Here is a 55,243-nt window from a genome sequence, read left to right on the forward strand (position 1 = left end):
GGCGATGACCCTCTACATGGGCCTGTATCCGAAACCCTTCACCGATGTGATGCAGGCATCGGTGACCAACCTGCTGTCGCACGTGGCGCAGTCCAAGCTGTAAGCAGGGAGACACGAGAATCATGCAATCGTCCACGACTTGGGCGCCCGTCGCCCCGATCATCTTCCTGGCGTTGGCCATCGCCGCGGTCAACTGGATCGACCTGGCCCGCGCCAAGGGCAAGCCGAGCGTCGCCTATCCGCTGTCGCTGCTGATCACGCTGGTGCTGACCGTGTGGTTCGGCCTGAACGCCGCCAATGGCGAGACGCACTACGCCTTCGCCAACCTGGTGGTGGTCGATCCGATGGCGAACCTGCTGTCGTCGTTCTCCGCGGCCGCGCTGTTCGTGACGCTGGTCTATACCCGCCAGTACCTCGCCGACCGCGACATGTATGCGGGCGAGTTCTACATGCTGGCGCTGTTCACGCTGGGCGGCCAGATCGTGATGATCACCGGCAACAACTTCCTGACCCTGTACCTGGGCCTCGAACTGCTGTCCCTGGCCTCGTATGCGCTGGTGGCGCTGCGCCGCGACTCCCGCGTGACGTCGGAATCGGCGATGAAGTACTTCGTGCTGGGCGCGCTGTCGTCGGGCTTCCTGCTGTACGGCATGTCGATGCTGTACGGTGCGACCGGATCGCTGAACCTGGCGGAAGTCTTCCAGGCCGTGGCATCGGGCCGCATCAACACCTCGATGCTGGCCTTCGGCGTGGTGTTCCTGGTCGCCGGCGTGGCGTTCAAGCTCGGTGCAGCACCGTTCCACATGTGGATTCCGGACATCTACCAGGGCTCGCCGACCGCGGTGACGCTGCTGATCGCCGGCGCGCCGAAGCTGGCCGCCTTCGCGATGATGCTGCGCCTGCTGGTCGAAGGCCTGCTGCCGCTGGCGGTGGACTGGCAGATCATGCTGGCCGTGCTGGCAGTCGCGTCGCTGGCGATCGGCAACCTGACCGCCATCGTGCAGACGAACCTGAAGCGGATGCTGGCGTACTCGACCATCTCGCACATGGGCTTCCTGCTGCTGGGCATGCTGTCGGGCGTCGCGGGCACCAATACCGAAGGCGCCGCGGGCGCGTACAGCTCGGGCATGTTCTACGCGGTCACCTATGTGCTGACCACGCTGGGCACCTTCGGCATCATCCTGCTGCGCACCAGCAAGGGCTTCGAGGCCGAAACGCTGGAAGACCTGAAGGGCATGTCGCGCAAGAACCCGTGGTTCGCGCTGCTGATGCTGGTGATGATGTTCTCGCTGGCCGGCATTCCGCCGACCGTCGGCTTCTACGCCAAGCTGGCCGTGCTGGAAGCCGCCGTGGCCGCCGGCATGACGTGGCTGGCCGTCGTCGGGGTGCTGTTCTCGCTGATTGGCGCCTTCTACTACCTGCGCATCGTCAAGCTGATGTACTTCGATGCGCCGGCGGGCGACGAGCCGCTGCAGGCCACCACCGGGCTGCGCTCGCTGCTGAGCCTGAACGGCCTGGTCATCGTGGTGCTGGGCATCTTCCCGGCGGCCCTGATGAACGCCTGCTACCAGGCGATCCGCGCCACGCTCGCTTCGTAAGCGGGCAGCCCCACCCATGAGCTCGAGCGCAGGGGGCTGGTTCATCATCCTGCTGGCATTGGCCTGTGCCAACCTGCCGTTCGTGAACCAGCGCCTGTTCGCCGTCATCCCCTTGCGGTGGGGCCGCAAGCCAGTCTGGATTCGCCTGGCCGAGCTGCTGGTTTACTATGTGGTGGTCGGCGCGGCCGGCTTCGCCGTAGAGGCCAGCCTGGGAGGCCGTTTCTCCCAGGGCTGGCAGTTCTATGCGATCACCGCCTGCCTGATGCTGGTGTTCGCCTTTCCTGGCTACACCTGGCAATACCTCGTCAAACATCGCGCGAGCTGACGCCGGAATCCGACATGAGCTTCCCGCCGGCTCGCGTTTGCCGGAGCGTTCATGTCGAAAACCCCGAGCGCCGGTTCCGCCGGTGATCCCCAGGTCGTCTTCCACGAAACCGACGACCATCTCAAGGAAGTCCCGCTCTCCTCGAAGACGCTGCACGACGGCAAGTTCCTGACGCTGCAGCAGGACATCGTGCGCCTGCCCGATGGCAAGGAGACCTTCCGCGAGTACGTGCAGCATCCGGGCGCGGTGATGATGATCCCGCTGTTCGATGACGGCACCGTGCTGATCGAGCGCCAGTTCCGCTATGCGGTGCGCGACGTGATGATCGAATTTCCCGCCGGCAAGCTGGACCCGAACGAGGGCGGCCAGCGCTGCGGGGAGCGGGAGCTGCGCGAGGAAACCGGCTATCACGCCGCGCGCTGGGACTTCCTGACCCGTATCCATCCGGTCATTTCCTATTCCACCGAATTCATCGACCTGTACCTGGCGCGCGACCTGACGGCCGGCGAGCCGGAACTGGATGACGGCGAGTTCATCGAGACCGCGATCGTGCCGGCTGGACAGGTGATCGACTGGGTCCGGCAGGGCCGCATCACCGACGTCAAGACCATCATCGGCGCATTCTGGCTGGAGAAGGTATTGTCTGGGACATGGCAGCCGGGAGAACAGCCGGTACCCCTCTGAACCGCGCGACGGCCTTCGGGTTTTCCCTCGGCCGTCGTCCAGTGCGGCAAAAAATTAGAACGACCGTTCACAAAATTCCGATTCACAGCTAATATTGCTTTCGACGGGCTGGAAACATCATGAAGGTGCTCGATCTGCGCTGCGCGCAGGACCATCGCTTCGAGGGCTGGTTCGCGTCGGAGGACGACGCCCAATCGCAGATTTCACGCGGCCTCGTGCAGTGCCCTGTGTGTGCCGACCAGGCGGTCACGCGGCTGCCGAGTGCGCCGCGGCTGAATCTGTCCGGCGCGACTGCGCCAGCGGCGCCGGTAGCCGGCAAGCCGGCCGAGGCGGATCCGCAACGGCAGGCGCAGGCGGCGCTGCAGGCGCTCTACCTGAAGGCGGTACGTCAGGTGCTGGCGCAGACCGAGGACGTGGGCGACCGTTTCGCCGAAGAGGCGAGACGGATGCACTACGACGAGGCGCCTGAGCGTGGCATCCGCGGCAAGGCGTCGCCGGAGGAAGTGCGGGCGCTGGCCGAGGAGGGCATCGAGACGTTTCCGCTCGTGGTGCCGGATGCATTGAAGCAGACGGCCCACTGAATTGCGTCCTGTGCCCGCCCTCCGGCCGGCGCTCGGCGCTGCGTGGCAACACAGCCAGAACAAACTGCCGGGCAAGCCGGCACCAATGGAGACGGGCATGGACCTCAACTACACGGCGGCCGACAACGCCTTCCGCGAGGAAGTGCGCAGCTGGCTCGAAGCCAATCTGCCGGCGGACATCCGCGAGAAGATCCTGAATCATCGCCGGCCGAACCGCGACGATCTGGTGCGCTGGCACAAGATCCTCGCGGGCAAGGGCTGGTCCGCACCGCACTGGCCGGTCGAATACGGCGGCACCGGCTGGGATGCCACCCAGCGCCATATCTGGGATGAAGAAAACGCCCGCATCGGCGCGCCGGGCGTGCTGCCCTTCGGCGTGGCGATGGTCGCGCCGGTAATCATGAAGTACGGCAACGAGGCGCAGAAGCAGTACTACCTGCCGCGCATTCTCGATTGCACGGACTGGTGGTGCCAGGGCTATTCCGAGCCCGGTTCGGGTTCCGACCTGGCGTCGGTGAAGACCCGCGCCGAACTGACCCCGGACGGCAAGCACTACATCGTCAATGGACAGAAGACCTGGACCACGCTCGGCCAGCACGCCGACATGATCTTCTGCCTGGTCCGCACCGATCCCGAAGCGAAGAAGCAGGAGGGCATCTCCTTCCTGCTGATCGACATGAAGACGCCGGGCATCACCGTGCGCCCGATCATCATGCTCGACGAGGACCACGAGGTGAACGAGGTCTTCTTCGACAACGTCAAGGTGCCGGTGGAGAACCGCGTCGGCGACGAGAACAAGGGCTGGACCTACGCCAAGTACCTGCTGGGCCATGAGCGCACCGGCATCGCCCGCGTGGGCGCGTCCAAGCGCGAGCTGGCGTTCCTGAAGCGGCTGGCGCGCCAGCAGCAGAAGAACGGCAAGCCGCTGCTCGAAGACCCGGTCTTCGCCAACAAGGTCGCCGCGCTGGAAATCGAGCTGATGGCGCTGGAAATCACCGTGCTGCGGGTGGTGTCGAGCGAGAGCGCCGGCAAGGGCCCTGGTCCGGAGGCGTCGCTGCTCAAGATCAAGGGCACCGAGATCCAGCAACTGCTGACCGAGCTGATGGTCGAGGCGGTGGGCCCCTATGCCCAGCCGTTCGATCGCGACTATCTGGAGTGCGAGACCGAGCATGCGGTGACCGGCTACGACGACGCCGCGCCGCTGTCGGCGTACTACTTCAACTACCGCAAGACCTCCATCTACGGCGGGTCCAACGAAATCCAGAAGAACATCATCAGCCAGATGATCCTCGGGCTGTGAGGAGACGGGAACCATGAACTTCAATCTGAGCGATGAGCAGAAGCAGCTGGCCGATGCGGTGCGGCGCTTCGTCGAGAAGAGCTACGACTTCGAGTCGCGCAAGAAGGCATACCGCAGCGAAGCCGGCTACAGCGAATCCGCCTGGGGCTCGCTGGTCGAGATCGGCCTGACGGCGCTGCCGGTGCCCGAGGAGCAGGGCGGTTTCAATGGCACCGCCGTCGACATGATGGTGGTGATGCAGGAGCTGGGCCGCGGCCTGGTGGTGGAGCCGTATCTGGCCAGCGTGGTCGGCGCCTATGCGCTGCGCGTGGCAGGCGGCCAGGGCGAGCTGCTGGAGCAGGTCGCTGGCGGCGAGGCTCGCGTGGTGACGGCGTTCAACGAGCGCGAGTCGCGCCATGCGCTGAACGAGGTGCGCGTGCGCGCCAGCGGCGGCAAGCTGAACGGCACCAAGGTGGTGGCGGTCCATGCCGGCCAGGCCGACAAGCTGGTGGTGTCGGCGCGCAGCAGCGGCGGCGATGCCGACGAGGCGGGCATCTCGCTGTACCTGGTCGATGCGAAGGGTCCGGGCGTCACCGTGCGCGACTACCGCACCATCGACAACCTGCGCGCCGCGGATATCGAATTCAAGGATGCGCAAGGCGTGCTGCTGGGTAGCGAAGGGCAGGGCTGGGCGCTGCTGGAGCAGGTAGCCGACTTCGCGGCCGTGCTGCTGTGCGCGGAAGCGGTGGGCGTGATGGACGCGCTGACCTCGGCGACCATCGAATACGCCAAGACGCGCCAGCAGTTCGGCGTGCCGATCGCGCGCTTCCAGGCGCTGCAGCACCGGATGGTGGAGATGTTCATCCACGTCGAGCAGTCGCGCTCGATCACGCTGCTGGCCGCTGGCCGCTTCGACGAGGCCAGCGCCGAGGAGCGCCGTCGCTTCGTCTCGGCCGCCAAGGCCCGGGTGGGGCTCGCCGCGCGCAGCGTGGGCCAGGAAGCGGTGCAGATCCATGGCGGCATGGGCGTTACCGACGAACTGCCGGCCGCGCACATGTTCAAGCGCCTGACCATGATCAATACCACCTTCGGCGACGTGGACCATCACCTGGGCCGCTTCGCCAGCCAGCCGGGCTTCCAGCAGGCAGCCTGATGGCAGTGCCGCAAGGCATGAAGAACCGCGCACCGGGCTGAGGGTCCGGGCGCGGTTTTTTTTTGTCGGGGTTGCGCAGGGCGGAGTGCCCTCTCCCCCGGCCCCTCTCCCGCCGGGCGGGAGAGGGGAGCACACCGGCGCGGTTTCAGATGCTGCCGGTTGTCTCCCCTCGCCCGCTTGCGGGAGAGGGGCCGGGGGAGAGGGAATCGGGCGCATCCACACCACCAATTACGGAGACACCACACCATGTCCGACACGCTCTACTTCGAAGACTTCACCGTCGGCAGCCGCCGCGAGCTTGGCTCGAAGCAGATCACCGAAGAGGAGATCATCGCCTTCGCCCGCCAGTACGATCCGCAGCCCTTCCATATCGACAAGGAAGCCGCGAAGCAGAGTATCTACGGTGGGCTGATCTCCAGCGGCTGGATGACGTGCTCGGTGATGATGCGGATGCTGGTGGACAATATGACTTCGCGGGCCGCGAGCATGGGGTCGCCCGGCGTGGACGAGATCCGCTGGCTCAAGCCGGTCTATGCAGGCGATACGCTGACCGTGACGCTGGTGGTGCTCGACGCGCGGCCGTCGAACTCGAAGCCCGACCGCGGCGTGGTGCACACGCAGTGGGAAGCGGTGAACCAGCGTGGCGAGCTGGTTTGCACCGTCAAGGGCATGGGCATGTACGGCCGGCGGCCCGCCTGAACGCAGCAGCCAACCATCAATCGCAAGACAACAGGGAGACAGGATGCGCACCATCGCTTCGCTGGAAGAGCTCGAAAGCCTGCAGGGCCAGGAGGTCGCCGTCAGCGACTGGATCGAGATCACGCAGCAGCAGGTCAATCAGTTTGCCGATGCCACCGGCGATCATCAATGGATCCACGTCGATCCCGAGCGCGCGCGCCGGGAGTCGCCGTTTGGCGCGCCGGTCGCGCACGGGTTCCTGACGCTGTCGCTGCTGCCTGCGCTGATGCAGAGCGCGATCGCCATGTCCGGGGTCAAGATCGGGGTCAACTATGGATTGAACCGCGTGCGTTTCACCGCGCCGGTGCCGGTCGGCAGCCGGCTGCGCGGCCGCATCAAGCTGTTGAAGGTGGAACGCATCGCGCCGCCGCCCAATGCGCCGGAGCTGGTCGGGGCGCAATCGACCTGGGAGGTGACCATCGAGCGGGAAGGCAGCGATCGCCCGGTCTGCGTCGCCGAATCGATCAGCCGCCGCTACAGCTGAGCATCGGCGCAACGGCCATCATGCTCCATCGCGCGGCGCAATGCCGCGCGCCGCACGCCTGATCGGCGTGCAACACGCATCCCGCTGAAACGCGGGATGCACCGGCGCGGCGCAATGCCCGCCAGGTGCGGTTCCTGTGCACCATCCTGTGGCACTCACATCGGTTCTTCGCGCACTTCAACGGTGCCATCCGCATGGCAATGACCTTGCAACGGCGGCATGGTCATTCCGCGGCGATGGCATGCTAGTTGCAGAAGTGGTTCCCGGGGGTGCGTAGGCCCTATTCCAACGACAAATCTGGGAGCTGCAATGAAACGACGCGATGTCTTCAAGCTGTCCGCAGTGGCCGCGGCGGCCATGATCGGGGTGAGCCCGCTGGCGATGGCGCAATCGAAGGAGCCCATCAAGGTGGGCGTGCTGCATTCGCTGTCGGGCACGATGGCGATTTCGGAGACGTCGCTGAAGGACGTCGCGTTGATGACCATCGACGAGATCAACCGCAACGGCGGCGTGCTGGGCCGCAAGCTGGTGCCGGTGGTGGTCGATCCCGCATCGAACTGGCCGCTGTTCGCCGAGAAGGCGCGCCAGCTGGTGGCCAACGACAAGGTCGCGGTGACCTTCGGCTGCTGGACCTCGGTGTCGCGCAAGTCGGTGCTGCCAGTCTACGAGGAACTGAACGCGCTGCTGTTCTATCCGGTGCAGTACGAAGGCGAGGAAATGTCGAAGAACGTCTTCTACACCGGCGCTGCGCCGAACCAGCAAGCGATCCCGGCGGTCGAGTACCTGATGAGCAAGGAAGGCGGCGGCGCGAAGCGCTTCTTCCTGCTGGGTACCGACTACGTCTATCCGCGTACCACCAACAAGATCCTGCGCGCCTTCCTGAAGAGCAAGGGCGTCGCCGACAAGGATATCGAGGAGGTCTACACCCCGTTCGGTCATAGCGACTACCAGACCATCGTCGCCAACATCAAGAAGTTCTCGCAGGGCGGCAAGACCGCCGTGATCTCGACGATCAATGGCGATTCCAACGTGCCCTTCTACAAGGAGCTGGGCAACGCCGGGCTGAAGGCCAAGGATGTGCCGGTGGTGGCCTTCTCCGTTGGCGAGGAAGAGCTGCGCGGCATCGACACCAGGCCGCTGGTCGGCCATCTGGCGGCGTGGAACTACTTCATGTCGGTCAAGAATGCGGAAAACGAAGGCTTCAGGAAGCAATGGGCGGCATGGGTGAAGTCGAACAACCTGCCCGGCGGCGACAAGCGCGTGACCAACGACCCGATGGAGGCGACCTATGTCGGCATCCATATGTGGGCGCAGGCGGTGAAGAAGGCCGGCACGACCGATCCCGACAAGGTGCGTGCCGCGATGTACGGCCAGACCTTCAAGTCGCCGAGCGGCTTCACGCTGACGATGGGCGACAACCACCATCTGTACAAGCCGGTGATGATCGGCGAAGTGCGTGGCGACGGTCAGTTCTCGGTGGTGTGGAAGACGCCGAAGCCGGTGCGCGCACAGCCGTGGAGCCCGTTCATCGCAGGCAATGAAGGGAAGCCGGACAAGGCGATGTAAGGCGGCTGTCTGATTGGCTCTGCTCCGGTCTGTCGTGATGATGGCGTTAGCGGCCTGACAGACCAACCCCTCTCCCCGGCCCTCTCCCCTTGAAGGGGAGAGGGGGAACACCGCCGGCTTATCGAGACAAGTCGGTTCGCTCCCCTCTCCCGCTTGCGGGAGGGGGGCCGGGGGAGAGGGCCGCACTGCGTGACCCAGCAGCACACTCCACCACAACGAAACCATCCAGCACTCCATGTCCCGACCCAAGCCGCCCTGCGCGCCCTGGCTGCGCATGACGCTCGCCATGCTGCTTTGCCTGGCGGCGCCAGCGCTATGGGCCGCCACCGAGCTGACCCAGGCCACGCTGAAACCCCTGGCCGAAGACGATTTCGATGCCAGGCGCGGCGCCATTGCCGCGCTGGCGCAGGCCAACCCCGAGCAAGCGGCGCCGATCCTGCAGGCCTTGCAGGACGACACGCTGCAATACGCGCCCTCGCATGGCATGGTGCGCGTCGAGGGCGAAACCGCGCTCGATGCGATCACTGGCAAGCCCGTCACCGTCGATCCCGCCGAGCTGGAATCGCTGACGCTGAACAACAGCCTGCGCGCGCAGGTGGACAGTGTCGCCAGCGCACTGCGCCTGAATTCGCCAGACCGCGACGTGCGTGCGCGGGCCATCGACACGTTGCTGGAGCAGCCGGAAGACGCGCCGCGCGAAGCGGTGGCCGCCGCCCGCAAGGGCGAGGCCGACAGCGTCCTGCGCGACAAGCTCGACATCCTGTGGGCCAATACCGTGCTGGCCGATGGCAACCGGGAGGAGCGCGTGGAGGCGGTGCGGATTCTCGCGCGCGACAGCAATCCGGCCACCCGGCAGAAGCTGATGCCGCTGATCGAGCGCGATGGCGGGGGCGCGTTCCGCGAAGCCGATCCCGAGCTGCGCGCGGCAGCCACCATGGCGCTCGATCAACTCGAATCGCAGCAGCGGCGCGCGGAGATCCTCGGCAATCTGTTCGCGGGCCTGAGCCTTGGCAGTGTGCTGCTGCTGGCCGCGCTCGGCCTTGCCATTACTTACGGCCTGATCGGCGTCATCAATATGGCGCACGGCGAATTCCTGATGATCGGCGCCTATGCGACCTGGCTGGTGCAGGCGGCGTTCCGCGACTATCTGCCGGCCGCGTTCGACTGGTACCTGCTGGCGGCGCTGCCCGCGGCGTTCCTGGCTTCGGCCATCGTCGGCTTCGTGCTCGAACGGCTGGTGCTGCGGCATCTGTATGGCCGCCCGCTGGAGACGCTGCTGGCGACCTTCGGTATCAGCCTGCTGCTGATGCAGTCGGTACGGATGCTGTTCGGCGCGCAGAACGTGGAGGTGGCCAACCCCGGCTGGATGAGCGGCGGCATGCAGTGGCTGCCCGGCCTGGTGATTCCGTACAACCGCATTGTCATCGTCGCCTTCGCGCTGGTCGTGGTGGCGATTGCGTGGGCGGTGCTCAACCGCACGCGGCTTGGGCTGTTCGTCCGCGCCACCACGCAGAACCGCACCATGGCCGCATGCGTGGGCGTTCGCACCTGGCAGGTCGACAGCTACGCGTTCGCCTTCGGCGCCGGCATTGCCGGCCTGGGCGGCTGCGCCCTGTCGCAGATCGGCAATGTCGGTCCCGATCTTGGTCAGGCCTACATCATCGACTCGTTCATGGTGGTGGTGCTGGGCGGCGTCGGGCAGCTGGCCGGCACCATTGTCGGCGCATTCGGCCTGGGCATTCTCAACAAGTTCATCGAGCCGTTCTATGGCGCGGTGCTGGCCAAGATCCTCGTCCTGGTGCTGATCGTGCTGTTCATCCAGAAGCGGCCGCAGGGACTGTTCGCGCTCAAGGGGCGCAGCGCGGAGGCATGATGCAAGATCCGAAATTCGTCTCCACCGGCACGCCGGGCGGCTTTGCGCTGGCCGTGCCCGAGCGCCAGCCGCTGTTTTCCCGGCGCGGCTGGCTGATCCTCGCGGCGCTGGCGCTGGCCGCCGTGGTGCTGGTACCGGTCTGCGCGCTGGCGCTGCCGCCGGAACACCCCCTGCATCTGTCGGCCTATGCGCTGACGCTGATCGGCAAGATCATCTGCTTCGCGCTGGCGGCCATCGCGCTGGATCTGGTGTGGGGCTACTGCGGCATCCTGAGCCTCGGTCATGGTCTGTTCTTCGCGCTGGGGGGCTATGCGATGGGCATGTACCTGATGCGCTCGATCGGCCGCGAGGGCGTCTACAAGAGCGACCTGCCCGACTTCATGGTGTTCCTCGACTGGAAGGAGCTGCCGTGGTTCTGGCACGGCTCCGAGCATCTGTGGGTAGCGCTGCTGCTGGTGGTGCTGGTGCCCGGCGTGCTGGCGTGGCTGTTCGGCTACTTCGCCTTCCGTTCGCGTATCAAGGGCGTCTATCTGTCGATCATCACGCAGGCGCTGACGTATGCCGCGATGCTGCTGTTCTTTCGCAACGAGACCGGCTTCGGCGGCAACAACGGCTTTACCGACTTCAAGCGCATCGCCGGCTTCGCGATCGCGGCGCCGGAAACGCGTACCGTGCTGTTCGTGCTGACCGCGCTCGCGCTGCTCGGTGCTCTGGTGGCCTGCCGCTATATCGTGACCTCGAAGCTGGGCCGTGTCGTCACCGCGGTGCGCGACGCGGAGACGCGCGTGATGTTCTCCGGCTACAACCCGCTTGGCTACAAGCTCTTCGTCTGGACGTTCTCCGCGGTGCTGTGCGGTATCGCCGGCGCGCTCTATGTGCCGCAGGTGGGCATCATCAATCCCGGCGAGATGTCGCCGGGCAATTCGATCGAGATGGCGGTGTGGGTCGCAGTGGGCGGCCGCGGCACGCTGGTCGGTCCCGTGATCGGCGCCTTCCTCGTCAACGGTGCAAAGACCATGTTCACCGCCTACTTTGCCGAGTACTGGCTGTTCCTGCTGGGGGCGATGTTCGTGCTGGTCACGCTGTACCTGCCCAATGGCGTGGTGGGCCTGGCGGCGAGCCTGCGCGAGAAGCGGCGTGCGCGGCTTGCCATGAGGGCGGCCGAAGGGGAGGCCGGGTCGGCGCTGCCGACAAGCGCCACCGCCAATGGAGGCAAGGCATGAGCACGGCGACGCAATCGCGGCAGGGCAAGCTCGGCATGGACGCCGAGAGCGGCGAAACCACCGGTCTGGGGCGGGTGCTGCGTCCCGGCACCATCGACGTCTCGCACGGGCCGATCCTGTACCTGGAGGATGTCACCGTCCAGTTCGACGGCTTTCGCGCGCTGAACCGGCTCAGCCTGTCGATCGATCATGGCGAGCTGCGCTGCGTGATCGGCCCGAATGGCGCGGGCAAGACCACGATGATGGACGTGATCACCGGCAAGACCGGTCCGCGCAATGCGAACGTCAGCGGGCGGGTGTTTCTCGGCCAGACCATCGACCTGATGCGGATGAACGAGCCCGCCATCGCCCAGGCCGGTATCGGCCGCAAGTTCCAGAAGCCCACCGTGTTCGAACAGCACGCGGTCTGGGAGAACCTGGAACTGGCGATGAAGGCCGACAAGCACTGGTGGCCGGTGCTGCCCGCCCGCCTCGATGCTGCCGGCCGCGCGCGCATCGAAGAGACGCTGGCATTGACCGGGCTGGAAGGCGAGGCCTACCGGCCGGCCGGGCTGCTCTCGCACGGGCAGAAGCAGCGGCTGGAGATCGGCATGCTGCTGATGCAGCAGCCGCAACTGCTGCTGCTGGACGAGCCCGTGGCCGGCATGACCGATGAGGAAACCATGCAGCTGGCAAGCCTGCTCAATGGCCTGCGCGGCAGCTGCTCGATGATGGTGGTCGAGCACGACATGGAGTTCGTCGCGGCGCTGGCCGGCGAGAGCGGCAAGGTCACCGTGCTGGCCGAGGGCAGCGTGCTCGCCGAGGGTACGCTGGAAGCGGTCAAGCGCGACGAGCGCGTCATCGAATCCTATCTGGGGCGCTGAACGCGCATTGGCAAGAGCACAAGGACAACCATGCTGCAGGTCAGCGCATTGAATCAGTTCTATGGCGGCAGCCATATTCTTCGCAATGTCAGCTTCGATGTGCCCGAAGGACGTCTGACCACCTTGCTCGGGCGCAACGGCGTGGGCAAGACCACCTTGCTCAAATGCCTGATGGGCGTGGTGGCGGCACGCAGCGGAACCATCCGCTGGGATGGCAAGCCGCTGGAGCGCAAGGCGCCCTATGAACGTGTCGCCGCGGGCCTGGCCTATGTGCCGCAGGGGCGGGAGATCTTCCCGCGCCTGACCGTCGAGGAAAACCTGCTGATCGGCGCGGCCAGCCGCCGCAAGCCCGCCGGCGTGCCCGACCGCATTTACCAACTGTTCCCGGTGCTGCGCACGATGCGCCAGCGCCGCGGCGGCGACCTCTCCGGCGGCCAGCAGCAACAGCTGGCGATCGGCCGGGCGCTGATGAGCGAGCCGAAGCTGCTGATCCTGGACGAGCCCACCGAGGGCATCCAGCCATCCATCATCCAGGATATCGGCCGGGCACTGCGCATGCTGGTCGACGAGTTCGGCATGACCGTGCTGCTGGTCGAGCAGTACTACGATTTCGCGCGCGAGCTGGCAGACCACTATGTCGTGATGAGCCGCGGCGAAGTCGTGGCGCATGGCGAGGGCGCGCGCATGGAGCAGGACGGCGTGCGCGAGCTGATCGCGGTATGAGCGCAGGTGCAGCAGGCTGTCCCGCAGGCTGGCACGCCAGCCTGCAATTGCGCTTTGCCGAGCGCGCCGGGCGTACCGTCCTTGCCGGGCGGCGCCATCTCGGCCCGCTGGTCGTGCAGAAGCCGCTGTACCCGGAGGGCGGCATCTGCCACGCCGTGGTCATCCACCCGCCGGCGGGGATTGCCGGGGGCGATACCCTGCAGATCGATGTCGAGGTTGGCGCCGGGGCGCATGCGGTGCTGGCCACGCCCGGTGCGACCAAATGGTACAAGTCGCTGGGCAGGGCCGCGCGGCAGAGCGTACGGCTGTCGGTCGAAGCAGGCGGCCGCCTGGACTGGTTGCCGCAGGAGAATATCGTCTTCGACGACGCCCGCGCGCAGCTCGATACCACCGTCGAGCTGGCGCCGGGCGCGAGTGCCATCGGCTGGGATGCCGTGGTGCTGGGACGGCAGGCGTCCGGCGAGCGCTGGGCGCGCGGCGAGCTGGATATCGTCACCCGCATCGGCTCGGCACAGCGCACTGTCTGGCTGGAGCAGGGACGCTTCGATGCGGCATCGCCGCTGCGGCAATCCCGTGCGGGGCTGGATGGCATGCCGGTGTTTGGCTCCCTGTGGGCCGCAGGGCCGGGCGCCACGCGCGATCTGGCCGAGACGGTCGCGGCGAGCCTGCCTTATACCGGCGCGCTGCGTGCCGGCATCAGCTGTCTGGAGGACCGCGAGCACCCGGTCTTGCTGCTGCGCGTGCTCGGCGCCCATATCGAGCCGGTACGCCGGCTGCTGATCGGCGCGTGGTGCGCATTGCGCGAACCCATACATGGTGTTGCCTCAAGGCCGCTGCGCCTGTGGGCGACCTGATCGAGACGACTATCGTGGAACCACGAGGACCACGAGGACCACGAGAACCACGAGGACGACGAGGAAGGCGATGGAACTGACACCACGCGAGAAGGACAAGCTGCTGATCTTTACCGCCGCGCTGCTGGCCGAGCGCCGCCGCGCGCGCGGCCTGAAGCTGAACTATCCGGAGGCGGTGGCGCTGATCACTGCCGCCATCATGGAAGGGGCGCGCGACGGGCGCACCGTGGCGGAGCTGATGCACGAGGGTACGACCGTGCTGGCACGCGACGACGTGATGGATGGCGTAGCCGAAATGATCCCGGAGATCCAGGTCGAAGCCACCTTCCCCGACGGCACCAAGCTGGTCACCGTGCACCACCCGATCGTCTGAACGCGCGCATCGCAAGCAGTGCGCATTCGGCAGTCCCGCACCATTACCCGAACAAGAACGAGGTCATCGATGAATCGTATCCAAGCCGCTGTCAATGCCGCCCGCCGCACCCTCGTGCGGGCCGCTCCCCTGGCCGCCATCTGCGTCTTTTCCGCCTCCGCGCTGGCGCACCCGGGGCACGAAGCAGCCGACGTGGGCGCGAGCCTGTGGGCCGGCCTGCTGCACCCGCTGACCGGCGCGGACCACCTGCTGGCGATGGTGGCGGTCGGCGTCTGGAGTGCCCTTGCGATGCGCGACGGCGGTGTGCTGCGCTTGCCGGCCGCCTTCGTCACGCTGATGCTCGTCGGTGCGGGGCTGGGCATGGCGGGCATGACGCTGCCCCTGGTCGAGCCGATGATCGCCGCCTCGCTGCTCGTGCTCGGCCTGCTGATCGCGCTGCGCGCCCAGCTGCCGGCGGGAGCGGGACTGCTGCTGGTCGGCGGCTTCGCGCTGTTCCACGGTCATGCGCACGGCGCCGAGCTGCCGTCGGAGGCGGCGGCAATGCGCGCCGTGCTCGCCTACGTCGGCGGCTTCGCGGCGTCCACCGCCGCGCTGCATCTGGCCGGCATCGGCGCGGGTTCGCTGCTGCGCCGCCACGCGCCGTGGATCGCGCGCGCCGCGGGTGCCGGCGTGGCCGCCTACGGGGTCGGACTGATGCTCGCCTGAGCGGCAGCGCTGGATTGGACAGGGAGATTGCGATGATTCCAGGCGAGCTGATGCCGGCCGACGGCGAGATCGAGTTGAATGTGGGCCGTGCCACCCTCACGCTGAGCGTGGCCAATACCGGCGACCGGCCGATCCAGGTGGGCTCGCATTTCCATTTCCACGAAACCAACGCCGCGCTCGACTTCGACCGCGAGGCGGCGCGCGGCTATCGCCTGAACATCGCCGCCGGCACCGCCGTGCGGTTCGAGCCGGGGCAGTCGCGCACCGTCGAGCTGGTGGCGCTCGATGGCGACCGTATCGTCTACGGGTTCAACGGCAAGATCATGGGAGCGTTGTGATGGCGTTGCGTATTCCGCGGCAGGCCTATGCCGAGATGTTCGGCCCCACCACCGGCGACCGTGTGCGGCTGGCAGATACCGGGCTCATCATCGAAGTGGAGAAGGACTTCACCATCTACGGCGAGGAAGTGAAGTTCGGCGGCGGCAAGGTGATCCGCGACGGCATGGGACAGAGCCAGCGCATGGCGAAGGACTGCGCCGACACGGTGATCACCAACGCGCTGATCGTCGACCACTGGGGCATCGTCAAGGCCGATATCGGGCTGAAGAACGGCCGCATCGCCGGCATCGGCAAGGCGGGCAATCCGGACATCCAGCCCGGCGTGACCATCGTCATCGGCCCGGGCACCGAAGTCATCGCCGGTGAAGGGATGATCGTCACCGCTGGCGGCATCGACAGCCATATCCACTTCATCTGCCCGCAGCAGATCGAGGAGGCGCTGATGAGCGGCGTCACCACCATGATCGGCGGCGGCACCGGTCCGGCCACCGGCACCTATGCCACCACGGTGACGCCCGGCCCCTGGTACATGGAGCGCATGCTGCAGGCGGCCGACGCCTATCCGATGAACATCGGCTTCCTCGGCAAGGGCAATGCCAGCCAGCCGCAGCCGCTGCGCGAGCAGATCGAGGCGGGCGCCATCGGACTGAAGCTGCATGAAGACTGGGGCACCACGCCCGCGGCCATCGACTGCTGCCTGACCGTGGCCGACGAGACCGACACCCAGGTCGCGATCCACACCGATACGCTGAACGAGGGCGGGTTCGTCGAGGCGACCATCGCCGCCTTCAAGGGCCGCACCATCCATACCTATCACACCGAGGGCGCCGGTGGCGGGCACGCGCCCGACATCATCAAGGTGTGCGGCGAGTCCAACGTGCTGCCTTCGTCGACCAATCCGACGCGGCCCTACACCATCAACACCATCGACGAGCATCTGGACATGCTGATGGTGTGCCACCATCTGGACCCGGCGATTGCCGAGGACATCGCCTTTGCCGAGAGCCGCATTCGCCGCGAGACCATCGCCGCCGAGGACATCCTGCACGACCTGGGCGCGTTCTCGATGATCTCCAGCGACTCGCAGGCGATGGGGCGGGTGGGGGAAGTGGTGCTGCGCACGTGGCAGACCGCGCACAAGATGGCGCAGCAGCGCGGCAAGCTGCCCGGCGACCCGCATGACGCGCGCGGCGGGCACGACAACTTCCGCGTGCGGCGCTACGTCGCCAAGTACACCATCAACCCGGCGCTGACCCATGGCATCGCGCACGAGGTCGGCTCCATCGAAGTGGGCAAGTGGGCCGACCTGGTGCTGTGGAAGCCGGCGTTCTTCGGTGTCAAGCCGAGCCTGATCCTGAAGGGCGGCATGATCGCCGCGGCGGCGATGGGCGATCCCAACGCTTCCATTCCGACGCCGCAGCCGGTGCACTACCGCCCGATGTTCGCCTCGGCCGGCGGCGCGCTGCATCGCTCGTCGCTGACGTTCGTCTCGCAGGCCGCGTTCGCCGCCGGGGTAGGGGAGCGCTACGGTCTCGCCAAGACGCTGGCCGAAGTGCGCGGCACGCGAACCGTCAGCAAACGCGACATGGTGCACAATGACTGGCAGCCCACCGTCACCGTCGATCCGGAGACGTACCAGGTAGTCGCCGACGGCCAGTTGCTGACCTGCGAGCCTGCCACCGTGCTGCCGATGGCGCAGCGCTATTTCCTGTTCTGAGCGGGCGGTTCTGTTGCCGCTCGCCATCGCCCACCATGCTGAAGATCGACAAACATCTGCCTGCGCCGCACGGCATCGCCGCCGTGCTGGTGCGCCGTGCGCCCAAACTCGAACTGCCCTTCGGCGAACGCAGCAAGAGCCGCCTGCGCGCGCGGCTGAGCGATGGCGAAGAGGCCGCGCTGCTGCTGCCGCGCGGCACGGTGCTGCGCGGCGGCGACCTGCTCGTTGCCGACAATGGCAGCTTGATCGAAGTCGTCGCGGCCCCCGAGACGGTGCTGGAGGTACGCGCCGATGACGGCCATGCGCTGATGCGCGCCGCCTACCATCTCGGCAACCGGCATACGCCGGTGGAGGTCGGGCGCGACTATCTGCGGCTCGAATACGATCCGGTGCTTGCCGACATGCTGGCGCGGCTGGGCGTGCGTGCCGAACAGGCACAGCTGCCGTTCGAGCCGGAAGCGGGCGCCTACGGCGGCGGGCACCGGCATGGCCACGATGCGACCTTCGCGGAAGACTATGCGCTGGCGCAGAAGGTGTTCGACGAGCATCACGGACATGCGCATGGGCACTCGCACTCCCATTCTCATCCGCACGATCATGGGCACAGGCACCATGCGGGTTGCGGGCACGATCACGAACATTGAGGCGGCCATGGCTTCGGTCAGTACCCGAACGTATGCAAGGGAGTTGCGCGGGCAGCTGACCGATGCGGAGCAACGTCTGTGGTACTACTTGAGGGCACATCGGTTGTTCAGCGAGAAGTTCAAGCGGCAGGTTCCGGTCGGGCCGTATATCGCTGACTTCGCGTGTATGCGTTTGCGTCTGATTGTCGAGGCGGATGGCGCACAGCATGCGGACGGGGCGGATGCCGAACGTGATGCGTGGTTCAGACGCCAGGGCTATACGGTGCTTCGCTTCTGGAACAATGAAGTCCTTGGTCAGACGGGCGCGGTCCTTGAACGGATTCGGATGGAAGTGGACACGCTCGCTGCCCTCTCCCCCAACCCCTCTCCCGCAGGCGGGAGAGGGGAGCGTCGCAGCGCCAGTCGTGTCGCTGCCATAAACGGCGTCGGCGGCGCGGCCGGTTCGCTCCCCACGCCCGCTCAGGGTAGGAGAGACGGCGGTTTGCTCCCCTCGCCCGCTTGCGGGAGAGGGGCCGGGGGAGAGGGCAGCGGCGCGCGCAGACCGACGTCATCTCCACCGGACGACACCAGTCCAACCCGAGCATGACCAACCCCCAGCAACTCCTCTCGCTGCTGCACCTGGCCTCGCCCGCGCTTCCCATCGGCGGGTTCAGCTATTCGCAAGGGCTGGAATCGGCAATTGACAGTGGCATCGTCGTCGATGCCGACACCGCCCGCGACTGGATTCGCGAGAACCTGCTGCACGTGCAGGCCCACGCCGAGCTTCCGCTCTGGCTGCTCTTGCATCGCGCCTGGCGCAAGCGCGACGTCGAAGCGTTGCGCCGCTGGAATCACTGGTTCCTCACCAGCCGGGAGAGCGCGGAACTGCGGCTGGAGACCGAGCAGATGGGCTGGTCGCTGGCGAAGCTGATCGGGCAGATGCAGTGGGGCGACGACGCGCTGCAGGAAGCGCTGTCGGCGTTGTCCGCGCTGTCTCCGGTCTGCCTGCCGACGGCGTTTGCCGCGGCCTGCGTGGCGCTGGACGTGGAAGAGAAGGACGGCCTTGCCGCCTACTGCTTCACGTGGGCGGAGAATCAGGTCGCCGCAGCCATCAAGGCGGTGCCGCTGGGGCAAGTGGCCGGCCAGCGGATCCTGGGCGACATGCATCGCTGCGTGCTGGAAGCCGTGGAGGAGGCGACGCGGCGTGCCGATGCCGATCCGCCCGAGCTATCGACCTTCTCGCCCATGCTGGGACTGCTGTCGGCGCGTCACGAGACGCAGTACTCGCGGCTGTTCCGCTCCTGAACCGAATCAAACGAACCGAGACACACCATCATCATGACCCGCACCAAGAAGCTTCCCCCGCTGCGCGTCGGTGTCGGCGGCCCGGTGGGCTCCGGCAAGACCACGCTGCTGGAAATGCTGTGCAAGGCGATGCGCGAGCGTTACGACCTCGTCGCCATCACCAACGACATCTACACCAAGGAAGACCAGCGCCTGCTGACGATCTCGGGAGCACTGCCTGCCGAGCGCATCATGGGCGTGGAAACCGGTGGCTGTCCGCACACCGCGATCCGCGAGGACGCCTCGATCAACCTGGAGGCAGTCGACCGGATGCTGGCCCGCTTTCCCCATGCGGATATCGTCTTCATCGAATCCGGCGGCGACAATCTGGCCGCCACCTTCAGCCCGGAACTGTCGGATCTGACCATCTACGTGATCGATGTCGCCGGCGGCGAGAAGATTCCGCGCAAGGGTGGGCCGGGCATTACCAAGTCGGATCTGCTGGTGATCAACAAGACCGACCTCGCGCCCTATGTCGGCGCGAACCTGGAGGTGATGGAAAGCGACGCGCGCAAGATGCGCGGCGAGCGGCCGTTCGTGATGGGAAGCGTGAAGTCGGGCGAGGGACTGGACGCGGTGATCCGCTTCATCGAGCGGCAGGGGCTGTTCTCGGCGGAATGACCGGCCACGCGCCGGGCGGCTGCAGGAAGGCCGAGGGCGGCGTGCCCAGCGCCTTGCGGAACATGCTGGAGAACGCGCTGGGGCTGTCGTAGCCCAATTCCAGCGCCACCTCCGTCACCGGTGCGCCGGCCGACAGCCGCGACAGCGCGGACATCAGGATGGCCTGTTGCCGCCATGCCGCGAACGACATGCCGGTCTGTTGCCGGAACCATCGCGCGAAGGTGCGGGGACTCTTGTTCAGCCGCCGCGCACAGTCTTCCGGCGAGACGCCAACGTCCGGCTGGGCCAGCAGCGAGACACACAGCGCCGCCAGCTGCGCATCCGGCGGGATCGGCGCGAACAGCGGCAAGGTGGGAGCGCGGCCCAGCTCGTGCAGGATCAGCGTCATCAGGGCACCGTCGCGGCTGTCGGGCGCATAGTCGGCCGGCACGTCCGCCGAAGCAAGCAGCAGTTGATGCAGCAGCTGGCTGACCAGCAGCACTTCGCAAGCCGCGGACTTGCGCGGCACTGCCTCGGGCAGCACGAACACGCTGCGCGTGCTGACGCCGTTCATGCGCACGCCATGCGGCTTGCCGGCGGGAATCCACACACCGGTGTAGGGCGGCACCACCCACGCGCCTTCCTCGGTGGTGACCTCCATCAATCCCGTGGTGCCGTACAGGAACTGTGCGCGCCGATGGCTATGCGTCTCCAGCAGCGTGCCATACGGATAGTCGGTGCGGATCGGCAGGGCCACGCTGCGGCTGGCATCGACGGTCTCCAACAGAACGTTCAGCATGGCGGTGCCAGTGGGCGGGTTCAGTGTGCGCGCGGCTTCCTGGTGTCCGGCAGGAACGCCGTCGCCAGCCCAAGCAGCGGCAGGAACGACGTCAGGTGGAAGACCCAGACGATGCCGCGGGCGTCGGCCAGCTGCCCCAGGCCCGCCGCGCCGATCCCGCCGATACCGAACATCAGGCCGAACATCATGCCCGACACCATGCCGACCCGGCCCGGCACCGCTTCCTGCGCGTAGACCACCAGCGCGGCGAAGGCGGAGGACATTACCAGCCCGATCGGAATCGCCAGCGCCGCGGTCCAGAAGAGATTGGCATACGGCAGCGCGAGCGCGAACGGCGCCACGCCCAGGAACGAAATCCAGATCACCGCCTTGCGGCCGATACGGTCGCCCACCGGTCCGCCGGCAAAGGTGCCCGCGGCAACGGCTGCCAGGAAGATGAAGAGGTAGAGCTGGCTGTCCTGCACGCTCAGGTGGAAGCGCTGGATCAGGTAGAAGGTGAAGTAGTTGGTGATCGCCGCGATGTAGACGAACTTGGCGAACATCAGCACGCAGATCACCGCGACCGCCTGGATCATGCCGGCGCGGGTCAGCCCTTCGCCCGCCTTGCGGGCCACGCCCTTCATCTGCGCGTGGCCATGCTGCAGGGTCCAGTTGGTGATCCGGAACAGCACGAAGATGGCGGCGATGGCGGCGACGATGAACCAGGCGATGGCCGGCTGGCCATGCGGGATCACGATCAGCGCGGTCAGCAGCGGGCCGATTGCCGAGCCGGTGTTACCGCCCACCTGGAAGGTCGATTGCGCGGTGCCGAACCTGCCGCCGGACGCCATGCGGGCCACGCGCGACGCTTCCGGGTGAAAGGTCGCGGAGCCGACCCCGACCACGGCGGATGCCAGCAGCAGCATCGGATAACTGCCGGCTGTGGCAAGCAGCGCGATCCCCACCAGCGTGATGGCCATGCCGCAGGGCAGCAGGTAGGGCTTCGGATGCTTGTCGGTGTAGAGCCCGACCCACGGCTGCAGCAGCGACGCGGTGGCTTGATAGGTCAGGGCGATCATGCCGATCTGCGCGAAGCTGAGCGCGAACTGCGTCTTCAGCATCGGGAAGACCGCGGGCAGCATCGCCTGGATCAGGTCGTTGAGCAGATGGGCGAAGGCGGCCGCGCCGACGATGCGCAGGACGAAGCCCTGGGTCTTCTGTGTGCCGGGGGTGTCGCTGGAGGGCGCCGTTGCGGGCTCCAGGGTGGAAGCGTCGGTAGTCATGGGGCGGTGCGAAGCTGACTCGGAAATTGCCGGTCGAAGCATCGTCACCGGCAGGGCAAGTCGTAGAGGTTACGAGGATACCGGACTGCGGACTCTCGCTGATTCGCCAATGATCGTCGAATTTCTGCCACGACGCACGTGCGGCGCTATCCTCTCGGAGAGGCGAGCAAAAGGAAAAAGCCCTCGGCTTGCGCCAGAGGGCTTTTTCTGCGGTTTCCCGCGAATCTGGTGGGTGGTACAGGGATTGAACCTGTGACCCCTGCCGTGTGAAGGCAGTGCTCTACCGCTGAGCTAACCACCCCTGTCGTTGCAGCGATTTGCTGTGCAACAGAGAAGCCGAGATTATGTCAGCGAGGCTGTATCTTGTAAAGCCCTTTGCGCGACTTTTTTCAGGAAGCGGCGGAGGCCTTCGCTTCCATGCCGGTGCCCAGTTGCCCGATCACGTCCATCAGCTGCTCGCGCAGCCAGCGGTTGGCGCCGTCGTTTTCGCCGCCGGCATGCCAGTACAGATGCAATTCGAGCGACGGCACCTTGAACGGCAGCGTCAGCAGCCGGTTGCCGTAGGCCTCGTTGGCGATGCGGGCATAGCGCAGCGGCAGGGTGGCCAGCAGGTCCGTGCAGCTCACCACGCGGCAGGCGGCGGCGTAGTGCTGGCAGCGCAGCCGCACCCGCCGGGTCAGGCCCATGCGATGCAGCGCCTGGTCTTCCAGGCCGGCCCCGCGCCGGCGGGACGAGACGTGCACGTGCTCGGCGGCCAGATACCGGTCCAGCGTCAGCTCCCGGCTGACCAGCGGATGATCGCGCCGGGCGAGCACCACCATCGGGTCGGAGAGGAAGGGCGCATGATGGATGGCGGGCGACACTGGCAGCAGGATGTCGATGGCGGTGTCCAGCGTGCCGGCCAGCAGTTCGGACTCCATCTCGCGGCGGTCGAAACGCACCGCGGCGAGGTCGACCTGCGGGGCGACCGAGGCGATGCGCGACATCAGTGGCGGCAGCAGGGTCGATTCCAGCGCGTCGCGCATGCCGATGGTGAAGCGCCGCACGGTGGCGGTGGGATCGAAATGCGGGGTGTCCTGCAGCGTGCGGGCAAACGATTGCAGCGCGTTGCGCACCTCGCCGGCCAGTGACCGCGCCAGCGGCGTGGGCGCCATGCCCTGGCCGCGCCGCTCGAACAGCGGGTCGTCGAACAGGTTACGCAGCCGGCCGAGGGCGTGGCTGACGGCCGGCTGCGTCAGGTTCAGCTGGCGCGCCGCGGCGGTGATGCTGCCTTCGGTGTAGATGGCATCAAACACCACGAACAGGTTCAGGTCGATGCGGGAAAGTTGCATGGCGCATGCGATGGTGACGGGTGTTCCTTCTGTCCGGCTTCCCGGAGAGGGGCGGGGAGGAGGGAAGGCGCGGTAGAGGCAAGGCCAGCCGCCCGGTGCCCTCTCCCCCGGCCCTCTCCCCCTGGCGGGAGAGGGGAGCAACGCCGACGCGTGCGAGTCTTCAAGCGTCTTTGTCTTCCCACCCTCGGTGCTGCTTCATTCTGTCACGGAATGCAGAAGATTGATATCGGCGAATCCAGAAAATTCATTTTTCATATTCAGCCCGATGGGCTACAGTGGTTGCATTCAGTGGATCGCCATATTCCGACAGGTTGCAAGGAGACACCATGGACTTCGAGTACTCGCCCAAGGTCAAGGAGATGCGTGAGCGCCTGCTCGCCTTTTTCGACCAGCATATCTACCCCAATGAAAAGCGCTTCCATCAGGAGCTGCAGGCCAACCGGGAGGCCGGCAATGTCTGGGTGCCGGTCAAGCTGATCGAGGAGCTCAAGCCGCTGGCGCGCGAGGCGGGTCTGTGGAACCTGTTTCTTCCCCGTTCGAAGCGTGCGCCGGAGGGGCTGTCGAACCTGGAATACGCGCCGCTTTGCGAGATCATGGGGCGCGTGCCCTGGTCGCCCGAGGTGTTCAATTGCTCGGCCCCGGACACCGGCAATATGGAGACGCTGGAGCGCTATGCGTCGGAAGCGCTGAAGGACCAGTGGCTGGAGCCGCTGCTGCGCGGCGAGATCCGCTCGGCGTTCCTGATGACCGAGCCCGGCGTTGCGTCGTCGGATGCAACCAATATTGCGTGCCGCATCGAGCGCGATGGCGACCACTATGTGATCAACGGCACCAAGTGGTGGTCGTCGGGCGCCGGCGATCCGCGCTGCAAGATCTATATCGTGATGGGCAAGACCAATCCGGATGCCGGCCGTCACGAGCAGCAATCGATGATCCTGGTGCCGGCCGACACGCCGGGGATTACCGTCAAGCGCCATCTGACCGTGTTCGGCTATGACGACGCCCCGCACGGCCATATGGAGATCGAGCTGAAGGACGTGCGCGTGCCGGCCGAGAACATGCTGCTGGGCGAGGGCCGCGGTTTCGAGATCGCGCAGGGCCGCCTCGGGCCGGGCCGCATCCACCATTGCATGCGCAGCATCGGCGTGGCCGAGCGCGCGCTGGAACTGATGTGCAAGCGCAGCCTGTCGCGGGTGGCGTTCGGCAAGCCAGTCGCCCGTCAGGGCGTGACGCAGGAGCGCATCGCGGAAGCGCGCTGCGAGATCGAGATGGCGCGGCTGCTGACGCTGAAGGCCGCGTACATGATGGACACCGTCGGCAACAAGGTGGCCAAGGCGGAAATCGCGATGATCAAGGTGGTCGCCCCGAACGTGGCGCTGAAGGTCATCGATTGGGCCATGCAGGTACACGGCGCCGCCGGTGTCTCCAGCGACTTCCCGCTGGCCAACTGGTGGGCGCATCAGCGCACGCTGCGCTTTGCCGACGGTCCGGACGAGGTGCACCGCAATGCGATCGCCAAGCTGGAGCTGGCCAAGCATATGCAGGTCAGCGCGGACGAGATCAGCATGCCGGTGACCCGCGGTTCCTGATCGCCGGGGGGGCAGCGCCACCGCAGGCGCCTCGTTCCCGGCAATTGCCGCGGCAAGAACGCGCAGACCTCGTCTGCGCGTTTTTTTCTTCTGTGCTTAAATTCCCCGGTTTTCCCGTCCCGTCGTGCCGCGCAAGGCGCGCGGCGCCCTCAGCAAACCAGGAGCGAATCGATGATTGACGTGTATAGCTGGCCGACGCCCAACGGCCACAAGGTCCATATCATGCTGGAGGAGTGCGGCCTGGAGTACCGGGTCCATCCGATCAACATTGGCGCCGGCGACCAGTTCGGCGAGGACTTCCTGAAGATCAGCCCGAACAACAAGATTCCCGCCATCGTCGACAGCGACGGGCCGGACGGCGAGCCGATCTCGCTGTTCGAGTCGGGCGCCATCCTGGTGTATCTGGCGGGCAAGACCGGCCTGTTCCTGCCCGAGGATGTGCGCGGCAAGTACGAGGCGCTGCAGTGGCTGATGTTCCAGATGGGCGGCGTCGGGCCGATGCTGGGCCAGGCGCACCACTTCCGCATCTACGCGCCGGAGAAGATCGACTACGCCATCAACCGCTATACCAACGAAGCGCGCCGCCTGTACGGCGTGATCGACAAGCGGCTGTCGCAGCAGCGCTGGCTGGCGGGCGACCAGTACACCATCGCCGATATCGCCACCTTCCCGTGGCTGCGCAGCTGGCAGAACCAGGGCGTGGAGCTGGACGACTACCCGGCGCTCAAGCGCTGGTTCGACAATATCGCGACGCGGCCGGCGGTGCAGCGGGCCGTCGAGGTCCTGGCGGACCGCCGCAAGCCGCTGCAGGGCGACAAGGAACGCGAGGTGCTGTTCGGCGCCACCCAGTACGCGCGGCGTTGACTGCAACCGGAATGCAAAAGAGCCGGCGGGGGCGATCCCCCGCCGGCTCTTTTTTAATGCCAGGCAGCGCCCTTAGTCGAGCTTGATGCCGGCCTTCTGCACCACGGTCGCCCAGCGGGCCTGCTCGGTCTTGAAGAACTTGTTGGTCTCGGCCGGGGTCATGGTCACCACTTCCGCGCCCTGACCGGCCAGCTGCGCGCGCACTTCCGGCGAGCGGATGATGCGGATCAGCTCGGTGCTCAGCTTCTGCACGGCAGCATCGGGCATCTTCGACGGTGCCATCACGCCTTGCCAGGTGCCCGACTCGAAGTTGGCGACGCCCTGCTCGGCAATGGTCGGCAGCTGGCCCACCAGCGGCATGCGGGTGGCCTTGGACACCGCGATGGCCTTCAGCTTGCCCGACTGCACGTGCGGCAGCGTGGCCAGCATGCCGTTCATCAGCACCTGCGCGGTACCGCCGACCGTGTCGGCGATCGCCTGCGCGCCGCCCTTGTACGGCACGTATTGCCATTGCGCGCCGGTGGCCTGCTGGACCGCCACGCCGGCCAGATGCGGCGCGCTGCCGATGGCCGTCACGGCGAAGTTCACCTGCTCGCGCTTGGACATCTCGACCAGTTCCTTCAGCGTGGTGGCCTTGACCGAGGGATGGACCACCAGCATGTGCGGCGAATAGGCCAGCATGGCGACGCCCTTCAGGTCCTTGGCCGGATCGAAGGTCAGCTTGGTGTACACCGACGGGCTGATCGCCAGCGCGCCGACGTCGCACAGCAGCAGGGTGTGGTTGTCGTTGGCGGACTGGGCGACGAAGCCCGCGCCGACGTTGCCGTTTGCGCCCGGGCGGTTGTCCACCACCACGGGCTGGCCGAGCGCTTCGCCCAGCGGCTTGCTGATCAGGCGCGCGATGATGTCCGACGAGCCGCCGGCGGGGTAGGGCACCACCAGCCTGATGGGCCGGGTGGGCCAGGCATCCGCGGCAAAGGCCGGTGCGGTCACGGCTGCGCCGACGGCGGCCAGGGCGGTGGCGGAAAGCAGTTGAACGAATTGGCGGCGGCTTGCCATGACATCTCCTCAGTGTTATCAGTCGTCATACAACGTAGGGCGGATCATATGGCGGCGCTGGCATGGCGTCCAGATGGAAACGGCGGTTTTCGGAGCAAATTAGGGAAACTCCGGGGGAGGACCGGTGGGGCTGCGCCGCCCCTTGTCATATGTCGTACGATCTCTTCGCTTGTCGGGATGCGCGCGGATCACGTGTTACCCATGTCTCCGAACACCCGTTATCCATGTGTCCGGTCTGAACACCGCGCGCGGGAGAGGGGAGAACACCGGCAGGAGGGGGCTGTGGCAGCGGATGTTCTCCCTCTCCCCTTCAAGGGGAGAGGGTTGGTCTTCACGGCGCAGGGTTGGCCATCGCCTCGCGCTTCCTTCCCGGCCTCTATCCCGCTGGCGGCCGAGCCAGGCGCAGCCCGTTCAGGAAATCCGCTGGCGCGCCTGCTGCGCGTACTTCCAGCCCATTTCGGCCATCGGACGCGCGCGCTTGCCGGCATCGACCGCCTGGGCCGACGACGCGGTGCCGTCTACCACGCGCTTGGCGATGCCCTGCAGGATGCCGGCGATGCGGAACATGCTGAACGCGAGATAGAAATTCCAGTCGCCGGTGATGGCGCGCCCGGTGCGCTGCTCGTACATGCGCCGGTAGGTCGCCTCGTCGGGGATCCCGAGCTCGGCGAAGTCCACCCCCGCGATGCCTCGGAACTGGCCCGGCGCGATATGCCAGCTCATGCAGTGGTAGCTGAAGTCGGCCATCGGGTGGCCCAGCGTGGACAGTTCCCAGTCCAGCACGGCCAGCACGCGCGGCTCGGTGGGGTGGAACATCAGGTTGTCCAGCCGGTAGTCGCCATGGACGATGCTGGTCAGGTCCTGGTCTTCCTCGGGGATATGGTTGGGCAGCCAGTCCATCAGCGCGTTCATCGCCTCGATCGGCTCGGTTTCCGACAGCTTGTACTGCCGCGTCCACCGCTCGATCTGGCGCGCGAAATAGTTGCCCGGCTTGCCATAGTCGGCCAGTCCGATGGCCTGGTAGTCGACCGTGTGCAGCGCGGCGATGACTCGGTTCATCTCGTCGTAGATGGCCGCGCGCTCGCTCGGCGACATGCCGGGCAGCGACTGGTCCCACAGGACGCGGCCGTTAACGAACTCCATGATGTAGAACGCGCGCCCGATCACCGCCTCGTCCTCGCACAGCGCGTACATGCGCGCGACCGGGACGTCGGTATTGGCCAGCGCCGCCATCACACGGTACTCGCGCTCGATGGCGTGCGCCGAGGGCAGCAGCTTCGACTTCGGGCCGGGCTTGGCGCGCATCACATAGGTTTGCCCGGGGGTGATCAGCTTGAAGGTCGGGTTGGACTGTCCGCCCTTGAATTGCTCGACGGTCAGCGGACCGGCAAAGCCTTCGACGTGTTCGTCCATCCAGGCGGTGAGCGCGTCGATGTCGAAGCGCTGCTGGTCGGCGACGGGGCGCGTGCCCTCGAAGTGCGATACGTTGCTGCTCATCTGTTGTCTCCGTTGTTGTCGGTGCGGGCCGGTACGTCGCCGGCCGCGCTGGTCGCCGCTCGCGGTTGCGCTGCTATTTGAACACGGGTTTGCGCTTCTCGAGGAAGGCGCGGATGCCTTCTCCACCGTCGTGATGATGCAGGGCGGCGACGAAGTTCTCGCGCTCCTGGTCCAGATGCTCGGCCAGCGACGCGGTGCCGGCATGGTTGATCAGCGCCTTGATCCGCCCCATCGCATGGGTCGATTGTCCGGCCAGCGATTGCGCCAGCTGCAGCGCTTCGGTCAGCGCTGCGCCGGGTGCGGTGACGCGGTTGATCAGGCCGAACGGCGCGAGACGGCTCGCCTCGACCGTGCGGCCTTCGATCAGCAGTTCCGAGGCGAGCTGGCGCGGCAGCGCGCGGGCGAGCTCGTAGGAGCCGCCGCCGTCCGGCGTCAGCCCGACCTTGACGTAGGCCATCACGAATTTGGCGTTGCTTGCCGCGACGACGAAGTCGCAAGCCAGCACCACGGAAAACCCGGCGCCGGCGGCCGCACCCTCGACCGCGGCGATGATCGGCTTGGGAAAGGCGTGCAGCAGCGCGATCCAGCGATGCAGCAGGTTGATGCTGTCGGCCTGCACCTGCGGCGGCTGGTCGCGGTTGCCCAGCAGCCGGTTCAGGTTGCCGCCGGCGCAGAACATGCCGTCCGCCCCGGTCAGCACGACCGCGCGGATGCCGTCGTCCTCGGCGGCCGCGCTCAGGGCCTGTTCGCAGGCGGCGTAGATATCGGGATGCAGCGCGTTGCGCGCTTCCGGGTTGGAAATGGTGAGCACCAGCGTCGCATCGACGCGCTCGGACAGCAACTGCGCTGGCATGATGGCCTCCGGGCCCGACGGCCCCGATGATCGATGAAATGACGCCGCCCCGTGAAGGGGGCGGCGGGCAGGATCAGGCTTCTTCGGTCAGCAGCGACAGACCGAGGCTGGCGCGGCGCCACAGCCAGGGGCTGGGACGGTAGCGCATGTCGCCGGTCAGGCGTTCCATGTTGCGCAGCACTTCCAGCAGCAGCTGCGGCCCGATGGCGTCGCCCAGGGCCAGCGGACCCTTCGGATAACCCAGGCCGAGGTTGACCGCCAGGTCGATGTCGGTCGGCGTCGCAATGCGCTGCTGGGCGATGTCCGAAGCGATATTGACGATGCAGCCGACGATGCGCTGGGCGATGAAGCCGGCGGAATCGCGGATCACGGTGACGGGCACGCCGTCGCTGGCAAACAGCGCGTGGGCGGCGTCGCGGATATCGGCGCGGGTGGCCGGCGTGGTCATCAGCGTGCGGCGCCTGGTCGCCTCGAACGGCAGCAGCGTGTCGATGGCGACCACGCGCGACGGATCCAGCCCCAGCTGCACCGCGGTGGCGGTGGCATCCAGGCCCAGCGGCGTGACGACGATCAGCGCGTCGGCCGACGGCGTATTGCCCGCTTCGGGCGTCACGCCCATCGCGGTCAGCAGCTTGAGCACCATGCCGTGGCCGCGCTCGTTGTCACGGCTGACCCAGACGCTGGCCGGGCGTGCCTGCGGCACCGGCTTGGCCGCCGGCAGCTGCTTCTGGCCATCGGCATAGCGGTAGAAGCCAGCGCCGGTCTTGCGGCCGAGCAGGCCGCCGACCGCGCGCACCGCCGTGATCGGCGACGGGCGGTAGCGCGGCTCCTGGTAGAACTGGTTGTAGATCGACTCCATCACCGGATGCGACACGTCCAGGCCGGTCAGGTCCATCAGTTCGAACGGTCCCATGCGGAAACCCGCCTGCTCGCGCATGATGGCATCGATGTCGGCGAATTCGGCCACGCCTTCCTGCGCCGCCTTCAGGCCTTCGATATTCATGCCACGGCCGGCATGGTTGACGATGAAGCCGGGCATGTCCTTGCAGCGCACCGGTGTGTGTCCCATGCGGCGGGACAGTTCCATCAAGGCATCGCCGATGGCCGGATCGCCGGACAGGCCGTCGATGACCTCGACCACCTTCATCAGCGGCACCGGGTTGAAGAAGTGGTAGCCGACCACGCGGCCCGGGTGCTTGGCCCCCACGGCGATCGCGGTGATCGACAGCGACGAGGTGTTGGAGGCGATCACCGCATCCGGGCGCACGATGGCCTCGAGCCTGGCCACCAGGTCGCGCTTGACTTCCAGGCGCTCGACAATGGCTTCCAGCACCATGTCGCAGTCGGCCAGGTCTTCCAGTGCCGAGCAGGGCAGGACGCGCTCGAGCGCGGCCTTGCCGTCTTCTGCGCTCATCTTGCCTTTCTCGGCAAGCTTGGCGAAGGTATCCTGCAGGTACTTTCGGGCGGCCGCGACGGCGTCCGGATTGACGTCGAACAGGCGAACCGTCAGGCCGGCCTGGGCGGCGATCTGTGCGATGCCGCGGCCCATGGCGCCGGTGCCCACGATGCCGAGAGTTTGGATGGTCAGAGTGCTCATAGTGCGTCCACAAAGTTGTGGTTAAATTAGCACGCTCGTGCGGTTTTTGCACTCGTTCCGTGCCGGCTGCCGGTCAGGCCGTGTTCGGTGATCGGCCATCCGGTGGATCGCCAGCGGAAGGGGCGTGGCGCGATGATGCGGCATTCCAATCATGCAGTTGGCGTCAGCGCCCTGCCGCCGGCGCCGCTACCAAGGAGACAATATGCTGAAGCTCTGCGGCTTTGCAGCCAGCAACTACTACAACAAGGCCAAGCTGGCGTTGCTCGAGAAGAATATCCCTTTCGAGGAGGAACTGGCGTGGCTCGGCGAGACCGATACCACGGCCAGCCCGCTGGGCAAGGTGCCGTATCTGCGCACCGACGAGGGCAGCCTCAGCGAGTCGCAGGTCATCGTCGAGTATCTGGAAGCCCGCTATCCGCAGACGCCGCTGGTGCCGGCGGACCCGTTCGCCGCGGCCAAGGTGCGCGAAGTGGTGACGTATCTGGAACTCTACCTGGAACTGACCGCGCGCGAGCTGTACGCCGAAGCCTTCTTCGGCGGCAAGGTCAGCGATGCGGTGAAGGAGCGCCAGCACAAGCTGCTGTCGCGCTATATCCCGGCATTCGCGCAGGTGGCGACGTTCTCGCCTTTCATCGCCGGCGACACCTTCACGATGGCCGACTGCGCGGCGGTCGTGCATCTGCCGTTGGTGTCGTCGTGCACCAAGATCATCTACGGCAACGACATGCTGGCCGAGCTGCCGGTCAAGGATTACCTGAAGCGCATGGGCGAGCGGCCGCACGTGCAGAAGGTCAATGCGGACCGCAAGGCGAATGTGGAATTGATGATGAGCCGGCGGAAGTAGTCGGGGTTGGGGCGGCTGTGGTCTGCTGCCCTCTCCCCCGGCCCCTCTCCCGCAAGCGGGCGAGGGGAGAACACCGAGGGCACTTCAGACGGGAGAGGGGAGAACACCGAGGGCACCTCAGACGGGGGGAGGTTTGCTCCCCTCTCCCGCGAGCGGGAGAGGGGCGGGGGAGAGGGCCCTGCGGCGCCAGCCAGTGCCTACAGCCGCCGCAACCGCTCCAGCGCCAGAGCCAGCGTCTCGTCCCGCTTGGCGAAGCAGAACCGCACCAGCCCCGATTCCCGCCCGCCGGTGTAGAACGCGGACACCGGAATCGCCGCCACGCCGATCTCGCTGGTCAGCCACATGGCGAAGTCCGCTTCCTTCATGTCCGAGATCGCCGTGTAGTCGACGCACTGGAAATAGGTGCCGTCCGCCGGCAGCAGCTGGAAGCGGGTGTCCGACAGTCCCGCGCGGAACGCGTCCCGCTTGGCCTGGTAGAAGCCGGCCAGTTGCACATAGGGCTGCGGATCGGCCATGTAGTCGGCCAGCCCGTGCTGCATCGGCGTGTTGACGGTGAACACGTTGAACTGATGCACCTTGCGGAACTCGGCCATCAGCGCCGCGGGCGCCGCCACATAGCCGACCTTCCAGCCCGTGACGTGATAGGTCTTGCCGAAGCTGGACACCACGAAGCTGCGCCGCGCCAGTTCGGGATGGCGCGACACCGACTGGTGCAGCTGGCCGTCGTAGACCATGTGCTCGTACACCTCGTCGGACAGCAGCAGGATGTCGGTGCCGGCCAGCAGCTCGGCCAGCTGGCGCATGTCGTCCTCGCGCCAGATCGTGCCGGTGGGGTTGTGCGGCGTGTTGATCAGCAGCAGGCGGGTGCGCGGCGTGATGGCCGCGGCGAGACGGTCGAACGGGATGCGGAAGTCCGGCGCTTCGAGCGCGACCGGCACGGCCTTGCCGCCAGCCAGTTCGATCGCGGGCAGGTAGCTGTCGTAGCAGGGCTCCAGCACGATCACCTCGTCGCCCGGATGCACGGCGCACAGGATCGCGGTCAGCAGCGCCTGGGTGGCGCCGGCGGTGACGGTGATCTCGCTGTCGGCGTCGTAGTCGCGGCCGTACAGCGCGGCGATCTTGGCAGCGATCGCCTGGCGCAGCTTCGGCACGCCTGCCATCGGCGGATACTGGTTCCAGCCCTCGCGCATCGCGTGCGAGACCGCCTCGACGATGCGCGGGTCGCAGTCGAAGTCCGGAAAGCCCTGGCCCAGGTTGACCGCGTTCTTCTCGGCGGCCAGCGCCGACATCACGGTGAAGATGGTCGTGCCCACATTGGGCAGGCGCGAGGGCAGGGTGCCGGGATGGGCCGGCGGGGCCGGCAGCGAAGCATCGGGATTCATGATCGGGTAGGCGTGGGATCGATTGAGTTTGCCGTTGCCGGCACGAGGGATCAGGCGGCCTCGGCCTGCAGCCCGCGTGCGGCGAGCCAGGGCGCGAAGCGCTGGGGCGTCAGCACTTCGACGCCGCTGCTGCGGCGCAGCCGGCTGGCCAGCTTCAGTACGGCCTTGTCCTTGGACACCAGGCAGGCGGCGCCAGCGAAATGCGCGAGCTCGATGAACTTCTGGTCGTCGGTGTCCCGGCAGCGCGGCAGCCGGATCGTCTCGGCGTCCTCGGACGGCGGGGGCTCGACCGCCGTCACCAGGGCGTCGACGATGGACAGCGCACCGGCGATATCCACGTTGAACCGCTCGAACTGCGGATAGGCCAGCACCCGGCGCAGCTCTTCGCGGCAGTCGGCGCGCATCAGCGGCGCGATCGTGCCGGCGTCCAGCGCGGCGCGGATCGGTTCGGCATGCGGGTCGCGAAACACCAGCAGATCGATCCAGATGTTGGAGTCGAGCACGACCGGCGTGGCGCTGCCCTGCGGGCGCTGCGCTGCCGGGGTCGCGCCCGGCGCGCGGCCGGGTGCCGGCGCGGTGCCGGCGGTGGAATCAGTTGCCATTCGATACAATCGAGCCTTTGTTTTCCGCCATTTTGCCATGCTCATCGTTTTGTCCCCGGCCAAGTCCCTCGACTACGAAACGCCGCCGCGCGTCCGCCCGCCCATCGGTCCGGATTCGCTGCCGCGTTTCGTGTCGCGCTCTGCCGAACTGATCGAGCGGCTGCGCAAGCTTGCCCCGCAGCAGATCGGCTCGCTGATGGACATCTCCGACAAGCTGGCGGTGCTCAACGCCGCCCGCTATGCGGACTGGTCGACCACCTTCACGCCGGCCAACAGCAAGCCGGCGGTGCTGGCCTTCAACGGTGACGTCTACGACGGCCTGGATGCCACCCGCCTGAGCGACGACGACCTTGCCTTCGCCCAGCGCCATCTGCGCATCCTGTCCGGCCTGTACGGCCTGCTGCGTCCGCTGGACTGGATGCAGCCCTACCGGCTGGAGATGGGCACGCGGCTCGATACCGCCGCCGGCAAGGACCTGTACGCCTTCTGGGGCGACGACATCACCAGCCTGCTGAACCGCGACATGGCGGCGCTCAAGGACGAGGCGCCGGCGACGCTGGTCAATCTGGCGTCGGAGGAGTACTTCAAGGCCGTGCGGCCGAAGACCTTGCAGGCCCGCGTGGTGACGCCGGTGTTCGAGGACTGGAAGGGCGGCCGCTACAAGATCATCTCCTTCCATGCCAAGCGCGCCCGTGGCACGATGGCGCGTTATGCGATCACGCACCGCGTGACCGACGCGCAGAAGCTCAAGCGCTTTGCCGAGGACGGCTACGCTTATGACGCCGAGGCGTCCGACGCGTCGCGCTGGGTGTTTCGCCGGCGTCTGGCCGACTGAGGCGGCGCCTGGCCGCCCCGCCGCGAGCGCGGCGACCGCCCCGATCTCCACGCAGAGGCCCCGACATGAAGACCACCGCCTTGCATATCTCCAGCCGGTTCGATTCCGGCGCGATCGACGTGGAATCGCTGGCGAGCGCCGACGACATCCGCCTGCGCATCCGCGCCGATTCGCACGCCGAATTCCGGCAGTGGTTCCATTTCCGGCTGCAGGGCGCCGCGGGGCAGGCCTGCCGGTTGCGCTTCCTCAACGCAGGAGAGTGCACCTATCCCGATGGCTGGGTCGACTATCGGGCGGTGGCCTCGTACGACCGGATGCACTGGTTCCGCGTGCCGACCCGCTATGACGGCCACGAGATGACGGTCGAGTTCACTCCCGAGCATGACAGCATCTGGTTCGCCTATTTCGAACCCTATCCCGAAGAGCGGCATCTGGCGCTGCTGGCCTCGTGCCAGCGCTCGCCGCGGGCGCGGCTGGCACATCTTGGCAGCACCGTGCAGGGCCGCGACATGACCGTGGTGACCGTGGGCGAGCCGGCGCCCGCCCGCAGGACGGTCTGGATGATCGCGCGCCAGCATCCCGGCGAGTCGATGGCCGAGTGGTTCGTGGAAGGGGTGCTGCAGCGCCTGACCGGTACTGGCATCTGGGCGGGCGATGGCGTGGCCGCGCGCCTGCTCGACAAGGCGGTCTTCCACCTCGTGCCGAACATGAACCCGGACGGTGCGGCGCTGGGCAACCTGCGCACCAATGCCGCCGGGGCCAACCTGAACCGGGAATGGATGGACCCGAACCCGGACACCAGCCCGGAGGTCTGGCATGTCCGCCGCGCGATCGAATCGACCGGCTGCGACATGTTCTTCGACATCCACGGCGACGAGGGCCTGCCGTACAACTTCGTCGCCGGCAGCGAGATGCTGCCGAGCTTTACCGAGACGCAGCGGCAGGCGCAGCAGCGCTTCATCGAGGACTTCAAGCGCGCCACGCCGGATTTCCAGGACGTGTACGGCTACGCGGCGTCCAGGTACAGCAGCGATGCGCTGAAGCTCGCCTCGAAGTACATCGGGCACACCTTCGGCTGCCTGTCGCTGACGCTGGAGATGCCGTTCAAGGACAACGCCGACCTGCCGCAGCCCGAGGTGGGCTGGAACGGCAACCGCAGCGCGCTGCTGGGCGCGGCGATGCTGCAGGCGGTGCTGGCGCAGCTCGACTGACGCCGAGCCGCGGCCGCCGCTGTGCACCTCCAGCGTGCACCTCCGGCGTGCACCTCCGGCGTGCACCTCCGGCGTGCACCTCCGGCGTGCACCTCCGCTGTGCACCCAGCTCAGCGCTCAGCGGGAGGACTTCGCCTTGGTCTTGGTCTTGGTCCTGGCGCCCGACTTTGCGCTGGCGCTGGACGTGGTCGACTTGCCCTTCGCCTTGCTCGAGGTGGCCTTGGCGCCGGAACGCGTGCCCTTGCCCCTGGCCTTGGTCTTCTGGCTGGCCGGGCTCGCCGCGGGCCGCACCGCCGAGCGCGCGGCCGGCTCCACGATCACGCTGCCGTCGTCATCGAGCAGCTCGTAGGCGAGCATCATGCCCTCGTCGTAGCCGCATCGCACCTGCACCGGATCCCAGCGCGACTCGCCCGCCCGGCGGTGGGCGGCGGCGGAGAAGGTCACCACCGAGCTGACCGGCACCGCCTGCTTGTGCGAGGAAAACCGGCCTTGCCACGGCTCGACCCGGGCCTGATCGGCGCCCAGCGCGCCAGTGGGAATGCGCAGCGCATCGTAGGTGGCCGAGCGCGGCACCACCCAGCTGGCATGCGCCGCGCAATCCGCCACGTCGGCGCTGGCGTTCTCGCTGCGCATCAGCTGCTCGCGCATCTGCGCGCGGTATTCGGACAGGCTGACCCGTCCCTGCGCCGGCAGCGTGACGGTGCGGGTAGGGGTCGTGTCGGAAGGCGAGGGCCGGATGGTCTGCTGGTCGGTGTAGGCGGTGGCGGGTTTGCGCGCGCCATTCTGCGCCGGCGTGTCGGCGGGCGGGGCGCCGGCCGCGGTGGCGTCCGCCGGGGCGTCGCCGGGCTCGGCCGGAACACCCGCGCAGCCAGCCAGCGCGACGGCGGCGGCTGCCATGGCCAGGGCGCGAAGCCGCCCGCCGAGCAGGGAGGAAATTCGTCGAATCACGGGATCGTCTTGCTTCGGAGGCGAAGGGGTTGGCGGAAGATTGCCATGATAGAGGAAAGGGACTGCATTAAGTTCCGTTGCCGGAATGCATGCGGTCCTGCCGTGTACCGGGCACAGGTGAAAACCCTGGCCGGCAACATGAAGAACGGCAATCGGCCGCCACAGTTTAGGGCCGATACCGGTCGCGCATTGGCGATGCGCAAAAAAAACGGCCGGCGGGAGCCGGCCGAGGGGGCGTCGATCAGCGCGGGGATGCCGATCGGGCAAAGCGATCCAGGACCTCAAGCAGCGCGTTCAGGTTCGACTTCAGCTTGTCGAAGCCCGCGTTGCGGGTCAGACCGATCTCGTCCATATACAGCTTGCGATTGATCTCCAGTTGCAGGCTGTGGCGGTTGGCGTCCGGCTTGCCCACCACCCGGACGATTTCCACGCCCTTGTACGGATGGTTGCGCCAGACCTCGTAGCCCATCTCCTTCAGCGTGCCTTCGACCAGGTCGGTGAAGCGCTTGTCGCAGGTGGAGCCATCGCGATCGCCGACCACGAAGTCCGGATGCTGCAGGCCCGGGTGCTCGGTCGCATACTGCGCGGCCTCGCTCGGCATCGAGTGGCAGTTGATATGCCATGCGCTGCCATGGTCTGCCAGGGCCTGATCCGCGAGCCGCTGCAGCTGCGCGTAGTAGGGCAGGTAGTACCGCTGGATGCGGCCCTGCACTTCCGCCACGCTCAGCTTGCGGTCGTAGATCGCCTCGCCGGTATCCAGCACGCGCCAGACCAGGCCCTTGCCGAGCCGGGTCTTGGGCGTTTCCTGCATCGGGCCCGGCCACGGTGCGTCCAGCAGCGCCTGGTCGATCTCCTCGACGCCGCGGTTGGCGTCCAGGTAGCTGCGCGGAAAGCCGGCACACAGCAGCGGAATGCCGCGCGCGGGGGCGTCCGCGTACAGCTCGTCGACGAAGGTGTCCTCGGCCTGGCGCAGCAGGTTCAAGGGCAGTCCGGCGGCGAAACGGAAATCTTCCGGGTAGGTCGTCGCGCTGTGCGGGGAGTCGAGAAAGAGCGGACCGCTCTGTCCTTCCGGCAGCTGCAGGAAGTACGGGCGTTCCGCTGTCTTTCGGTCTGCTTCAGTCATGGTCAGTGTGTGGCTCAGTCCAGCGAGATCTTGGCGGCGGCAGCGATGCGCTTGTTCTTGGCCACTTCGTTCTTGATCTGGGTGGCGAACTGCGCCGGCGTGTCGCCGACCGGGGTGGCGCCGAGCTTGGCGAACTTCTCCTTCACGTCCGGCATGGCCAGCACCTTGACGGCCGCGTCATGCAGCCGGGTCTGGATGTCGGCCGGCAGCTTGGCCGGTGCGATCAGGCCGAACCACGACGAATCGTTGACTTCGCCCAGGCCCAGCTCGGCAAAGGTCGGCACGTTCGGCAGCGCGGCAACGCGCTTGGGCGCGGCCACGGCCAGGGCGCGCAGCTTGCCGCCCTGGATGAACGGCAGCGACGACGGCAGGTTGTCGAACAGCACCTGCACCTGGTTGGCCAGGGTGTCGTTCAGCGCCGGGCCCACGCCCTTGTACGGCACGTGCAGCAGTTCGGTCTTGCTGCTGATCTTGAACAGCTCGCCCATCATGTGCGAGACGCTGCCGTTGCCGGCCGAGCCGTAGGCCAGCTTGTTCGGCTGCGATTGCGCCAGCGCGATGAAGGCCTTCATGTCGTTGGCCTTGACCGACGGGTGGATGCTCATCACGTTCGGCACCGAAGCCAGGTTGGTGATGGTGGTGAAGTCCTTGGTGGCATCGTACTGCAGGCGCGGATAGATCGCCGGGTTGATGCCGTGGGTCGAGGCGGTGGCGATGCCGATGGTGTAGCCGTCCGGAGTGGCCTTGGCCAGGAACGACGTGCCGATGCTGCCGCCCGCGCCGCCACGATTGTCCACGACCACCGCCTGGCCCAGTTCCTGGCCGAGCTTGTCCGCGACGATGCGTGCCACGATGTCGGTGGTGCCGCCCGCGGGGAAGGGCACGACCAGCGAGATCGGCTTGGTCGGGTAGCCCTCGGCAGCGGCGGAGAACGACAGGCCGGCGGCCAGGACAGCCGAGCTGGCGGCGATAAGGCGAAGCATGTTGCGGCGTTGCATGTTGATTCCTGTTGTCAATCGGGTTTTGTGAGGAGACACCGGCGTATTGTCGGCTCGAAGGCGATGAAACCTGAGCCCCGCGGCGGCCTCGCCAAAAGCAAGAACTGCGCTCGCTGCGATTTTGCGCAATCCAGCAGAGGCGGTGCAAACGAATTAAAATCGCAGGATCATTCCATTTGGTCGTGAACTGAAGGGGTCGCATGCGACGACTGTCTCCGTCGCTGACCGGACTGCAGGCATTCGAAGCGGCGGCCCGGCATTCCAGCTTTACCGTTGCCGCGCGGGAGCTGCACGTCACGCAGGGCGCCGTCAGCAAGCAGGTTCGCCAGCTTGAAACGTCACTGGGCGTGGATCTGTTCGAGCGGGTGCGCCAGCGGCTGGTGCTGACCGACGCGGGGCGCCGCTACCTGGAGCGGATCGCCCCGAGCCTGCGCGAGATCGAGGCGGCCACCATCGAGCTGGTCGCCAGCCAGGGGCAGGGGGGGACCCTGCATATCGCCAGCATGCCCACGCTTGGTGCAAAGTGGCTGATTCCGCGGCTTCCGCAGTTTTTCGAGCGCCATCCCGAGGTGCGGCTGGAGTTCGTGCCGCACGCGCAGGGCTACGACTTCTCGCAGCCCGATCTGGACGCGGCGATACGCTTTGGCGACGGCGTCTGGCCGGGGAGCCTGGCCGACTACATGACTGGCCGGGAAGTGCTGCCGGTGTGCAAGCCCGGGCTGCTGGTCAACCAGCCGGGCGGCATCGCCGCTTCGCCGCAGGACTTGCTGGACTATCCGCTGCTGCATCACACGACCGTGCCCGAAGCCTGGTCCGACTGGCTTGGCGCGCTCGGCGTGACGACGCGCGGAGCCTGGGGCGGGCCGCGCTTCGACCAGTTCTCGCTGCTGACCCAGGCCGCCCTGTCGGGCCTGGGCATCGCGCTGATTCCGCGCTGCCTGATCGAGCAGGAACTGGCGACGGGCGCGCTGGTGGTCGCGCACCCGGCCCGGGTGCTCAGCAGCAAGGGCTATTACCTGTGCTATCCCGAGCAGAAGAAGCACCTGCCAGCGCTGCAGATCTTTCGCCAGTGGGTGATGGAAGGGGTCGACGTGGTGGCCTGACGGGCCGCTGCGCGCCGCGCGTTGCCCGTAGCGCTACTTCGACAACACCCGCATCGCCTGCTCCAGCCCGGCGATGGTCACCGGATACATCCGCGTCTTCATGATCTGGTGAATCAGCGTCACCGACTGGCGGTATTGCCACAGGCCCTCTGGCTCCGGATTGAGCCAGACGAAGCGGGGGAACTGCTCGATCAGCCGGTTCAGCCAGACCGCGCCCGCTTCCTCGTTGTTGTACTCCACCGAGCCGCCGGGCTGCAGGATTTCGTACGGACTCATGGTCGCGTCGCCGACGAAGATCACCTTGTAGTCCGGCGTGTACTTGTGGATCAGGTCCCAGGTCGCGATCTTCTCGGCGTGGCGGCGCCGGTTGTTCTTCCATACATGGTCGTAGACGCAGTTGTGGAAGTAGTAATACTCCAGGTGCTTGAACTCGGTCTTGGCGGCGGAGAACAGCTCCTCGATGCGCTGGATGTGGTCGTCCATCGAGCCGCCCACATCCATCAGCATCAGCACCTTGACCTTGTTGTGCCGCTCGGGCCGCAGCCGGATATCGAGCAGGCCGGCATTGGCCGCGGTGGACTGGATGGTGTCGTCCAGATCCAGCTCGGTGTCCGCCCCTTCGCGGGCGAAACGGCGCAGCCGCCGCAGCGCGACCTTGATATTGCGCGTGCCCAGTTCGACCTGGTCGTCGTAGTCCTTGTAGGCGCGCGCTTCCCACACCTTGATCGCGGTGCGGTTGCCCGCCGACGGCCCGCCGATGCGGATGCCTTCGGGGTTGTAGCCGCCGTGGCCGAACGGCGAGGTGCCGCCGGTGCCAATCCACTTGTTGCCGCCTTCGTGCTTTTCCTTCTGCTCGTCCAGGAGCTGGCGCAGCCGCTCCATCAGCTTGTCGAGCCCGCCCATCGCCTCGACCTTGGCCTTCTCCTCCGGCGTCAATTCGCGCTGCAGCGTCTTTTGCAGCCACTCCAGCGGAATGTCCGACTTCCAGTCGATGAGGCTCTCGACGCCCTTGAAGTACGCGGCGAACGTTTGATCGAACTTGTCGAAGTGCTTCTCGTCCTTGACGAGGGTCATGCGCGCCAGGTAATAGAACTCGTCGATCGACGGCGCGATGACCTGGGCCTTCAGCGCTTCCAGCATCGTCAGGTATTCCTTGACCGAAACGGGGAGCCTGGCGTGTCGCAGAGAGAAGAAGAAATCGATCAGCATGGCGGGACTCGTTGGCAGCGGTGGCGCGCGCGTCAGCGCGGCAGTTCCAGCCGATAGTGCAAATGGCGCCTTACCGTCGGCCATTCGCTGGCGATGATGGAGAACACCACGGTATCGCGCAGCGAGCCGTCGGGCATCGCCATGTGGTTGCGCAACACCCCATCCTGCTTGGCGCCCAGGCGCGCGATGGCCGCGCGGCTCTGGTGGTTCATCCAGTGGGTGCGGAACTCCACCGCGATGCAGCGCAGTTGCTCGAAGGCATGCGCGAGCAGCAGCAGCTTGCACTCGGTATTGACTGCGGTGCGCTGCGCGCTGCGGGCATACCAGGTATGGCCGATCTCCAGCCGGCGATGCACCGCATCGACGTTGAACATCCGCGTGGTGCCCACCACCGGACCCGGCAGCCCGTTGTCGACCCGGCGCACGACGAACGGCATGGCGCCCGCCTGCTCCCGCTGATCGAGCGCCGCCCGGATCCAGTCATGCAGCGTGTCGGGCGAGGGCACCGAGGTGTACCACAGGTTCCAGAGTTCGCCGTCGCTCGCCGCGGCGCGCAGTTCGGCTTCGTGCGCCAGGTCCAGCGGCTCCAGCATGGCGTGGCGCCCCTCCAGCACGATCGGCTCGATCAGTCGTGTCATCGTCGCTCCCGCTTGCGCCGGCTCAGCGATTGGCGCGGTTCATGAACACCAGCCGCTCGAACAGATGCACGTCCTGCTCGTTCTTCAGCAGCGCGCCGTGCAGCGGTGGAATGGCCGCCTTCTTGTCCGGGCTGCGCAGCGCCTCGGGCGGAATGTCCTCGGCCATCAGCAGCTTCAGCCAGTCGATCAGTTCGGAGGTCGACGGCTTCTTCTTCAGCCCCGGCAGGTTGCGCATCGCATAGAACGATTCCAGCGCCGCCGTCACCAGTTCGCGCTTGATGCCGGGATAGTGCACGTCGACGATGCGCTGCATGGTCTCCGCGTCGGGGAACTTGATGTAGTGGAAGAAGCAGCGGCGCAGGAACGCGTCTGGCAGTTCCTTCTCGTTGTTCGAGGTGATGATCACCAGCGGACGATGACGCGCCTTCACCAGTTCGCGCGTCTCGTAGACGTAGAACTCCATCCGGTCCAGTTCGCGCAGCAGGTCGTTGGGGAACTCGATGTCCGCCTTGTCGATTTCGTCGATCAGCAGCACCACCGGCTCGTCGGCCTCGAACGCCTGCCACAGTACGCCCTTGACGATGTAGTTGCGGATATCGTGGACGCGGTCGTCCCCCAGCTGCGAGTCGCGCAGCCGCGAGACCGCGTCGTACTCGTACAGGCCCTGCTGCGCCTTGGTGGTCGACTTGATATGCCATTGCAGCAGCGGCATGCCCAGCGCCGCGGCGACTTCCTCTGCAAGCATGGTCTTGCCGGTGCCCGGCTCGCCCTTGATCAGCAGCGGACGCTGCAGCGTGCGAGCGGCGTTCACCGCGAGCTTCAGGTCGTCGGTGGCGACGTAGTGCTCGCTGCCTTCGAAGCGGGTGGAGGAGGCCGCGGTCGCGGCGGATCGGGTGTCGTTCATGTCGCGGTGTGGGAACTGGAAATGGGTCGGAGCAGGGTCGAAGCCAATGCCAAGGATCGTTCGGGAGAGCCGTGCCGCGCAAGCGCCGATGGCACCGATCGCCGCGCTGTCGCCGCGGCATTGGTGGAAACCCCGAGGGCGGCTTTGCGACACTGCGGGCCGTTGCCCTTGCCCCGGCGATGCCGCACGGCACGCCCCTTTTCGGCCCGGCCATCGGCGCGGTGCAATTCGGCAAAACAGGCAAAAAATCCGGGAAAAACCCGCTGAAACGCGCCTTGTGCCATTCCTCGGCACGGGTCGGAAAACGGGCCGGAATGGGCCAGTATAAAAGACCTTTTCACCCCGTGCGCATCGGGGGAGGCCGTCTGGACAGTCGCGTGCCGCCTGCTGTACACTGCGCCGGTTTGACGCGCCCCACGTCCGATCCCTCCTCGCGCCGCCGCGCGCGTTCCCCACCTGTGCGGCAGCACCGGAGCCGCGATCACGATTACGGGTCAGCATCAGGCAGATGCCCGGCCCCGGTCTTGCCTCTGCCTGGAAGTTCATGGCTTGCTCGACGGCAAGGCCATGCGGGGTTTTCCACTTCCAAACAGCGACGACAATGAAAAAGCTCCTCGGAATGGTGCTGGTCGCGGCCGCAACGGCCGCGCAGGCGCAGGAAGTCAAGGGCAATGTGGAGGCAGCCAGAGACAAGGTCGCGATGTGCATCGGGTGTCATGGGATTCCCGGTTACCGCGCCTCGTTTCCGGAAGTGTATGACGTACCGTTGATCGGCGGCCAGAACGCCAGGTACATCGAGAACGCGCTGAAGGACTATCAGAAGGGCGTGCGCAAGCACCCCACGATGCGAGGCATCGCCGCGACCCTGACCGACCAGGATATCGCCGATGTGGCGGCCTACTACGCCCAGCAGAAGCCGGGCTCCGCCAACAATCCGCAGAAGTGAGGGACAGGGACATGACGACGCTGAACACGCTCTGCCGCGCGCCCCGCGCCTTCGTGCTCGCCGCCGCGGTGCTGGCCGCACCGGTGACCGGCGCGCAGGCTGCCGATATCGCCGCCGGCAAGGCGCTGGTGGAAAAGGCCAACTGCGCCGCCTGCCATGGCGCGGACATGAAGACGCCGATCGCACCGGAATACCCCAAGCTCGCCGGACAGCACGAGAGCTACCTGTACCACGCGCTGGTGGCCTACCAGATCAGCGGCAATCCGCAGGTGGGTCGCGCGAACGCGATCATGCAGGGCCAGGTCAACGCCAATCCGGGTATCGTCGGCAAGGACGGCAAGCCGCGACCGTTTACACGGCAGGAACTGCGCGACATGGCGGCTTATATCAGCTCGCTGCGCGGGGACCTGGTGTTGAAGAAGTAGAGCAGCATGCTACGGGTGGTCTCTCCTCTTTCGAGTGCAGTGGGCGGCCAGCTCGAATAGATCGTCGACACCTTCGTAGTATTGAGCCGTCTGCACTCGATTCAGGGCTCCCTCGAGGTAGCCGGCATGCTCTCCGGCCAGCCCGATCTCGGTTTCCAGGATCAGGTCGTGGATCTCACGGACCTGATCGGCGGGAATCGAGATGAACTGCGCGATCATCGCTTCGCGAGCCGCTTGATGACTTCGTTGTGCTTGGCGATGACCAGGCGCGCCTTGTCGGAAACCGTGGCGGATGGGGCTCGCACTACCTCGAGAACCCGGCCCTCGCTTTCCTTGACAGTCACCACGCTCGCCTGAGCCACCTCCCAAGTGCTGGTGGCGGGAACCCGCACGCGCGTCTTCAGCGGAACGTTGTACTTCTCGAGGGCCTTGCTCATGTCGACTCCTGGTGTTGTCCAAGTATACCGCTGCACAGACAGGGCCGGCCGGGATCTTGCATGGGCCAACCGCTGGGCCTTCCCTTCCGCCTAGTTGCCCGACCCGCGCGCCAGCCGGCGGTCGCGAACCGCCTGGGCCAGCGTTTCCAGCACCTGCACGGAATCATCCCAGCCGAGGCAGGCGTCGGTGACCGACTGGCCGTAGGTCAGCGTTTCCACCGGTGCGCCCTGCACGTGGTCCTGCCGCCCGGCGATCAGATGCGATTCCACCATGACGCCGATGATCCGTTCCTCGCCCGCGGCAAGCTGGCGGGCAATGTCCTGGCACACCGGGATCTGGTTCTCGTGCTTCTTGCTGCTGTTCGCGTGCGACGCATCGATCATCAGGCGCGCGGCCAGTCCCGCCTTGGCGATCGCGTCACAGGCGGCGCCAACGCTTTCCGCATCGTAGTTGGGCGCCTTGCCACCGCGCAGGATGATGTGGCAGTCCTCGTTGCCGGCGGTCGAGACGATGGCGGAGTGGCCGCCCTTGGTCACCGACAGGAAATGGTGCGGCTGCGAGGCCGCCTTGATCGCGTCGACCGCGATCTTCACGTTGCCGTCGGTGCCGTTCTTGAAGCCGACCGGGCAGGACAGTCCGGAGGCCAGTTCGCGGTGGACCTGAGATTCGGTGGTGCGCGCGCCGATCGCGCCCCAGCTGACCAGGTCCGCGATGTATTGCGGGCTGATCATGTCAAGGTACTCGGTGCCGGCAGGCAGCCCCATCTCGCTGATGTTCAGCAGCAGCTCGCGCGCGGTGCGCAGGCCGTCGTTGATCTTGAAGCTGCCGTCCATATGCGGATCGTTGATCAGACCCTTCCACCCCACCGTCGTGCGGGGCTTTTCGAAGTAGACCCGCATCACCACTTCCAGCTCGTTGCTGAAGCGGTCGCGCTGCACCTTGAGCAGCTTGGCATATTCCAGCGCGGCGCGCGTGTCGTGGATCGAGCAGGGCCCGATGATGACGATCAGCCGGTCGTCCATGCCGTGCAGGATCCGGTGCATGGCCTGACGGGCGCCATAGATGACGTCCGACGCCTTTTCCGACAGCGAAAACTCGCGGATCAGGTGCGCCGGCGGCAGCAGTTCCTTGAGTTCGCGGATGCGAAGGTCGTCGGTGTTCTTCAACATGATGGCTCCAGTACTTTCAGTCTTGACAGGGTGGGGTGGCGCAGCGGCGGGCGAAAAAAAACCGCCAGGCTGGGCTGGCGGTCTTTTGCAATCTTGGAAGGTGCTTACGACTGTCCCTCTCCATCCGCCAGCGGTGCGAGATCGCCAAAAAAGTAAAAGTAAAACTTGGCGGACATGAGGGTAGTGAGGCAGTAAGTCAGTGGCTTGAATCGATGCGCTGGAAATGCGCGCGATGCAGCGATGCTGTGAAGCGGTGTCGTGCCGCTGTTCGGCGAAGGCAATTTATAGCCTGATTCCGGGGGCTTGGCAAGCGCCTTGCACGCCACGCTGTTGCGCGATGACCGCAAGGCACCTGTGTTTTCCCCCAGATTCGCTCGCTCAGGCGGTGCCGCCGACCGTCATGTTCTCGATCCGCAGCGTCGGCTGGCCGACCCCCACCGGCACGCTCTGGCCTTCCTTGCCGCACACGCCGATGCCGGAGTCCAGCCGCATGTCGTTGCCGATCATGGTGACGTCCTTCAGCGATTCCGGGCCGTTGCCCACCAGCGTCGCGCCCTTCACCGGGGCGGTGATCTTGCCGTCCTCGATCAGATAGGCTTCGCTGGCGGAGAAGACGAACTTGCCGTTGGTGATGTCCACCTGGCCGCCGCCGAAGTTGACGGCATAGAGTCCGCGCTTGACGCTGGCGATGATCTCCTGCGGGTCGCGGTCGCCGTTCAGCATGTAGGTGTTGGTCATGCGTGGCATCGGCAGCGCGGCGAAGCTCTCGCGCCGGGCGTTGCCGGTGACCGGCATCTTCATCAGGCGCGCGTTCAGCGTGTCCTGGATATAGCCGCGCAGGATGCCGTCCTCGATCAGCGTGGTGCACTGGGTCGGATTGCCCTCGTCGTCCAGGTTCAGCGAGCCGCGGCGGTTTTCCAGCGTGCCGTCGTCCACCACCGTGACGCCCTTGGCCGCGACGCGCTCGCCGATCAGGCCGGCGAAAGCCGACGAGCCCTTGCGGTTGAAGTCGCCTTCCAGCCCGTGGCCGACCGCCTCGTGCAGCAGCACGCCGGGCCAGCCCGGGCCGAGCACCACCGTCATCGCGCCGGCCGGGGCAGGGCGCGCTTCCAGGTTGACCAGTGCCGACGCCACCGCTTCGTCGACGTAGCCACGCAGACGTTCGTCGTCGAAATAGCCGTAGTGATAGCGGCCGCCGCCGCCGGAGGTGCCGATTTCCCGGCGCCCGTTCTGCTCGGCGATGACCGTGACCGACACCCGCACCAGCGGGCGCACGTCGGCAGCGATCACGCCGTCGCTGCGGGCCACCAGCACCACGTCGTACTCGCCCGCCAGGCCCGCCATCACCTGCACCACGCGCGGGTCCTTGGCGCGCGCCATCTTTTCCACGCGCTCGAGCAGCGCGACCTTCTCGGCGGCGGGCATCGAATCGAGCGGGTCGTTCGGCGCGTAGAGCCCGCGTCCCGTATGCGAGACCAGCGTGCCGGCGACCTTGGTGCGCCCGCTGCCGACCTTGCCGATGGTGCGCGTCGCGGCGCTCGCCTGCATCAGCGCTTCCAGGCTGATTTCGTCGGAGTAGGCGAAGGCGGTCTTGTCGCCCGATACGGCCCGTACGCCGACGCCCTGGTCGATATTGAAGCTGCCCGACTTGACGATGCCTTCCTCGAGGCTCCAGGCCTCGCTGCGGGTGTACTGGAAGTACAGGTCGGCGTAATCGACCCGGTGCGTGAAGATGTCGGCCAGCACCCGCTGCAGGCGGGCCTCGTCCAGGCCGTAAGGCGTCAGCAGCAATTGCTGCGCGGTGGCGAGATTGCGAATTCCGAGATCGCCAGCGTTCATGAGTATCCTCTAATCGTTCGTCTGCGGCCCTGGGGTGGGGGCCGGGCCATCGGGGCGAGCGGTCGTCCTGTCGGTGCCGCTTCGCCGCGATGGCGAAAGGTCCATGCTACAGCACCCTGTGCCGCAATGCAGGAAGGTTCTGCCGGACTTCGTCCATGCGCTGGGGGTCGATCACGCCACTGACCACGCCTTCGCCTTCGGGCAGCACGGACAGCACCTCGCCCCACGGGTCGACCAGCATCGAATGGCCCCAGGTGCGCCGGCCGTTCTCGTGCTTGCCGCCTTGCGCGGCAGCCAGCACGTAGCACTGGTTCTCGATCGCGCGCGCCCGCAGCAGCACCTCCCAGTGCGCCTGGCCGGTGGTCCAGGTGAAGGCGGCCGGCATCAGGATCAGGCTGGCGCCGTCGCCCTCCACCATGCGGCGATACAGCTCGGGAAAGCGCAGGTCGTAGCACACCGACATGCCGACCCGGCCACAGGGTGCGTCGAAGGTGACCGGGGTGCGGCCTGCCAGGATGGTGCGCGATTCGTCGTAGCTCTCCTCGCCCCGGGTGAAGCCGAACAGGTGGATCTTGTCGTAGCGGGCGACCTGCCGGCCTTGCGGGTCGAAGGCCAGCGAGGCGTTGTGCACGCGCGCGTCGTCCTCGCACCACAGCGGCAGCGTGCCGCCGACCAGCCAGATGCCATGCCGGCGCGCCTGTTCGGCCAGGAAATGCTGGATAGGCCCGTCGCCCTCGCGCTCGCGGATCGCCACCTTGTCGCTGTCCTTGTGCCCCATCAGGCAGAAGTACTCGGGCAGCAGCACCAGCTCGGCGCCGCCGGCGGCCGCTTCCGCGATCCTGGCTTCGGCGCGGGCAAGGTTGCGCTCCAGATCCGTCCCGGTGACGGTCTGCACGGCGGCGACGCGAAACGGGCGGCGCCCAGTGCCGGCGCCGGAAGAGGGTTGGGTATCGTCGGTTGGCATGCTTGGCTCGCTCCCGTGGTCACGGCAGGTAGGACTGCTCCGGCTGGCGATGGTCGGGGATGCCTTCGCCGGCCTTATTGTCGCCCACCTTGGCAATCTTCGGATCGGCCCAGCTGCCGGTCACGCGATAGTGCTGGGTGAAGGCCTTGGAGAACTCGTCGGCGAACAGCAGCTGGGCGGCCAGCGTGCCGATTCCCAGCGCGGGATTGACGAAGGCGGCGGCGACCGATGCCGTGGTGGCGTTGATCCTCGGCACCAGCGCGACCTCCAGGTCCTGCGTCTCGCGCGGGATATTGGCGGTGCCCGTCATGGTGGCGCTGACTTGCGGGCTCTTGAGCTGGAAATCGCCGGTTCTGGCGATGCCGTTGGAGATGGTGCCGGTGGCGCTGATCTGGTCGAACACCAGCCCCTGGCCGGTCAGCGCGCGGAAGTCCAGCGTCACCAGCCGCATCAGGCTTTGCAGGCTGAGCACGCCGAGCAGCTTGGCCGCGCCCGGTTCGACCGCCAGGATCTGGCCGTTCTCCAGCTTCATTGCCAGCCGGCCCCCGAGCGACTCGTAGTCGATCGCCAGCGGCGAGCCGATCCAGCCGATGCGACCCTGCAGCTGCCCCTTGCCGCCCTCCAGCGTGTGCGGCATGCCCAGTCGGTCCAGCACCTCGCCTGCGTTGCGGATATCGACTTCGAAGTTCAGCAGCGTCCGCCGCTCGGCGGCAACGCCTTCGCGCACGCGCCGGGGCACGCGCCAGCTGCCACTGCCGGTGAAGGTGGCGCCAGGCTGTTCGAGCGACAACTTGTCGAGCGTCCAGACCGGCTCGCCGTCGCTGACCTCGGTGTGGGCCCGCAGCAGCAGCTTGCCGAAGTCGTGGCCGCGCAGCTGGAAGCGCTCGGCCGCAAGGTCGATGGCGGGCAGCTGGTGTACCTGGCCTGCCAGCGCGTCGGCGACGCGGCTGGTGTCCTGGCTGTCGGGGATATCGAGGCGGGCCAGCCGCAGCGTCACCGCGCCGGCGCTGTTTTGCGGGTCCTCCCGCCAGCTGACCAGACCGGCGATCTGGCGCGAGTCGATGCGGGCCTGCCAGCCCTGCGACGGGCCTTCCAGCCGGCTCGCTTCCAGCGTGACCCCGTCCAGATCGCGGCCAAAGGCGTGCAGCGCGCGGGCGCTCGCGGCGATCCGGGTCGGCAGCCAGGCCGTGGCGCCGGTCTCTGCCGTGGCCGGTGCGCTGGCCTGCGGGGGCGGTTCCTCCCCCGGCGCCGGTGCCGGCGGCAGCGCGGCGGCCTGCTCCCGCTGCGAGGGGGCGGCGTGCGCAGGGGCGGGCTGCGCCGTTGCGGGCTGCGCAGGGGAGGGCGCCGCCAGCGCGGCTCGCCAGGCGTCCAGATCGAAACGCTCGACCGCCATCGCGGCGGCGACACCGCTGGCAGGCAAGGCAGCAGTCTGGCCGATGCCGATGCCGCCGGCCGCGATCTCCAGGCCGTCGCCACCGTGCCGCACCAGGTAGCGGGCGTGCAGCAGCGGCGAAGCCTGCGCCGGGCCGAGCTGCAGGTCGACGTCCTGCATGCCAGCGCGGTTCGGGGCAGGCCGCATCTCGAAGCGCAGCGGCATCGGCTGGCCCGCCGGCTTGGTCAGCGGCGCCGGCAGATTCAGCGCCATGGCTTGCAGGTCGGCCTGCAGCTGTACCGAGGGCTGGCCGTCGCGCACGCCGATGCTGGCTTGCCACGGCGCACTGCCTTCCACCCGCGACGCGAGGCCCGCGCCGCCAGTTCCCGCCAGCAGCTGGGAAATGCCGCGGCCGCTGAGGACGCCCGCGGCGGTGACCCGGACGGTGCCATCCTGCTGGGTGCCGCCGCTGGCGCGCACCTCGCCGCCCAGCAGCCGCGCCCGTACGTTCTCCAGCGTGAAGCCGTGCTCGCGGAACGCCACGCTGCCCTGCGCGCCGGTCAGCATCGGCGTGCCGGGCCGCAGCAGCACATCGTTGCCCTGCAGCCGGAAGCGTCCCTCCACATGGGCCTTCTCGGCTTCGACCAGTGGCATGTCGAGTTTCAGCTGGAGTTCGCCGTTCCCACTGGCGCGCGTTCCCGCGGCGATGCCGCCGGTCCACTGGTGGATGGGACTGGAGACGAGATAGCGCAGGAAGCCGTGCACCGGCCCCTGCGCCGATCCTTCGAGGGTCAGCCGCCCGTGGCTGTCCAGCGCGTCGATGCGGCCGCTGACGTCGCGTACCACCACCTGCTGGATCCCTTGCACGGCGGCGCGTTCGGCCAGCAGCGTCATGCTGGCGCGGTCGAACACCAGCTTGCCGTCGATATTGGTGAAGAGCGGCCACGGCCTGCCCTCGATCTGCGGGGCCACCTGGTAGGAGGCCTGCTGCAGCGGCACCTCGACATGAAAGTCGCCGTGTTTCTCGTCGCCGCGGCGGAACGGGAAATGCGCGAGGTCGCCCTTGAGCGAGAAGCGGACGTCGTGCGATTCGCCGGCAGCGAGGGCCCCGCTCAGATAGCGGCGGGTGGCGGCCGGCACCTGCAGCGGCAGGTAGCGCGGCACGCTGGGCAGGGCCGCCCGGCTCAGTTCGCCGGCAAGGTCGGCAAGGCCGGCGCGGCCGTCGCCGCCCTGGCGCCAGCTGCCCCGCACGGCCCCCGCGGCGTCGGCGTTCGCAAAGCGGATGCCGTCGCTTCGTACCGTCAGGCGGCCGTTCTTTCGCTGCCAGCGCAATTCGCCAGCCAGCTCGTCGAAGGCCAGTCGCGGATCCTCGAACAGCCCTGGCAGCACCAGCGTGGCGCCGCTACCTTCGAGGCGCGCGGTGCCGGCGCGCTCGTCGAACTGGAAGCTGCCCGACAGGCCGCTGAAGCCCGGCACGCCGATGGTGGATTCGCCGCGCGCGCTGGCCGGCTGCTCGCGCACGGCGACATTGCGCAACACACCCTGCGCGCGGTAACGCGGCGGCGACGTCGGCCGCAGCAGGGTGCCGGCCTCGCGGGACCAGTTCAGGTCCAGATTGTCGATCCGGCCGGAGGGCTGCAGCGCGCGCAGCCGCTTCGCCGTCTCGCCGGTCAGCGGCATCGCGGAGGCGAGCGTGCGCAGGCCGTCCAGGTCCAGCGTCGGTGCCTTCAAGGCGAACCGCCGCAGATTGCCCCGGCTGTCGTGCGCCCAGCGCAGCGTCACCTGGCGCATCGCCTCGCGCCCCGGCGCTGGCGTGGCCGCGTCGCCGGCTGCCTCCCACAGCAACGTGTCGATGGTCAGCTGGTTGTCGCCGCGCTCGTTGCGATGAAGCAGCAGGGCCTGGGCCTGCCCCAGCCGCAGCGGCTGCGACGCGCCGCCTACCTTCAGGTCGATGTCGGCGGCCCGCAGCCGGACCTGGCTGCGCAGCACGTTGCCGTCGTCGAACTCGACGGTGCCGTCCGTGCCCAGGACACCGCTGGCAACGCTGTCGAACAGCGGCAGGTAGCGCTGGATCGCGGCCAGCCGCAGGTCGCCCAGGTTCCAGTTGGCCTGCCCGCGCCAGTTGCGCCAGTCGCCGGTCTCCTGCAGGTATTGATGGCGGAAGGCGCCGGTCACCACCAGCTGGCGGGGGGACAGCGATGGCGCGCGCCCCTCCAGCCGGACCGTGTGGTGCGAGCCGTCGCGCCGGGCCTGCAAGGCGATGTCGCCGACTTCGAGCAGGGGCAGGCCGCGCTGCTCGTCGAGCCAGCGCAGCTGCCCGCGGCGCAGGTCCAGATGACCTTGCGACAACAGCCAGTTGGTGAAGCGATGGTCGCCGGTATCCGGGCCGCCCTGGCCAACCGGCAGGCCGGCGATGCGCAGCGCACCATCGGGCGTGCGCTGGATCAGCAGATCGGCGCCGTCGGCATCGAGCCGGGCGAACAGCAGGTCCAGCGAGCCGAGCGAGCGCCACGACAGTTCGCCCGCCACGTTCTCGGCCGCGAGCAGCGTCCGCTGGCGGTCGTCCAGCACGCGGATGCCTTTGGCGCGGAACGAGGGGTGCCAGCCGTCCCAGCCGGTTTCCAGTGTCTCGATGGTCAGTTGCGCGGACAGCGCGATGGAGCCCTTCTGTTCGAGCCAGGCCCGCGCGGAGGCGGCCTGCGGCCACAGCACGAAGCGCATCAGCAGGACCAGCACCGCCGCCATGGCCAGCAGGGCCAGCAGCACCGCCGCCATGGCGCGGCCCAGGCGCCGCCAGAAGGGGTGGCGGAGCAGCGCAAGACAGGCGCCAGGCAGTGGCTGCAGCCGGCGGGCGCCGTCGGCGCAACGTTCGCGCAGTCGGGTGCGCAGTCGGGCGCGCCAGCGCCCGGAGGGCGACGTGTCGGACTGCGCCGCTCGGCCGCCCTCCGCCGGGCCAGCGTCGGCTTGCCCGGAGGCGGTTCCCCTCGCCCCCGTGCCGGCGGCAGCGGGGCGGTCGGCAGGGGATGCGGGGCGGCTGGACATGCGCAGATTATCCGACAATACTAGCCGCTCTCCAATTCAAAAACCGTCCCGGGCGGCGACGCCGGGCGCACGGACAAGACGCGGGCATCATCGCCGCCGCGTTCCTCAGGTGACAGCAATGACTTCCCCAGACCAGCCGAGTTCCTCGACGCCACAGATCCACGGGGAGGCGGCGCCTTCCGGGCCGGGTTCGCCGAGCCTTCCGGAGGCAGTGCTGGCGGTACTGGGCGATATGGCAAACGGCCCTTACGCGATCATGCCGAAGGCGGTGCTGCCGCCTCAGGATTGCGAGGGACACGCATTGTACTCGGCGGCCGCCTCGCACTACGTGCGCCGCCTGATGCAGGCGCGGCCCGGGCTGGCGCCCCTGGTCGCGGCGGCGAGCGAGGCGGCGCTGAGCCGCGCATGGATGGAGCAACGGCTGGACGCGCTGTGTGCGGAGCAGCCGGCAGGGGCCGACGCTGAGCAGGCCCTCGGGCAGGCGCTGCGCCGGCTGCGGGCCGAGGTGATGTGCGTGGTGATCGAGCGGGACCTGCGCGGCCTCGCGCCGCTGGCCGAGGTCACCGGCGCGATGACGGACCTGGCCGAGCTGGCCATCCAGCGCGGCCTGGCGATGCTGAGCGCCGACATGGCCGAGGCGGTAGGACGCCCCTTCGGCGAGCACGGCGGCGAGGAGCAGGAACTGCTGGTGGTCGGCATGGGCAAGCTGGGCGGGCGGGAGCTCAACGTTTCCTCTGACATCGACCTGATCTTTCTCTATGACGAGGACGGCGAGACCCGGGGCGGGCGACGCAGCCTGTCCAATCACGAGTACTTCATCCGGCTGGGGCGCCGCCTGATCACGCTGCTGGCCGAGCCGACCGCCGACGGCTTCGTGTTCCGCGTCGACATGCGCCTGCGCCCGAACGGCGACGCCGGTCCGCTGGCATGCAGCCTGGGCATGCTGGAAGAGTACCTGGTGGTGCAGGGACGCGAGTGGGAGCGCTATGCCTGGATCAAGGGCCGGGTGGTGTCGTCGACCGCGACCGAGCACGCGGCGAAGGCAGCGCGGCAGCTGGGCCGGCTGACCTCGCCCTTCATCTTCCGGCGCTACCTGGACTACGGCGTGATCGCGGCGATCCGGTCGCTGCACGCCCAGATCCGCGGACAGGCGGCGCGGCGCAGCGGGGGCCTCGCGGGGCACGGCGTCAACCAGCGCTCGCAGGACATCAAGCTCGGCCGCGGCGGCATTCGCGAGATCGAGTTCATGGCGCAGGTCTTCCAGCTGATCCGCGGCGGCCAGGATCCGACGCTGCGGGTGCGGCCGACGCTCGGCGTGCTGGCCGTCGCGCTCGAGCGCGGGCTGCTGCCGGGCGGGCAGGCCGAGCAGCTGGCCGACGCCTATCGATTCCTGCGCCAGCTCGAACACCGCCTGCAGTATCGCGACGACGCGCAGACGCACAACTTGCCGACCTCCCCGGAGGATCAGTTGGCGGTGGCGCAGATGATGGGGTGCGCGGATTGGCCGGAGCTGATGGCGCAGCTGTCGGCGTTGCAGGCCCCGGTGGCGCAGCAGTTCGACGCCACCTTCTCCGACCCGGAAGAAGGCCAGGCGCCATGCGAGGCGCTGTGGCCCGAAGTGGTGACCGAAGAGGGCGCCGAGGGCTGCGAGGACCGCGTGCTGCAGCTGGGCTTCAACGATGCGGCCGGGCTGCTGGAGCGCCTGCGCGCCACCGCGGCCTCCGCGCGTTATCGTGCGCTGCCCGAAACCAGCCGCGCCCGCTTCGACCAGCTGGTGAACCGCGCGCTGGAACTGGCGGGCAAGCAGGACGACCCGGATGCCACCATCGCGCGCTTCCTCGATTTTCTCGATGCCATCAGCCGGCGCTCGTCGTATCTGTCGCTGTTGTCCGAATACCCGCAGGCGATGGAGCGCGTCGCCCACACGCTGCATGCTTCGCGCTGGGCCGCCACCTACCTGACGCGCCATCCGCAACTGCTGGACGAGCTGCTGGACAGCGAGGCGCTGGCCGGCGCGCCGGACTGGCCCGCCTTCCGCGAGCGTGTTTCGCGGGGACTGCGCGGCGCCGAGGGCCAGGTGGAGGCGCAGATGGACATGCTGCGGCGCGAGCACCATGCGGAGACTTTCCGCGTGCTGCTGCAGGACCTGAACGGCTTGCTGACCGTCGAGCAGGTCGCCGACCGGCTTTCCGACCTGGCCGACGCGATGCTCGACATCACGCTGGAGGCGGTCTGGCGCCAGGTGCCCAACCGCCACCGGGAGATGCCGCGCTTCGCCGTGATCGCTTACGGCCGCTTGGGCGGCAAGGAGCTGGGCTACGCCTCCGACCTGGACATCATCTTCCTGCATGACGACGAGGACGAGCGCGCGCCGGAGGTCTATGCCGCCTTCGCCCGCCGGTTGATTACCTGGATGACCAGCCATACCGCCGCGGGGATGCTGTTCGACGTGGATACCCGGCTGCGGCCCAATGGCGCGGCCGGCCTGCTGGTTACCAGCTTCGAATCGTTCCGCCGCTACCAGCTGCGCCAGGGCGACAACACCGCGTGGGTGTGGGAGCACCAGGCGCTGACCCGCGCCCGCTTCTGTGCCGGCGACCGTGACATCGGTGCCCGTTTCGAGACGCTGCGCGACACCGTGCTGCGGCAGCAACGGGACGCCGCCACGCTGCGCGAGGAAATCGTGGCGATGCGGCGCAAGGTCGCCGAGGGCCATCCGAATCCAGGCCCGAAGTTCGACCTGAAGCATGACCGC

53 protein-coding genes and 1 tRNA gene (2 of these 54 only partly in view) are annotated in these 55,243 nt (G+C 67.4%); 32 read left to right on the plus strand and 22 right to left on the minus strand.

Features of this window, described 5'->3' with window-relative positions; genetic code table 11:
• From K6V06_RS02000 to ureG, 23 genes are all read left to right on the plus strand, one after another.
• Positions 1-103 carry the end of an NADH-quinone oxidoreductase subunit M gene (locus K6V06_RS02000; protein ID WP_222239884.1) on the plus strand. Its footprint begins 1,364 nt before the window's first position, so the window shows 103 of its 1,467 coding nt (coding positions 1,365-1,467); its start codon lies off the left edge, out of view; it ends in the stop codon at positions 101-103.
• Positions 104-122: 19 nt separating this feature from the next.
• Positions 123-1,598, plus strand: coding sequence for an NADH-quinone oxidoreductase subunit NuoN (nuoN, locus tag K6V06_RS02005; protein WP_222239885.1), 1,476 nt, complete (start codon positions 123-125; stop codon positions 1,596-1,598).
• A 16-nt stretch (positions 1,599-1,614) separates the two neighbouring features.
• The gene (locus K6V06_RS02010) at positions 1,615-1,923 is read left to right on the plus strand and encodes a DUF2818 family protein (RefSeq protein WP_222239886.1); all 309 of its coding nucleotides are present in this window, start codon (positions 1,615-1,617) and stop codon (positions 1,921-1,923) included.
• Positions 1,924-1,974: 51 nt separating this feature from the next.
• Entirely contained in the window at positions 1,975-2,607 is a 633-nt protein-coding gene (locus K6V06_RS02015; protein WP_222239887.1) for an NUDIX domain-containing protein, read from the plus strand.
• Between the two features lie 119 nt (positions 2,608-2,726).
• Positions 2,727-3,188 (plus strand): DUF1178 family protein, encoded by a 462-nt coding sequence (locus tag K6V06_RS02020; RefSeq protein ID WP_222239888.1) that lies wholly within the window; start codon positions 2,727-2,729, stop codon positions 3,186-3,188.
• Positions 3,189-3,285: 97 nt separating this feature from the next.
• Complete coding sequence (locus tag K6V06_RS02025) at positions 3,286-4,488, plus strand: acyl-CoA dehydrogenase family protein (RefSeq protein WP_222239889.1); 1,203 nt, start codon at positions 3,286-3,288, stop codon at positions 4,486-4,488.
• Positions 4,489-4,501: 13 nt separating this feature from the next.
• The gene (locus K6V06_RS02030) at positions 4,502-5,620 is read left to right on the plus strand and encodes an acyl-CoA dehydrogenase family protein (RefSeq protein WP_222239890.1); all 1,119 of its coding nucleotides are present in this window, start codon (positions 4,502-4,504) and stop codon (positions 5,618-5,620) included.
• 246 nt (positions 5,621-5,866) lie between these two features.
• Positions 5,867-6,319, plus strand: coding sequence for a MaoC family dehydratase (locus tag K6V06_RS02035; protein ID WP_222239891.1), 453 nt, complete (start codon positions 5,867-5,869; stop codon positions 6,317-6,319).
• A 43-nt stretch (positions 6,320-6,362) separates the two neighbouring features.
• Positions 6,363-6,842 (plus strand): MaoC family dehydratase, encoded by a 480-nt coding sequence (locus tag K6V06_RS02040; RefSeq protein ID WP_222239892.1) that lies wholly within the window; start codon positions 6,363-6,365, stop codon positions 6,840-6,842.
• 309 nt (positions 6,843-7,151) lie between these two features.
• On the plus strand, positions 7,152-8,408 hold the full coding sequence (gene urtA / locus K6V06_RS02045; protein WP_222239893.1) for an urea ABC transporter substrate-binding protein: 1,257 nt from the start codon (positions 7,152-7,154) through the stop codon (positions 8,406-8,408).
• Positions 8,409-8,643: 235 nt separating this feature from the next.
• Complete coding sequence (gene urtB / locus K6V06_RS02050; protein WP_222239894.1) at positions 8,644-10,281, plus strand: urea ABC transporter permease subunit UrtB; 1,638 nt, start codon at positions 8,644-8,646, stop codon at positions 10,279-10,281.
• Positions 10,281-11,504: an urea ABC transporter permease subunit UrtC gene (urtC, locus tag K6V06_RS02055; protein WP_222239981.1), complete on the plus strand. Its 1,224-nt coding sequence runs from the start codon at positions 10,281-10,283 to the stop codon at positions 11,502-11,504. Before urtB ends, urtC begins: the two co-directional genes overlap by 1 nt.
• A 35-nt stretch (positions 11,505-11,539) precedes the next feature.
• Positions 11,540-12,367: an urea ABC transporter ATP-binding protein UrtD gene (gene urtD, locus K6V06_RS02060; RefSeq protein ID WP_255581534.1), complete on the plus strand. Its 828-nt coding sequence runs from the start codon at positions 11,540-11,542 to the stop codon at positions 12,365-12,367.
• Between the two features lie 30 nt (positions 12,368-12,397).
• Positions 12,398-13,090: an urea ABC transporter ATP-binding subunit UrtE gene (gene urtE, locus K6V06_RS02065; protein ID WP_222239896.1), complete on the plus strand. Its 693-nt coding sequence runs from the start codon at positions 12,398-12,400 to the stop codon at positions 13,088-13,090.
• A complete protein-coding gene (locus tag K6V06_RS02070) occupies positions 13,087-13,944 on the plus strand; it encodes an urease accessory protein UreD (RefSeq protein WP_222239897.1) in 858 nt (285 codons plus the stop codon). The genes urtE and K6V06_RS02070 overlap by 4 nt, the downstream gene beginning before the upstream one ends.
• Before the next feature lie 70 nt (positions 13,945-14,014).
• The gene (locus K6V06_RS02075; protein ID WP_222239898.1) at positions 14,015-14,317 is read left to right on the plus strand and encodes an urease subunit gamma; all 303 of its coding nucleotides are present in this window, start codon (positions 14,015-14,017) and stop codon (positions 14,315-14,317) included.
• A gap of 69 nt (positions 14,318-14,386) precedes the next feature.
• Positions 14,387-15,022 (plus strand): HupE/UreJ family protein, encoded by a 636-nt coding sequence (locus tag K6V06_RS02080; RefSeq protein WP_222239899.1) that lies wholly within the window; start codon positions 14,387-14,389, stop codon positions 15,020-15,022.
• Positions 15,023-15,054: 32 nt separating this feature from the next.
• Positions 15,055-15,360 (plus strand): urease subunit beta, encoded by a 306-nt coding sequence (locus tag K6V06_RS02085; RefSeq protein WP_222239900.1) that lies wholly within the window; start codon positions 15,055-15,057, stop codon positions 15,358-15,360.
• On the plus strand, positions 15,360-17,078 hold the full coding sequence (gene ureC / locus K6V06_RS02090; protein ID WP_222239901.1) for an urease subunit alpha: 1,719 nt from the start codon (positions 15,360-15,362) through the stop codon (positions 17,076-17,078). Before K6V06_RS02085 ends, ureC begins: the two co-directional genes overlap by 1 nt.
• Before the next feature lie 35 nt (positions 17,079-17,113).
• Positions 17,114-17,722 carry an urease accessory protein UreE gene (gene ureE / locus K6V06_RS02095; protein ID WP_222239902.1) on the plus strand — a complete coding sequence of 203 codons (609 nt, stop codon included), beginning with the start codon at positions 17,114-17,116 and terminating at the stop codon, positions 17,720-17,722.
• 7 nt (positions 17,723-17,729) lie between these two features.
• A complete protein-coding gene (locus tag K6V06_RS02100; RefSeq protein WP_222239982.1) occupies positions 17,730-18,308 on the plus strand; it encodes an endonuclease domain-containing protein in 579 nt (192 codons plus the stop codon).
• Positions 18,305-19,006 (plus strand): urease accessory protein UreF, encoded by a 702-nt coding sequence (locus K6V06_RS02105; protein ID WP_222239903.1) that lies wholly within the window; start codon positions 18,305-18,307, stop codon positions 19,004-19,006. The genes K6V06_RS02100 and K6V06_RS02105 overlap by 4 nt, the downstream gene beginning before the upstream one ends.
• 27 nt (positions 19,007-19,033) lie before the next feature.
• Complete coding sequence (ureG, locus tag K6V06_RS02110) at positions 19,034-19,666, plus strand: urease accessory protein UreG (protein WP_222239983.1); 633 nt, start codon at positions 19,034-19,036, stop codon at positions 19,664-19,666.
• Here the strand turns inward: ureG and K6V06_RS02115 are convergent.
• From K6V06_RS02115 to K6V06_RS02130, 4 genes are all read right to left on the minus strand, one after another.
• On the minus strand, positions 19,632-20,444 hold the full coding sequence (locus K6V06_RS02115) for a helix-turn-helix transcriptional regulator (RefSeq protein ID WP_222239904.1): 813 nt from the start codon (positions 20,442-20,444) through the stop codon (positions 19,632-19,634). The genes ureG and K6V06_RS02115 overlap by 35 nt on opposite strands.
• A 20-nt stretch (positions 20,445-20,464) precedes the next feature.
• On the minus strand, positions 20,465-21,706 hold the full coding sequence (locus K6V06_RS02120; RefSeq protein WP_222239905.1) for an MFS transporter: 1,242 nt from the start codon (positions 21,704-21,706) through the stop codon (positions 20,465-20,467).
• Positions 21,707-21,932: 226 nt separating this feature from the next.
• Positions 21,933-22,007: transfer RNA gene (locus tag K6V06_RS02125), tRNA-Val, on the minus strand.
• 88 nt (positions 22,008-22,095) lie between these two features.
• A complete protein-coding gene (locus K6V06_RS02130; RefSeq protein WP_222239906.1) occupies positions 22,096-23,037 on the minus strand; it encodes a LysR family transcriptional regulator in 942 nt (313 codons plus the stop codon).
• A 326-nt stretch (positions 23,038-23,363) separates the two neighbouring features.
• On the opposite strand from K6V06_RS02130, the gene K6V06_RS02135 reads away from it, so the two are divergent.
• Both K6V06_RS02135 and K6V06_RS02140 read left to right on the plus strand, forming a co-directional pair.
• Positions 23,364-24,626, plus strand: a complete 1,263-nt coding sequence (locus tag K6V06_RS02135; protein WP_222239907.1) for an acyl-CoA dehydrogenase family protein — start codon at positions 23,364-23,366, stop codon at positions 24,624-24,626.
• Between the two features lie 171 nt (positions 24,627-24,797).
• Positions 24,798-25,490 carry a glutathione binding-like protein gene (locus K6V06_RS02140; RefSeq protein ID WP_222239908.1) on the plus strand — a complete coding sequence of 231 codons (693 nt, stop codon included), beginning with the start codon at positions 24,798-24,800 and terminating at the stop codon, positions 25,488-25,490.
• A 72-nt stretch (positions 25,491-25,562) separates the two neighbouring features.
• On the opposite strand, the gene K6V06_RS02145 is transcribed toward K6V06_RS02140, so the two are convergent.
• From K6V06_RS02145 to K6V06_RS02160, 4 genes are all read right to left on the minus strand, one after another.
• Positions 25,563-26,549 carry a tripartite tricarboxylate transporter substrate binding protein gene (locus K6V06_RS02145; RefSeq protein ID WP_222239909.1) on the minus strand — a complete coding sequence of 329 codons (987 nt, stop codon included), beginning with the start codon at positions 26,547-26,549 and terminating at the stop codon, positions 25,563-25,565.
• A 411-nt stretch (positions 26,550-26,960) separates the two neighbouring features.
• Complete coding sequence (locus tag K6V06_RS02150) at positions 26,961-28,046, minus strand: phosphotransferase (RefSeq protein ID WP_222239910.1); 1,086 nt, start codon at positions 28,044-28,046, stop codon at positions 26,961-26,963.
• A 73-nt stretch (positions 28,047-28,119) separates the two neighbouring features.
• Positions 28,120-28,899 (minus strand): oxepin-CoA hydrolase, alternative type, encoded by a 780-nt coding sequence (locus K6V06_RS02155; protein WP_222239911.1) that lies wholly within the window; start codon positions 28,897-28,899, stop codon positions 28,120-28,122.
• A 73-nt stretch (positions 28,900-28,972) separates the two neighbouring features.
• A complete protein-coding gene (locus K6V06_RS02160) occupies positions 28,973-30,496 on the minus strand; it encodes a 3-hydroxyacyl-CoA dehydrogenase (RefSeq protein ID WP_222239912.1) in 1,524 nt (507 codons plus the stop codon).
• Positions 30,497-30,698: 202 nt separating this feature from the next.
• Here K6V06_RS02160 and K6V06_RS02165 point away from each other — a divergent pair, with 202 nt between their 5' ends.
• A complete protein-coding gene (locus K6V06_RS02165; RefSeq protein ID WP_222239913.1) occupies positions 30,699-31,340 on the plus strand; it encodes a glutathione S-transferase in 642 nt (213 codons plus the stop codon).
• Positions 31,341-31,537: 197 nt separating this feature from the next.
• Here the strand turns inward: K6V06_RS02165 and K6V06_RS02170 are convergent, their stop codons facing one another.
• Both K6V06_RS02170 and K6V06_RS02175 read right to left on the minus strand, forming a co-directional pair.
• Complete coding sequence (locus K6V06_RS02170) at positions 31,538-32,722, minus strand: pyridoxal phosphate-dependent aminotransferase (RefSeq protein WP_222239914.1); 1,185 nt, start codon at positions 32,720-32,722, stop codon at positions 31,538-31,540.
• A 50-nt stretch (positions 32,723-32,772) separates the two neighbouring features.
• On the minus strand, positions 32,773-33,324 hold the full coding sequence (locus tag K6V06_RS02175; RefSeq protein ID WP_222239915.1) for a putative toxin-antitoxin system toxin component, PIN family: 552 nt from the start codon (positions 33,322-33,324) through the stop codon (positions 32,773-32,775).
• Positions 33,325-33,361: 37 nt separating this feature from the next.
• On the opposite strand from K6V06_RS02175, the gene yaaA reads away from it, so the two are divergent.
• Positions 33,362-34,159: a peroxide stress protein YaaA gene (gene yaaA / locus K6V06_RS02180; RefSeq protein ID WP_222239916.1), complete on the plus strand. Its 798-nt coding sequence runs from the start codon at positions 33,362-33,364 to the stop codon at positions 34,157-34,159.
• Between the two features lie 65 nt (positions 34,160-34,224).
• Positions 34,225-35,370: a M14-type cytosolic carboxypeptidase gene (locus K6V06_RS02185; RefSeq protein WP_222239917.1), complete on the plus strand. Its 1,146-nt coding sequence runs from the start codon at positions 34,225-34,227 to the stop codon at positions 35,368-35,370.
• A gap of 117 nt (positions 35,371-35,487) precedes the next feature.
• On the opposite strand, the gene K6V06_RS02190 is transcribed toward K6V06_RS02185, so the two are convergent.
• The 3 genes from K6V06_RS02190 to K6V06_RS02200 form a co-directional block, all read right to left on the minus strand.
• Positions 35,488-36,318, minus strand: a complete 831-nt coding sequence (locus K6V06_RS02190; protein WP_370637357.1) for a BspC domain-containing protein — start codon at positions 36,316-36,318, stop codon at positions 35,488-35,490.
• A gap of 241 nt (positions 36,319-36,559) precedes the next feature.
• A complete protein-coding gene (locus tag K6V06_RS02195; protein ID WP_222239919.1) occupies positions 36,560-37,441 on the minus strand; it encodes an N-formylglutamate amidohydrolase in 882 nt (293 codons plus the stop codon).
• Positions 37,442-37,455: 14 nt separating this feature from the next.
• Positions 37,456-38,439, minus strand: a complete 984-nt coding sequence (locus K6V06_RS02200; RefSeq protein ID WP_222239920.1) for a tripartite tricarboxylate transporter substrate binding protein — start codon at positions 38,437-38,439, stop codon at positions 37,456-37,458.
• A 200-nt stretch (positions 38,440-38,639) separates the two neighbouring features.
• On the opposite strand from K6V06_RS02200, the gene K6V06_RS02205 reads away from it, so the two are divergent.
• Positions 38,640-39,542, plus strand: a complete 903-nt coding sequence (locus K6V06_RS02205) for a LysR family transcriptional regulator (RefSeq protein ID WP_222239921.1) — start codon at positions 38,640-38,642, stop codon at positions 39,540-39,542.
• A gap of 33 nt (positions 39,543-39,575) precedes the next feature.
• Here the strand turns inward: K6V06_RS02205 and K6V06_RS02210 are convergent, their stop codons facing one another.
• Genes K6V06_RS02210 through K6V06_RS02220 form a run of 3 tightly spaced genes read right to left on the minus strand, consistent with a single transcriptional unit; the run spans position 39,576 to position 42,293 of the window.
• Positions 39,576-40,751 carry a VWA domain-containing protein gene (locus K6V06_RS02210; protein WP_222239922.1) on the minus strand — a complete coding sequence of 392 codons (1,176 nt, stop codon included), beginning with the start codon at positions 40,749-40,751 and terminating at the stop codon, positions 39,576-39,578.
• A 32-nt stretch (positions 40,752-40,783) separates the two neighbouring features.
• Positions 40,784-41,389, minus strand: a complete 606-nt coding sequence (locus K6V06_RS02215) for a GNAT family N-acetyltransferase (protein ID WP_222239923.1) — start codon at positions 41,387-41,389, stop codon at positions 40,784-40,786.
• Positions 41,390-41,411: 22 nt separating this feature from the next.
• The gene (locus tag K6V06_RS02220) at positions 41,412-42,293 is read right to left on the minus strand and encodes a MoxR family ATPase (protein ID WP_222239924.1); all 882 of its coding nucleotides are present in this window, start codon (positions 42,291-42,293) and stop codon (positions 41,412-41,414) included.
• A gap of 601 nt (positions 42,294-42,894) precedes the next feature.
• Here K6V06_RS02220 and K6V06_RS02225 point away from each other — a divergent pair.
• A complete protein-coding gene (locus K6V06_RS02225; RefSeq protein WP_222239925.1) occupies positions 42,895-43,239 on the plus strand; it encodes a cytochrome c in 345 nt (114 codons plus the stop codon).
• Positions 43,240-43,250: 11 nt separating this feature from the next.
• Complete coding sequence (locus K6V06_RS02230; RefSeq protein ID WP_222239926.1) at positions 43,251-43,664, plus strand: c-type cytochrome; 414 nt, start codon at positions 43,251-43,253, stop codon at positions 43,662-43,664.
• A 9-nt stretch (positions 43,665-43,673) separates the two neighbouring features.
• Here K6V06_RS02230 and K6V06_RS02235 read toward each other — a convergent pair whose 3' ends face one another.
• The 6 genes from K6V06_RS02235 to K6V06_RS02260 all read right to left on the minus strand — a co-directional run bounded on the left by K6V06_RS02235 (position 43,674) and on the right by K6V06_RS02260 (position 52,488).
• The gene (locus K6V06_RS02235) at positions 43,674-43,883 is read right to left on the minus strand and encodes a hypothetical protein (RefSeq protein WP_222239927.1); all 210 of its coding nucleotides are present in this window, start codon (positions 43,881-43,883) and stop codon (positions 43,674-43,676) included.
• The gene (locus K6V06_RS02240) at positions 43,880-44,101 is read right to left on the minus strand and encodes a hypothetical protein (protein WP_222239928.1); all 222 of its coding nucleotides are present in this window, start codon (positions 44,099-44,101) and stop codon (positions 43,880-43,882) included. The genes K6V06_RS02235 and K6V06_RS02240 overlap by 4 nt, the downstream gene beginning before the upstream one ends.
• A 90-nt stretch (positions 44,102-44,191) precedes the next feature.
• Complete coding sequence (gene aroG / locus K6V06_RS02245; protein ID WP_222239929.1) at positions 44,192-45,271, minus strand: 3-deoxy-7-phosphoheptulonate synthase AroG; 1,080 nt, start codon at positions 45,269-45,271, stop codon at positions 44,192-44,194.
• A 378-nt stretch (positions 45,272-45,649) separates the two neighbouring features.
• Positions 45,650-47,110 (minus strand): metalloprotease TldD, encoded by a 1,461-nt coding sequence (gene tldD, locus K6V06_RS02250; RefSeq protein WP_222239930.1) that lies wholly within the window; start codon positions 47,108-47,110, stop codon positions 45,650-45,652.
• 106 nt (positions 47,111-47,216) lie between these two features.
• A complete protein-coding gene (locus K6V06_RS02255; protein WP_222239931.1) occupies positions 47,217-48,074 on the minus strand; it encodes a carbon-nitrogen hydrolase family protein in 858 nt (285 codons plus the stop codon).
• 19 nt (positions 48,075-48,093) lie between these two features.
• Entirely contained in the window at positions 48,094-52,488 is a 4,395-nt protein-coding gene (locus tag K6V06_RS02260) for a YhdP family protein (protein ID WP_222239932.1), read from the minus strand.
• A 232-nt stretch (positions 52,489-52,720) separates the two neighbouring features.
• On the opposite strand from K6V06_RS02260, the gene glnE reads away from it, so the two are divergent.
• Positions 52,721-55,243, plus strand: the 5' portion of a protein-coding gene (gene glnE / locus K6V06_RS02265; RefSeq protein WP_222239984.1) for a bifunctional [glutamate--ammonia ligase]-adenylyl-L-tyrosine phosphorylase/[glutamate--ammonia-ligase] adenylyltransferase. 297 nt of this gene lie beyond the right edge of the window; only the first 2,523 of its 2,820 coding nucleotides appear in the window; the start codon lies at positions 52,721-52,723; its stop codon lies off the right edge, out of view.

The organism is Cupriavidus sp. AU9028, from assembly GCF_019795295.1.
GTDB lineage: Bacteria > Pseudomonadota > Gammaproteobacteria > Burkholderiales > Burkholderiaceae > Cupriavidus.

What these genes read in the sequence shown, in the direction of transcription:
- nuoN (WP_222239885.1), top strand. Translation starts at nt 123, where the DNA reads ATGCAATCGTCCACGACTTGGGCGCCCGTCGCCCCGATCATCTTCCTG.
- K6V06_RS02010 (WP_222239886.1), top strand. Translation starts at nt 1,615, where the DNA reads ATGAGCTCGAGCGCAGGGGGCTGGTTCATCATCCTGCTGGCATTGGCC.
- K6V06_RS02015 (WP_222239887.1), top strand. Translation starts at nt 1,975, where the DNA reads ATGTCGAAAACCCCGAGCGCCGGTTCCGCCGGTGATCCCCAGGTCGTC.
- K6V06_RS02020 (WP_222239888.1), top strand. Translation starts at nt 2,727, where the DNA reads ATGAAGGTGCTCGATCTGCGCTGCGCGCAGGACCATCGCTTCGAGGGC.
- K6V06_RS02025 (WP_222239889.1), top strand. Translation starts at nt 3,286, where the DNA reads ATGGACCTCAACTACACGGCGGCCGACAACGCCTTCCGCGAGGAAGTG.
- K6V06_RS02030 (WP_222239890.1), top strand. Translation starts at nt 4,502, where the DNA reads ATGAACTTCAATCTGAGCGATGAGCAGAAGCAGCTGGCCGATGCGGTG.
- K6V06_RS02035 (WP_222239891.1), top strand. Translation starts at nt 5,867, where the DNA reads ATGTCCGACACGCTCTACTTCGAAGACTTCACCGTCGGCAGCCGCCGC.
- K6V06_RS02040 (WP_222239892.1), top strand. Translation starts at nt 6,363, where the DNA reads ATGCGCACCATCGCTTCGCTGGAAGAGCTCGAAAGCCTGCAGGGCCAG.
- urtA (WP_222239893.1), top strand. Translation starts at nt 7,152, where the DNA reads ATGAAACGACGCGATGTCTTCAAGCTGTCCGCAGTGGCCGCGGCGGCC.
- urtB (WP_222239894.1), top strand. Translation starts at nt 8,644, where the DNA reads ATGTCCCGACCCAAGCCGCCCTGCGCGCCCTGGCTGCGCATGACGCTC.
- urtC (WP_222239981.1), top strand. Translation starts at nt 10,281, where the DNA reads ATGCAAGATCCGAAATTCGTCTCCACCGGCACGCCGGGCGGCTTTGCG.
- urtD (WP_255581534.1), top strand. Translation starts at nt 11,540, where the DNA reads ATGGACGCCGAGAGCGGCGAAACCACCGGTCTGGGGCGGGTGCTGCGT.
- urtE (WP_222239896.1), top strand. Translation starts at nt 12,398, where the DNA reads ATGCTGCAGGTCAGCGCATTGAATCAGTTCTATGGCGGCAGCCATATT.
- K6V06_RS02070 (WP_222239897.1), top strand. Translation starts at nt 13,087, where the DNA reads ATGAGCGCAGGTGCAGCAGGCTGTCCCGCAGGCTGGCACGCCAGCCTG.
- K6V06_RS02075 (WP_222239898.1), top strand. Translation starts at nt 14,015, where the DNA reads ATGGAACTGACACCACGCGAGAAGGACAAGCTGCTGATCTTTACCGCC.
- K6V06_RS02080 (WP_222239899.1), top strand. Translation starts at nt 14,387, where the DNA reads ATGAATCGTATCCAAGCCGCTGTCAATGCCGCCCGCCGCACCCTCGTG.
- K6V06_RS02085 (WP_222239900.1), top strand. Translation starts at nt 15,055, where the DNA reads ATGATTCCAGGCGAGCTGATGCCGGCCGACGGCGAGATCGAGTTGAAT.
- ureC (WP_222239901.1), top strand. Translation starts at nt 15,360, where the DNA reads ATGGCGTTGCGTATTCCGCGGCAGGCCTATGCCGAGATGTTCGGCCCC.
- ureE (WP_222239902.1), top strand. Translation starts at nt 17,114, where the DNA reads ATGCTGAAGATCGACAAACATCTGCCTGCGCCGCACGGCATCGCCGCC.
- K6V06_RS02100 (WP_222239982.1), top strand. Translation starts at nt 17,730, where the DNA reads ATGGCTTCGGTCAGTACCCGAACGTATGCAAGGGAGTTGCGCGGGCAG.
- K6V06_RS02105 (WP_222239903.1), top strand. Translation starts at nt 18,305, where the DNA reads ATGACCAACCCCCAGCAACTCCTCTCGCTGCTGCACCTGGCCTCGCCC.
- K6V06_RS02115 (WP_222239904.1), bottom strand. Translation starts at nt 20,444, where the DNA reads ATGCTGAACGTTCTGTTGGAGACCGTCGATGCCAGCCGCAGCGTGGCC.
- K6V06_RS02120 (WP_222239905.1), bottom strand. Translation starts at nt 21,706, where the DNA reads ATGACTACCGACGCTTCCACCCTGGAGCCCGCAACGGCGCCCTCCAGC.
- K6V06_RS02130 (WP_222239906.1), bottom strand. Translation starts at nt 23,037, where the DNA reads ATGCAACTTTCCCGCATCGACCTGAACCTGTTCGTGGTGTTTGATGCC.
- K6V06_RS02135 (WP_222239907.1), top strand. Translation starts at nt 23,364, where the DNA reads ATGGACTTCGAGTACTCGCCCAAGGTCAAGGAGATGCGTGAGCGCCTG.
- K6V06_RS02140 (WP_222239908.1), top strand. Translation starts at nt 24,798, where the DNA reads ATGATTGACGTGTATAGCTGGCCGACGCCCAACGGCCACAAGGTCCAT.
- K6V06_RS02145 (WP_222239909.1), bottom strand. Translation starts at nt 26,549, where the DNA reads ATGGCAAGCCGCCGCCAATTCGTTCAACTGCTTTCCGCCACCGCCCTG.
- K6V06_RS02150 (WP_222239910.1), bottom strand. Translation starts at nt 28,046, where the DNA reads ATGAGCAGCAACGTATCGCACTTCGAGGGCACGCGCCCCGTCGCCGAC.
- K6V06_RS02155 (WP_222239911.1), bottom strand. Translation starts at nt 28,899, where the DNA reads ATGCCAGCGCAGTTGCTGTCCGAGCGCGTCGATGCGACGCTGGTGCTC.
- K6V06_RS02160 (WP_222239912.1), bottom strand. Translation starts at nt 30,496, where the DNA reads ATGAGCACTCTGACCATCCAAACTCTCGGCATCGTGGGCACCGGCGCC.
- K6V06_RS02165 (WP_222239913.1), top strand. Translation starts at nt 30,699, where the DNA reads ATGCTGAAGCTCTGCGGCTTTGCAGCCAGCAACTACTACAACAAGGCC.
- K6V06_RS02170 (WP_222239914.1), bottom strand. Translation starts at nt 32,722, where the DNA reads ATGAATCCCGATGCTTCGCTGCCGGCCCCGCCGGCCCATCCCGGCACC.
- K6V06_RS02175 (WP_222239915.1), bottom strand. Translation starts at nt 33,324, where the DNA reads ATGGCAACTGATTCCACCGCCGGCACCGCGCCGGCACCCGGCCGCGCG.
- yaaA (WP_222239916.1), top strand. Translation starts at nt 33,362, where the DNA reads ATGCTCATCGTTTTGTCCCCGGCCAAGTCCCTCGACTACGAAACGCCG.
- K6V06_RS02185 (WP_222239917.1), top strand. Translation starts at nt 34,225, where the DNA reads ATGAAGACCACCGCCTTGCATATCTCCAGCCGGTTCGATTCCGGCGCG.
- K6V06_RS02195 (WP_222239919.1), bottom strand. Translation starts at nt 37,441, where the DNA reads ATGACTGAAGCAGACCGAAAGACAGCGGAACGCCCGTACTTCCTGCAG.
- K6V06_RS02200 (WP_222239920.1), bottom strand. Translation starts at nt 38,439, where the DNA reads ATGCAACGCCGCAACATGCTTCGCCTTATCGCCGCCAGCTCGGCTGTC.
- K6V06_RS02205 (WP_222239921.1), top strand. Translation starts at nt 38,640, where the DNA reads ATGCGACGACTGTCTCCGTCGCTGACCGGACTGCAGGCATTCGAAGCG.
- K6V06_RS02210 (WP_222239922.1), bottom strand. Translation starts at nt 40,751, where the DNA reads ATGCTGATCGATTTCTTCTTCTCTCTGCGACACGCCAGGCTCCCCGTT.
- K6V06_RS02215 (WP_222239923.1), bottom strand. Translation starts at nt 41,389, where the DNA reads ATGACACGACTGATCGAGCCGATCGTGCTGGAGGGGCGCCACGCCATG.
- K6V06_RS02220 (WP_222239924.1), bottom strand. Translation starts at nt 42,293, where the DNA reads ATGAACGACACCCGATCCGCCGCGACCGCGGCCTCCTCCACCCGCTTC.
- K6V06_RS02225 (WP_222239925.1), top strand. Translation starts at nt 42,895, where the DNA reads ATGAAAAAGCTCCTCGGAATGGTGCTGGTCGCGGCCGCAACGGCCGCG.
- K6V06_RS02230 (WP_222239926.1), top strand. Translation starts at nt 43,251, where the DNA reads ATGACGACGCTGAACACGCTCTGCCGCGCGCCCCGCGCCTTCGTGCTC.
- K6V06_RS02235 (WP_222239927.1), bottom strand. Translation starts at nt 43,883, where the DNA reads ATGATCGCGCAGTTCATCTCGATTCCCGCCGATCAGGTCCGTGAGATC.
- K6V06_RS02240 (WP_222239928.1), bottom strand. Translation starts at nt 44,101, where the DNA reads ATGAGCAAGGCCCTCGAGAAGTACAACGTTCCGCTGAAGACGCGCGTG.
- aroG (WP_222239929.1), bottom strand. Translation starts at nt 45,271, where the DNA reads ATGTTGAAGAACACCGACGACCTTCGCATCCGCGAACTCAAGGAACTG.
- tldD (WP_222239930.1), bottom strand. Translation starts at nt 47,110, where the DNA reads ATGAACGCTGGCGATCTCGGAATTCGCAATCTCGCCACCGCGCAGCAA.
- K6V06_RS02255 (WP_222239931.1), bottom strand. Translation starts at nt 48,074, where the DNA reads ATGCCAACCGACGATACCCAACCCTCTTCCGGCGCCGGCACTGGGCGC.
- K6V06_RS02260 (WP_222239932.1), bottom strand. Translation starts at nt 52,488, where the DNA reads ATGTCCAGCCGCCCCGCATCCCCTGCCGACCGCCCCGCTGCCGCCGGC.